Raw genomic sequence first — 56,589 nt, 5'->3', positions numbered from 1 at the left:
CACCAGCAGCGCGCGGGCGCCGTTGGTCGGGTCATTGGGAATGGCGACCTTGCCGCCTTGCGGCAGATCATCCAGCGACTTCAATCGCTTGGAATAGATGCCCATCTGCTGCACCACCGCAGTCGCCACCGGCACCAGCTTGTAGCCACGCGCCTTGTTCTGCGAATCCAGGAAAGGCTTGTGCTGGTAGATGTTCAGGTCCAGTTCCTTGGCGTCCAGCGCGGCGTTGGGCTGAATGAAATCGCTGAATTCGATCAGCTTCACTTTCAGGCCCTGCTTGGCGGCAACCTGTTGCACCACTTCACCAATTTGCGCGTGCGGGCCGACGGTCACGCCCACCTTCAATTCGGCGTCCTGCGCCATGGCTTGGGTGCTGGCGAATCCGAGCACGGCGGCGAAAACAACCAAGGAATGACGAAGGCGCATGAGACATCTCTAGAGTAGGAAGAATGACCCGCGATTCTATTGACCGCCCTACAAAACTGGAAGCGATGAATATTCATATTGATATGTGCAAAACGATATAAACGCTGCGCCATGACAAGCCCGCGTCATGCGGACACAATAGCGGCTGCTTTCAATCACACGCCTTCACGCCATGTCCACATCCCCCGAACTCCATCCACATGCGCGCGCCCTGCTCGCTGACCACTACGCCGCCGTCGACGCCGACCTGCCCGCGCTGCTGGACTTGCTGTTCGCCCGCAGCGCCGGAGAAGACTGGCACAAGGCCGGCACCTTCAAGCATCACCTGTTGGGCGTGTACCGCACGCTGACGCTGTGGAACCAGCCGCGCGAAGTGCGCCTGCTGGGCCTGTTCCACAGCGTTTACGGCAACGAATACGTGGACCTGACCTTGTTCGACCGCGAGCGCGAACGCTCGACCTTGCGCGAGGTGCTGGGCGAAGAAGCCGAAGAATGGGTCAGCCTGTTCTGCGCAATGCCGCGCACGAAGTTTGTGCAGGCCGTGCTGGCGGGGCAAGGCACGGGCGTCGAAGGCATGACGCTTGAGGGCACGGACGGACAGGTCTTCACGCTGACGCCGCGCCAGGTTGCCGCGTTCATCGTGGTGTCCGCCGCCGACATCGGCGAGCAATGGCACAGCTGGCAAGACGAGATCTTCGCGGGGTATCCGCAGCAACAGCGCCGCGACTTGAAGACGAATTGGGCGTCGTCGTTGTGGCCGGGGCCGCTGAAACCGCCGTCGAATATTCTGTCGATGTTGTCGCACCTGTTGGCGCCCTTGTCGCCTTCGTCACCTTCGTCGCCCATATCGGCCGATACCGGCATCCCCATCCCGCCCGCGTTCGACCAATGCCGCGCCACGCTCAGCCCGCGTGACGAAGCGGCGGCCAGCGCGCTGTACTGGCAAGTCATCACGCGCATGCATCCGTTGACGGAAATGGATAGCGCGCGCCATCTGCTGGAAGCCGCCGTAGCGCACAACCCCTGGGTCGGCGAACCGCGCTTGCTGCTGGCGCAACTGGCGCTGACCACGGGCGATTTCGACGCCGCAGAACAGCACGCCGCCTCCGGGCTTGCCGCGTTGCAAGCGTGGGGCACGGCGTGGGACAAGCGCATTGAATGGGCGGGCTGGATGGCCTGGGCGCGCATCGAATTGCAAAACGCCCGCGCGCGCCAATGGCCGGAAAACCTGGCGGCGTTGAACGGGTTGGGGCTGGTGGAATAGGCCAACGTCCTGCCCATGCAAACAGCCCCGCATGCGGGGCTGTTTTTATTTCGGGCTGGCTGGCTGACTGCCTAGCTGGCTGCCTAGCTGGCTGACTGCCTGGCTGGCTGCCTAGCTGGCTGACTGCCTGGCTGGCTGCCTAGCTGACTGGCAGGCTGATTGCCTGGCAGGCTGATTGCCTGGCTGGCGCGCTACTTCATGCCTTCCCAATGCGGGCCCGGCACGACGATGTCGAAGAGTTCCAACACGCGTGCGACCGTGTGGTCCACCATTTCTTCGATGGACGCCGGGCGGTGATAGAACGCTGGCAGCGGCGGAAACACGATGCCGCCCATTTCGGTTACGGCCGTCATGTTGCGCAAGTGCGCCAGGTTGAAGGGCGTTTCGCGCACCATCAGCACCAGGCGGCGGCGTTCCTTCAAGGTGACGTCGGCCGCGCGCGTGATGAGGTTATCCGACAAGCCATGGGCCACGGCCGCCAGCGTGCGCATCGAACACGGCACGATCACCATGCCTGCGGTCTGGAACGCGCCGCTGGCCAGCGTGGCGCCCACGTCGCGCACCGAATGCACGTGGTCGGCCAGCGCGTAGATGTCGTGGCGGCTAACGTCCAGCTCGTGCTTGATGTTCAGCACGCCCGAGGCCGACACCACCAGATGCGTCTCCACATCGTCCACGCCGCGCAATGCTTGCAGCATGCGCACCGCGTACAGCGCGCCAGTGGCGCCGGTGATGCCGATAACGAGCCGACGCATCGAAGCGTTAAGCCGTTGCGCCGGATTGCTCCAGCAGCGTCTTCAGTTCGCCGGATTCATTCATCTCGTTCATGATGTCCGAGCCGCCGAYGAATTCGCCCACCACGTACAGTTGGGGGATGGTYGGCCAGCTGGMGWATTCCTTGATGCCCTGGCGGACTGCKTCGTCTTCCAGCACATTGACGGTGACCAGCTTCTTCACGCCACAGCCCTTCAGGATCTGAATGGCCTTGCCGGAAAAGCCGCATTGCGGGAATTGGGCGGTGCCCTTCATGAACAGCACGACGGGGTGCTGGGTCACGGTTTCGCGGATGAATTCTTGAACGTCGCTCATGGTGGTCTCTTCGACAGGCATAACGGAATAGGGCAATTATAGGTACAGCCGGAAAAACCGCCCGAATTACCCGGGCGCGCCGCCGGACTTTGCCGGGATTTCAGCGGCGGGATTCTGTAACAACCGGCCTAGCGGCGCGGGTAGCGGCCGCCGGAAATGCGTTCGATACCCGCCAGGTCCTGGCGGCTGTGCACGTCATCGAACCCGGCTGCGGTCAGCAAATCCCGTACCGCCTGCGCCTGGTCCCAGCCATGCTCCATCCACAACGCGCCGCCCGGCTTCAGATGCCGGCTTGCGCCCGCCACGATGCGGCCCAGGTCTTCCAGGCCGCCCGCGCCATCGGTCAGCGCGCCGCGCGGCTCGAAACGCAGGTCGCCTTGGTCCAGATGGGGATCGTCGCTGGCCACATAGGGCGGGTTCGACACAATCAGGTCAAAGCCTTCGCCGGCCGGCACGGCGTCATACCAGCTGCCTTCCACAAACCGCACTGACGCGGTGAGCTCCCACGCGTTGGCGGCCGCCACTTTCAACGCAGCGGCGCTGACATCCGACGCCATCACCCGCGCATCGCGGCGCGCAAGCGCGATCGAGATCGCAATGGCGCCGCTGCCCGTGCCCAGGTCCAGCACGGCAGGGCCGGCAATACCCGCCACGCATTCCAGCGCGGTTTCCACCAGCACTTCCGTGTCGGGCCGCGGGATCAGCACGTCGGGCGTTACGCGAAATGCGTGGCCCATGAATTCGCGATGGCCCAACAGATACGCCATCGGCTCGCCCGCCAGGCGGCGCGCAAGCAGGGCCTCGTAGGCGGCGGCAACGTCAGGCGCCAACGGGTCCGTGTCGTGCGCCAGCAGCCACGCACGCGGCTTTTGCAGCACGTGCTCAAGCAGCATGCGCACTTCCAGACGCGGCAGGCGCGTGTCGAGCAGCAGGCTTTTCAGCTGGGGCGTGGTCATGGGCAGGGGCTCAGATGTCGTCGCCCAGCGCCGCCAGCTGCTCGGCCTGATGCTCGGCAATCAGCGCGCCGGTCAGTTCTTCGAGATCGCCTTCCATGATCTGCTGCAGCTTATACAGCGTCAGGTTGATGCGGTGATCCGTCACGCGGCCCTGCGGGAAGTTATACGTGCGGATGCGCTCGGAGCGGTCACCCGTGCCGATCAGGCTCTTGCGCTCGGCGGCTTCCTTGCTTTGCCGTTCGCGCGTTTCTTTGTCTTTCAGGCGCGCGGCCAGCACCTGCATGGCCTTGTCCTTGTTGCGATGCTGCGAGCGGTCGTCCTGGCATTCCACCACCAGGCCCGTCGGCAAGTGCGTGATACGCACGGCCGAATCGGTCTTGTTGATGTGCTGGCCGCCCGCGCCGCTGGCGCGGAACGTGTCGATGCGCAGGTCATTCGCATTGATGACGATCTCCGACATCTCGTCGGCTTCCGCCATGATCGCCACGGTGCAGGCCGACGTATGGATGCGGCCCTGCGCTTCGGTCGCCGGCACGCGCTGCACGCGGTGCGCGCCGGACTCGAACTTCAGGCGGCCATACGCGCCATCGCCATCGATACGCGCAATCACTTCCTTGTAGCCGCCCAGTTCCGATGCGCTTTCCGACATCAGCTCAACGCGCCAGCCACGCGTTTCCGCATAGCGTGAATACATGCGCAGCAGGTCGCCGGAGAACAGCGCGCTTTCGTCGCCGCCCGTGCCCGCGCGGATTTCCAGGAACACGCTGCGGCCGTCGTTGGGGTCACGCGGCAGCAGCAACAGCTGCAACGCGCTTTCCAGGCTTTCCAGCTTGCCGCGGCCCGACTTGATCTCGTCTTCGGCCATCGCCTTCATGTCGGGGTCCGACAGCATTTCCTGCGCCGTCGCCAGGTCTTCCTCGGTGCGGGCAAACGCGGTGAAGGCCTCGACCACGGGTTCCAGCTCGGCGCGTTCGCGCGAGAGCTTGCGGAAACGGTCCATATCGGACGCGGTTTCCGGTTGGGCGAGCAACGCGTCCACCTCGGTCAGGCGGTGACACAGATGCTCCAGCCGGCTACGCATGGAAGATTTCATGGGGGAATGACCAAAGAGAAAACAGGAATAGCGGGCGCCCACAAGACGAACGCCCGCCAGGAGGCGGGACGTGGGACAGATTCGCTAACGGCGGGAGTCGCGGCCGGGGAACAGGCGCGGCATCCACGCAAGCAGCTGCTTGCGCTCGTCGCCTTCGCTGCGGTTCAACGCTGCCAGCGGGCCGTGCAGATATTTTTGCGTCAGGCCGTGGGCCAGTTGTTCCAGCACGGCTTCGGGCGATTCGCCACGCGCCAGCATGCGGCGCGCACGTTCGAGTTCGGCGGCGCGGACGTCTTCGGCGGCCTGATGCAGGTCGCGGATGACGGGCACCACTTCGCGGGATTGCATCCAGTGCATGAAGCCCTGGACGCGGGTTTCGATGATGGCTTCGGCTTGCACCACGGCCGCGCGGCGCGCGTCGGTGCCGGTCTGCACCAGGCGGCCCAGATCATCCACCGAATACAGATAGACGTCGTCCAGGCGGCCGACTTCGGGTTCGATGTCGCGCGGCACGGCCAGATCAATCATGACCATCGGGCGGTGACGGCGCAGGCGCGTGGCCCTTTCCACCATCCCCAGACCGAGGATGGGCAAGGAGCTTGCCGTACAGGAAACGATGACGTCGAACTCGGACAGGCGGTCTGTCAGGTCAGACAGTTTCATCGTGCTGGCCGAAAACCGGTTGGCCAGAATTTCGGCGCGCTCGGCCGTGCGGTTGGCCACGACCATGCTGCGCGGACGTTGCGCGGCGAAGTGCGTGGCGCAAAGTTCGATCATTTCGCCCGCGCCGATGAAGAGCGTGCGGGCCTGGTCCAGATTGCCGAACACGCGTTCGGCCAAGCGGACGGCGGCGGCGGCCATGGACACCGACTGCGCGCCGATCGCGGTTTGCGACCGCACTTCCTTGGCGACCGAGAACGTGCGCTGGAACATCTGATGCAGCAAGGTGCCCAACGACCCGGCTTCGCCCGCGGCGCGCACGGCGTCTTTCATCTGGCCCACGATCTGGGTTTCGCCCAGCACCATGGAATCCAGGCCGCTGGCCACGCGGAACGCGTGACGAACGGCGTCGTCTTGATGATGGCGGTACAGGTGCGGGCGCAGCGTGCCGGCGTCCAGGCGGTTGTGTTCAGCCAGCCAGGCGGGCAGTTGATCAGCAACGTGGCCGTCAGCCGCGCAATAGATCTCGGTGCGATTACAGGTGGACAGGATGGCGGCTTCGCGGACGGAACCGCCGAATGCCGAACGCAGACCTTCCAGCGCGGGCTTGACCAGATCGACGGGCATAGACACGCGTTCGCGAACCGAAACCGGCGCGGACGTGTGATTCAGACCGAAGGCAAGGACAGCTACCGACATGAGTTAGCGTTAAGAACTGCCACTAAGAACAAGGCGTTACGTCAGGGCCACCTTAAGCAACCGGGGCGGAACCCGGGCCGGGAATTTTCCGGAAACGTAACAGCGAACTGTCGAAGATTATACCCCTGCGGGTTATCCCCAGGCCAATTCACGCCCCGTCCGCGACCCTGCGTCGCACCCTGGCGTGCCATTCACCCAACACTTTGGCTCTGGCCCCTTAACCAGAAATTGTCGCGATTTTTTCTACTTGGCTGGCACAGGAAGAAAAAATTGTGTATAGTTGCGGACTTCGTTGGCCTGGTAGCTCAGTCGGTAGAGCAGAGGATTGAAAATCCTTGTGTCGGTGGTTCGATTCCGCCCCAGGCCACCAACAGATTCAAGCATTGAGCCCCGCCTTGGCGGGGCTTTTTGCGTTTGGCGCTGCCCTGCTTTCTAGCGCCGTCTTTCTTATCACCACGCCCTAATCTTATCGAAATCTTATCGAAATCTTGTCAGGTGATAAGATTTGAGCCTTAATCTTGTCACCCTGACAAGATTAGCCCCCCCTCCATAGGCAAGTCTCGCCCAGATGACCCCACCTAGCCTCGCCAGCCTGTCACTCCGGCATGAAGCCATGCTGCGTCAGATTCTGGCCGCCAGACGACCCATAGAACCTGGCGCACTCGAGCAAATCCTTCAAGCCTCCCGGCCCAGCATCAACCGGACCTTGCGGGACCTCGTGGCCGCCGGCTTTCTGGAAAGACTGGGCGCAGGCCGAGCCACCCGCTACGTGGCCACCGATGCGGGCCAGTCTGCCCTGGCTGCGTTGCCGTCACTCGCAACCGTGCCACCGCTCACTGGCCACCTGCATTGGTCACCGGCAGCCTTGCCATTGGTTCAAGCGCTACGCGCACCTTTGGGAACCCGCACTCCAGTGGGCTACGAAAGGAGCTTCGTCGCTAACTACGTTCCAAATCAGTCCAGCCTGCTGCCACCGACACTCGCCACGGACTTGTACAACGCAGGCCGAAGCCAAGATCAGCAACCGGCGGGAACGTACGCCCGCGAGGTGCTGGAGCAATTGCTTATCGACTTGTCCTGGTCATCGTCGCGCCTGGAGGGCAACAACAAAAGCTTGCTGGACACCAAGGAACTCTTCGAGCTCGGCGAGCAAGCTGGCCCCCTCGACGAAGACGCCCTGATGTTGCTGAACCACAAGAACGCCATTGAGTTCCTTGTCGACGCGGTGCCTACCGAGGGCATCACTGTGCCGGTCATCGTCGACCTGCAGGCCAAGTTGATGAGGGATCTCTTGCGGGACTCACGCGACATCGGCAGCTTCCGTCGACGTCTGGTGAATATAGATGGCTCTGTCTACACACCGAGCAACATTCCCACGTTCCTGGAAGAATCGCTGAATGACATCGTCGACAAGGCCCGCCACATTCACAACCCCGTTGAAGCGGCATTCTTCCTTTGGGTCCACGTGGCTTATCTACAGCCCTTCGCGGACGGCAACAAGCGCACAAGCCGCCTGAGCGCCAACATGCCGCTCTTGCTGCACAACTGCGCGCCCCTGTCTTTCCTGGATGTAGAGCGCGCGGACTACGCCGTGGCCATGCTGGGCGTCTATGAACAGCGCAACGTCGCCGCCGCGGTAGAGTTGTTTGAATTCATCTATCGCCGATCCATTCGGAAATACAGCGTACTGCGCGCCTCTCTATCCGTCCCCGACCCGCTTCGAGCCCGGTATCGGCAGAGCCTCAATGAAATCATGCAGTTCGTCGTCTTCTATCGCCGAACGCTGGCGGACGCGCTGCCGGAGGTTTCAGTCCAGCCTGCCGACGTTGAGGCATTGCGCGCCATCGCGAACACGGAACTGGACCACCTCGAGCAATACAACTGCGCCCGCTATAACCTGGCTAGAGGCATGACGCAGAAGTGGATTGACGCTGGGCGGCCACGATAGCCGGCAAGCCCGAAACTTCCACCCCATTGCGGGTTAACATTGCCTCTGCTCCGGGGTGCACGCCAGTGCTGAGAATCAGACCCGCGAACTTGACCCGGTTCATGCCGGCGTAAGAAGAGCATTCGCCTTGACCTGCCGCGCCTTTGCGCCGCTTGCGCAGGCGGGCTTCGGAGCTTCCCTGTACAGGAATCATCGAACGCCCATGAACAACGTCGCACCGCCGGTCGCGGAACTACTCGAATTCATCGCCCAGGACGGCTGCACCGACGAGCAGTTTGATCAGCTCGCGCTGCGGCTTTTTGCCTATCAATATGGGGCCAGCGCGCCCTACCGCAGCTTCTGCCAGCGCCGTGGCGCAACCGTGCGCAATGTGAAGACGTGGAGCGATATTCCGGCCGTGCCGATCGACGCGTTCAAGGCGATGGAGTTGCGCTGTGAACCCGCGCGGCCCGACGAGCGCGTGTTCATGACCAGCGGCACGACGCGCGCCGACATGCGCGGGCGGCACTTCCATCCGCATCTGGCCGTCTACGACCTGTCCATGACGCGCAACTTCGCGGCCCGCGTCATGCAAGGCACGGCGCAACTGCCGATGGGCATCTTGTTTCCAGACGAAGTGGCGATGCCGAATTCGTCGCTGGCGCATTATCTGGCGCTGGCCAAATCCGCCTTTGGCAGCGAAGGCAGCCGCTATTTCATGTCACCGCAGGGTATTGATCTTGACGGTTTGTGGCGCCAGCTGGAAGACGCCGAGCGCAGCGGCGAGCCTTATGCGCTGCTGGGCGCAAGCTTCAGCTTCGTGCATGTGATTGACGCCTTGCGCCGCGAAGGCCGCAAGTTCCGCCTGCCGCCGGGCAGCCGCATTCTGGATACGGGCGGCTACAAGGGCCAATCGCGCGAGCTGCCGCTGGACACGTTCTATGCGGAGCTCTCTGCGCTGCTGGGCGTGCCGCGTTCGCTGTGCATCAACATGTACGGCATGACCGAACTCAGCACGCAGTTCTACGACAACGGCAACGCCGCCGTGCCGTCGGTGAAATCGGGGCCGCACTGGATTCGGTCGCGGCTGGTGGACCCCGCCACGGGCCGCACCGTGCCGGCGGGCGAACGCGGCATCCTCGCGCATTGCGACTTGGGCAACTTCAATTCGGTCAACACCATCCTGACGGAAGACGTGGGCGAACCCGCCGAGGGCGGCTTCCTGCTGCTGGGCCGGGCCGAAGGCGCGCAGGCCAAGGGCTGCTCGCTGGCGGTCGAAGAGTTCATTCAGTCGGCGCGATCATGAACGTGCAACGGGTCGAGGCGGGATACCTGCCGGGGCTCGCCTCGGCTGATGTCCAATGGCATACGCTGCCGTTCGAGCAGGACGGGCAACGCGTGGACGTCGCCGTGCCGGTGCTGACGGCCGCGCAGATGCAAGCGCTTGCCCAGCGCGTCAAACGCGCCAGCGCGCAGCATCTGAAGACGATGACGGTGTCGGAAATCATCACCATCATCGACCGCGCCATCGGCCGCCTGCTCGACCCGAACGACCCGCTGCGCCGCCAGGCCGATACGCTGCTGCCGGTCGTGACCGGCTACGACGCCGACATGGTTCGTCTGGGGCTCACCGGTTTTCTCAAGACATTCCGCGCCCCGCAGCTGCATCGTTTTGTGGCCGAAGACTTCGCCAACCCCAAGGTGCTGGACAGCTTCCAGCCTGCGATCAAAGGCGGCGCCGTGCGCGCATACGGCCCGCAACTACTGGTGCACAGCTGGGCCGGCAACGTGCCCGTACTCGCGTTGTGGAGCTTGATCTGCGGCCTGCTGGTGAAGGCCGGCAACATCGGAAAACTGCCTAGCGCCGAGCCGCTCTTCGCCGGCTGGTTCGCGCGTTTGCTGGCCGACGTGCACCCGCCGCTGGCTGACTGCATGGCGGTCGTCTGGTGGCGTGGCGCGGGCGATGACGACGCGTCGGCGCTGTATGCACAGGCCGATACCGTGGTCGCCTATGGCGGCAACGACGCGCTGCACGCCATCCAGCGCCGCCTGCCGGTCACGACACGCTTTCTGGCGCACGGCCACAAGCTGGGCTTTGGCGTTGTCAGCGCCATGGCGCTGGATGCACAGAAAGCCCCTGCGCTGGCGCGCCGCGCGGCGTGGGATGTCATGCGTTATGACCAGCAGGGTTGTTATTCCCCGCATGTGTTTTACGTGCAGCGCGGCGGCCGGGTGTCGCCGCGCCATTTCGCCAGCTATCTGGCGGGCGAACTGTCGAATCTGCAACGCCGCTTTCCCCGGCGCGCGATGGACCTGGAAGAATCCGCTGCCGTGGCGAAGTGGCGGCAATCGATCGAATGGCAACTGCCCGCGGACGGCGCCAACACGCTGATCGGCGACCCCGACACGGCGTGGAGCGTCGCGTATGCCGACGCGGCGCAGCCTCTGATGCCGACCGCCCTGCAACGCAGCATCGTGGTGGCGGGCATCGACACGCTGGACGATGTTGCGCCGCTCGTGGCCACCCATCACGACTATCTGCAAACGGCGGGCGTCGCGGCGACGCCCGAAGAACTGTACCGGCTGGCCGAGCAACTGGGCGCAGCGGGCGTCACCCGCATTAGCGCCATCGGCTCGATGAGCCTGCCCGAAGCGGGCTGGCATCACGACGGCCGCTTCAATCTGCTGGACCTCGTGCGCATGACGGAAATTGAACAATCCGCCGAAACCGCCGCCGACCCGTTCGCCCCCTACGAGCCATGAGCGCGGACCGGGCCATGCCTTTTCTGAACCTTGAACAGGTGGTGTACACCTACCCCGGCCGGCCGCCCATTGTGGATGGCGTCGACTGGCGGCTGGAGGCCGGTGGCGTGCATTGCCTGGTGGGGCGCAGCGGCTGCGGCAAGACGACACTGCTCAAGCTGGCTGCGGGCCTGCTGGCCCCGCAGTCGGGCCGCGTCCAGCTGTGGGACGGCACGCCCGCCACGCCCGGCCCGCAACTGGGCTATGTGTTTCAGGCGCCGACGTTGCTGGAATGGCGCCGCGTCATCGACAACGTGCTGCTGCCCGTGTCATTGCAACGCCGGCCCCTGCCTGAAGACATCGAACGCGCGCATGCCCTGCTTGCGATGCTGGGCTTGTCCGACTACGCACAGCGCTATCCCCGCCAACTGTCTGGCGGCCAGCAAAGCCGCGTGGCGCTGGCGCGCGCGCTGATTCTTGAACCCGCGCTGCTGCTGCTCGACGAGCCCTTCGCGGCGCTGGACGCCATTACGCGCGGCGAACTGCAAGACGACTTGATGCGGCTGTGCCGCCTGCGCAAGACGACCGTGCTGTTCGTCACGCACGACATCAGCGAAGCCGTGTACCTGGGCGACCGCGTCGCCGTCATGCACCAGGGCCGCATGGCTGCCGACCTGCCGATCGGCCTGGCCGCGCCGCGCACGCAATCGATGCGCCACGGCGCCGCGTTCAACGCCTATTGCGCGCAGGTATTTGAATTCATGAACGGAGCGCGCGCATGAAGCCCGCCATCTCCTCCCGCCTGCTGTCGTTGGCGCTGCTGGTGTTGCTGGTGGGCGCATGGGAAGTCACCGTGCGGCAGGCCGGTATCTCGGCACTGGTGCTGCCCGCCCCCTCGGCCGTTGCGAAGACGCTGTGGACGAGTCTTGCCACCGGCTACCTCTGGCCGCACATCGGCGCGACGCTGGCCGAGATGCTGCTGGGCCTGGCGCTGGGCAGCGCCGCCGGGCTGGCGATGGGGGTGGCGCTGGCTGAATCCGCCTTGCTGGACCGCGTGTTCAAGCCCTACGTCATCGTCAGCCAGGTGGTTCCCAAGCTGGCCCTCGCGCCGCTTTTTGTGTTGTGGTTCGGCTTTGGCATGGCGCCCACCATCGTCATGACCGCGCTGATCTGCTTCTTTCCGTTGATGGAAAACACGCTTACCAGTTTGCGCCAGGTGGACCCCAACCGGCTGCAACTGTTTCGCATGCTGGGCGCATCACGCGCACAGACCTTGCTGCGGCTGAAGCTGCCCGCAGGCCTGCCCGGCATCCTGGCCGGCCTGCGCGTGGCGTTGGTGCTGGCGCTGGTGGGCGCCGTCGTCGGCGAATTCATTGGCGCCAGCCGCGGCCTGGGCGCCGTCATCATCGCTGCGCAAGGCATGATGGACACGCCGCTGATGTTCGCCGCGCTCACCGCCATTGCCGCCATCGGCCTGCTGGGCTACCAAGCCACGCTGATGCTCGAACGCCGCCTGCTGCGCCCCTACGCAGATCAATCATGACCCCTATCAGGACCTTACCCATGCTCCCGTCCCCTACCCGCCGCGCGTTGTTGACGGCCGCCGCCGGCCTTGCCGCCACGTCGCTCGTGCCCGTGGCGGCGCGCGCCCAAAGCAAGCAAGCCGACCCTGCCACCGGCACGGTCACGCTGGCCGGCTGGAGCAAGCCCATCAGCGAAATCACGAACCTGCTGGTCGAGCCCGACAAGGGCTTCTTCAAGGCGCAGGGCGTGAATCTCGTCTACCTGCCTGGGGCGGGCGGCGGCGACGCCATCCGCAATATTCTTAGCGGCCAGGCTGACGTGGCCTTCACCGACCCCGGCTCGTTCTTCATGGCGCTGGACAAGGGCGAGAAGCTGCGCGCCATCTACGACATCTATCCGCAGAACGTTTTCAACGTGGTGTCGCTGAAGTCGGCGAACATCACGCGGCCAGCGGACCTGAAAGGCAAACGCATCGGCGTCTACAGCCTGGCAAGCGGCACGCGCCAGAATCTGCTGGTGATGCTGCATCAAGCCGGCCTGACCGAAGCCGACGTTGAAATCGTCGTGACCGGCGTGCTGAACTTTGCGCCGCTGTTGCAGGGCCAGGTCGACGCCACTGCCGCCACCGACACCGGCCTGCTGGTCGGCCGCCGCCGTGGCCTGGGGGAGGTCAACGTGATGGAAGTGCGCGACACCCTCAACGTATCTAGCGACCTGTTCGTGGTGCGCGAATCGGTCTATCAGCAAAAGCAGCCGCTGCTGCGCGCGTTCCTCAAGGCGTATCGCGACAGCGCCGCGTGGATGATCGCCCAGCCAGAAGAAGCCGCCACGCTGGCCGGCAAACGCGCCATCGACGGCACCGACCGCAGCATCAACCTGGACGTGATCCGGCTGCGCAATGCCGCGTCAATATCGCCTGCCGGCCGGCCGCTGGGCGCGTTTGATCTGGACCTGTTGCAGAAGGCCGCTGACGCCTACCGCGCGCTGGGTTTGATTCAGCACCCCATCGATGTCGCCGCCGTCGTCGACGCCAGCCTGTTGCCCGGAGCCTGACATGACCGCCGCCCTGAAGTTTGCAGGCAAGGTGGTGCTGGTGACCGGCGCGAGCCGGGGCATCGGCGCCGAGATCGCGCGCAGCTTTGCGCGGGAAGGCGCCACCGTCGTCGTCAACTACCTGAGCAACACCGAAGCCGCCAACGCCGTCGTTGCGCAGTGCGTGGCCGCGGGCGGCGACGCCTGGGCCGTGCAGGCCGACGTGGGGTCGGCGGACGCCGTGCAAGCCCTGGTTGACGGCATTGTGCATGACGCCGGCCGGCTGGATATCGTCGTCAACAATGCCCTGCGCCATTATGCGTTTGATCCGCGCACGCGCACGGCGTTCGATGATCTGTCATGGCAGCAGTACCAGTCGCAATTCGACGGCTCGGTCGGTGCGGCGTTCAACGTCTGCCGCGCGGCGCTCCCGCATTTCAAGCAACGCGCGCAAGGGTGCATCGTCAACATCGTCAGCAACCTGGTTGAACATCCGGTCGTGCCGTATCACGACTACACCACCGCGAAGGCCGCGCTGGTGGCGTTCAGCCGCAACCTGGCAGCGGAACTGGGCCCCTTCGGCATCCGGGTGAACTGCGTCGCGCCGGGTCTGGTGTACCCCACCGAAGCCAGCGGCGGCACGCAGGAAGCCTTCCGCGAACAATTGATTGCCGCCACGCCGTTGCGCCGCATCGCCCAGCCGGAAGACGTGGCCGGCCCCGTGCTGTTCCTGGCATCCGGCTGGAGCAGCTTCATGACCGGGCAAGTCCTGTTCGTGGACGGCGGACTGGTGATGCGCTAGAGTGGGTAGCCCCCCAGCTTCGCAGCATTCCCCCGGAGCCGCCCCATGCGCGTCCGAGCACGAATTTTCGCCTGCCTGTTCGGATTGATCCTTGGCTTGTTGAGCCTGGCCCAGGCACGGCTCGCGCTGGCCGACCCGCCCACCCCCACAACCGCCCCGCCGCTCGCCGCCATTCAGATGGGCGACATTCCGCTGCGCGCAGACAGCGACACGCGCTACGCCGAAGGCGTGTTGCAGCGCGTCGCCACCGCTGACCCCGAGGCCAAGCTTGGCCCGCTACTGGAAGCAATCGCCAAGTCCGCCGACGAAAAGCTCTACGAATTTCAACCGGCCCAACTTCGCACCCTGCCCATCATGCGGGTCGAGAGCCTGGAGCGGCATTGGATCTTTGACGCTCGCCGGCTGGCGCGCTGGCAGGCGGATCTGCGCCAGGCCACCGCCTGGTACGCCAGCGATGCGGCCGAACTGCTGCGCCGCCGCGATGCCTGGCAGGCCATCAAAAGTTCAGCCTTCGCCGCCAGTCTGCCGCCCGCGCTGGCCGACCGCGTGGATGCTGTTCTGGCGCAGTTGACGGGCGCCGCGCAGGCGCTGTCCGGCCCGCTGTCGCGACAGGCCGACCTTGAACAACGCGCCAACGCCGTCGAAGAACGCATCAAGGCGGGCCAGCGTTCCGTGGCCGAAGCCATCAACGACATCGACGCGCGCCTGATGCGCGTGGATTCACCGCCGCTCTGGGATCTGGGCAAGACGCAAGATACAAGCGAAGACACCATGGCCTTGCTGCACACGGGCGTCGACATCGAAGCCCGCTTCGCGCGCGAATACAGCGCGTCGGGCAGTGGCAACCAACGCGCGCTGCATGTGATTCAGATCGCGCTGCTGGTGCTGATGCTATGGCTGGCCCGGAAGAGCCGCGACGCGATCCGCGCGGGCGTCATGAGTGAAACCGCGGCGGGCGTCCTGGGCCGCCCGTTGTCCACCTGGCTGCTGCTGTCGATGCTGGCCGTGCTGGCGTTGGAACCCGATGCGCCGCTGATGGTGCAGCAAGTGGCGCTGGTGCTGGCGGCGGCGCCGGTGCTGCGATTGCTGCCGCCTTCTGCGCGCCGGCAACTGGACCTGTGGCCCTACGCCATCACCGCCCTGTTCCTGGCGGAGCGGCTGGGCTTTTTGTTCTTGGCCAACACCTTGTTCTACCGCCTGTCCACCGTGGCGCTGACCGCGGTGTCGCTGGCCGCCATCCTGTGGCTGCTGCGGCGCGGCCGGCGCCAACCCCAGTCGCCCGCTCCCACCCGCCTGGCAGGTATGCTGCGCGGCATTGCCTGGGTCGCGGTTGCGTTGCTATGCGTGTCGCTGGCGTCCAACCTGTTCGGCAATGTCTCGTTGGCGGAAATGCTGACCAGCGCCGTCATCGGTTGCGGCTACTTCGGGTTGGTGCTCTACGCCGGCGTCACCGTCATCATCACCCTGGTGCAAGTGTTGTTGGCGCGCCAAGGCATATCGCGTTTCCGGCTGGCGCGCGAACATGCGCCGCCGCTGGTGCAGTTACTGATCCGCCTGCTGACATTCGCCGCCGTCGTCGGCTGGGCGGTCTACGCGATGGACCGCTTCCGCATCCTGCGCGCCACCTATGCATACGCCACCCAGATACTGTCCTACACCCTGACCGTGGGCGAAGTGTCCATCAGCCTGGGCAACGTGCTGCTCTTTCTGATTTCCGTGGTGATTGCATTCTGGGCCGCGCGCACCATCCGCCTGATCCTGCGCGACGAGGTGCTCACGCGCATGGCGCTGCCGCGCGGCGTGGGCAACAGCATCGCGTCGCTTTCGTACTACCTGGTGCTGCTGCTGGGCCTGGGCATCGCGCTGTCGGCAGCGGGCTTTGAGACCAGCCAGTTAACCATCGTGTTCGGCGCGCTGGGCGTGGGCATCGGTTTCGGCCTGCAAGGCGTCGTGAACAACTTCGTGTCCGGCTTGATCCTGATGTTCGAACGTCCGATACAGCCTGGCGACGTGGTGGAAATCAGCGGTACGTCCGGACAGGTTCGCGACATCGGCATGCGCGCCACCCGGATCAAGACGTTCGAAGGCGCCGATGTCATCGTGCCCAACGGCACACTGCTGTCCGAAAAGCTGACCAACTGGACGCTGCTGGACCGCAGCCGCCGCATCGAAGTCAGTATCGGCCTGGCCTACGGCACCGAGCCCAACCGGGCGATCGACGTGCTGGATGCCGTGGCCCGGGAAACGGCCGGCGTCGTCACCGAACCGGCGCCCACGGTGCTGTTCATGGGCTTTGGCGCCAGTACGCTGGACTTCAGCATTCGCGCCTGGACCCACGACTTCGACAATTGGATCAACATCCGTAGCGACTTGATGGCGCGCATGTACGACGCGCTGCGCCAGGCCGGCATCGAGATCGCATTTCCGCAGCGCGATCTGCATCTGCGCACGGTGTCGGATGAAGCCAGCGCCGCGCTAGGCGTCGGACGCAGAACCGGCGCGCCCGGGTCCAACGCACCCGAGTCCGACACCCCGGCGCGTTAGACCGGCATCGCCGCCTTCACCAGCTCCACCCAGTAGTGCGCGCCCAACGGCAAGATATCGTCGTTGAAGTCGTAGTACGGGTTATGCACAGGCGGGTTGTCTTGCCCCGGACGCGCCGCGCCAATGAACACGTAAGCGCCCGGACGCTGCTCCAGCATGTACGCGAAATCTTCCGACCCCATGCGCGGCGTGCAAGCCGTATCCACCTTGTCTTCACCCACCACGCGCGCGGCGGCGCGAGCGGCCAGCGCTACCTCGGCTTCCGTGTTGACGCATGCCGGATAGCCGCGAAACACCTGCACGTCGATCGCGGCGCCCGACGTCAACGCCACCCCCGCGCACACCTCACGCAAGCGGCGCTCGGCCAGATCGCGCGTGGCGGCGGTCAACGTGCGGCAGCTGCCGCGCAACATCACGCTGTTAGGCACCACGTTCCAGGTGTCGCCGGCGTGAATCTGCGTCATGCTCAACGCCAACGAATCGGTCGGTTTTACGTTGCGGCTGACGATGGTCTGCATGGCCGAAACAAGCTGCGCCGCCGCCACGATGGGGTCCACGCCATGCTCGGGCTGGGCCGCGTGGCAACCCTTGCCGGTGACGTTGATTTCATAGGTGTCGCAGTTGGCCATCACCGTACCCACGCGCGTGGACACCGTGCCGAAGGGCAGATTGGGCGAGTTATGCAGCGCGAACACGGCGTCGCACGGGAACTGATCAAACAGCCCGTCCTGCACCATGGCGAGCCCTCCGCCCGCGTGTTCTTCGGCGGGCTGGAAGATCAGGTGCAAGGTGCCGCGCCACCCCGGGTCGGCCGCCAGATGGCGGGCCGCGCCCAGCAGCATGGCGGTATGGCCGTCGTGGCCGCAGCCGTGCATCTTGCCGGGGATGGTTGAGCGGTGCGACGCATCGCCCAATTCCTGCATGTCGAGTGCGTCCATGTCGGCGCGCAGTCCAATGACGGGCCCGTCGCCGCGCGTCAGCGTGCCGACCACGCCCGTGCGTCCCAAGCCGCGATGCACCGTGGCGCCAGCCCGTTCCAGCTCGCGCGCCACTACGTCGGCGGTGCGAAATTCACAGAAGGCGGTCTCGGGATGGGCGTGCAGGTCGCGGCGCCATTCGCGCATAAGGCGCAGCAATTCCGGGCTGACGGGCGATTCGACGATGGCCATGGCGGTGTCTCCGTAGGGCGGGCTTGGGGGAAATACGCCTATCGACTATAGACAGGCGCGGGTACAAAGCCGATAGCAATGATCACGCCTTATCGATGCGGTTTTTGCAACGATTCAATCCCACGCCACGACCACGGCAAGGAACCCCGTCATGGACGATGTCCTGGAATTCAAGCGCACCTTGTGCCTGCTGCAAGTGATCGAGACCGGCACCTTGCGCGCCGCCGCCGATCAGCTGAACACCGACCCCTCCGCCATTAGCCGCGCCATCGCCCGCCTGGAGGCGGACACGGGGCTGACGCTCTTGGAACGCCGTGGCCGCGGCGTGGTGCCCACGGATGCGGGGCGGCTGGTGGCGCTGTTTGCGCGCCGCCAGCAAGACCTGAACGAGTCCTTCCAGGCCGAGGTCAACAACCTGAAAAGCGCCACGCGCGGCCATGTGGAGCTGGCGCTGGGCGAAGGCTTTGTCGACATGCTGCTGGAACCCGTGCTGCTGACATTCGTGCGCAAGCACCCGGACATCACCTACAGCATCCACGTGGCCGGCACCAATGAAACCGTGCGGTGCATCGTCGAGGAACGCGCGCAGATCGCCCTGGCGTTCCAGCCCCCTAACGACGTGCGGCTGCGTTCGCATTATTCGCGCCCCGCGCCGATGCGCGTGCATGTACACAAAGACCATCCGCTGGCGCGATCGCGCCGGGCCTTGCGCCTGTCGGACCTGGCGCCTTACGGCTGGGCCGCGATGGACGAATCGTTCGGCGTGCGCCAGCACATCCAGGCCGCCGAGCTGGATGAAAACGTCAAGCTCAAGCCCGCGCTGCTGACGAACTCGTTCAAGATCCTGTGGGAATTCGCCAGCCAAGGATTGGGCTATGTGGTGAACCCGTTGTCGATGCCATTGAAGGGCGCGCAGTTTCGCCAGATGGTGTCGCTGCCGCTGGCCAACCCCATTCTTAACAACAGCCGCACGCATGTGATCAGCCTGGCGGGCCGCCATCTGCCGCCGGCCACGGCCAGCATGCTGCGCCATATCCTGAAGACATTTCCCGCGCTGGAATCCCGGCGGGCCTGATCAGGGTTGATGGGGGGGTGATGGCGGGTTTGAGGGCGGGTTTGAGGGCGGGTTTGATGGTGAGGTTGATGGTGGGTTTGAGGGCGGGTTTGAACGAGTTTTGCGCTTCCATCGTTGCGGTTTTCACAATGATCCAACCTGCGCCGCGTCATTGATGCGGGCAAACGCCGCTGCCTAGACTGCATGCAGCAGCCACGATATCCGGCTGCTTCACAACAGCAATGACAAGGGAGAAGCAGCATGCGTTGGACCCTACCGCCCCTCCTCGCCCGGGCCGCCGCGCTAGGCGTGTTATGCATTTCCGCGTTCAGCGCCGCGTCGCTGGCGCACGCCGCGGACTACCCCGCAAAGAAGCCGCTGAGCCTGATCGTGCCCTATCCCGCCGGTGGCGCCAGCGACGCGTCCGCGCGGCAGTTCGGCGTGCACATCGCTCATGCGCTCAAGCAACAAGTGGTGGTGGAAAACGTGGGCGGCGGCGCGGGCATGCTGGGCGCGCGCCGCGTCTTGACCAGCGCGCCTGACGGCTACACGTTCCTGCATGGCTCCGCCAATGAAATCATCCTGAGCCCCTTCCTGAATGCGGCGGCGCATTACAAGCCCGAAGACTTCCGGCTGACGCAACCCATCAGCGAAGCCACTATCGTGCTGCTCGCGCGCGCCGACCTGCCGGTGGACGACGTCGACGCGTTCATCGCCTACGCCAAGCGCCCGGGCGCCAAGCCGCTGACCTTCGGCAGCGTGGGCGTGGGCTCGCTGTACCACATCATGACCGAGTACCTGGGCCGCCGCGTCGGCGCGGAATTTTTGCACGTGCCGTATCGGGGCGCAGCGCCCGCGCTGCAAGACCTGATCGGCCGCCAGGTGGATTTCGCCGTCCTGCCGTACCAGCAAGCCATGGAAGGCATGGCGGCGCAAGGGCAGCTGAAAATCCTGACCAGCTTCTCCGACACCCTGCCCGCCCCGTTGGCAACGTTGCCGCTCATCTCGCGCAGCAAGACCATTCCCGATTTCGTCTACACGATTGCGGGCGGCTACTACGTGCGCCAGGACACGCCTGCGCCCGAAGTCGACACCCTGCGCCGCGCCGTCGGTTATGCGCTGGAGCAGCCCGAGCTACGCACGCGCATGGAGGCCGAAGGGCGCTTGCTGCTGCAACCGATGAGCCAGCAGGATGCCGACGCCTACGCCGTGGCGCAGGTGGCCAAGTATCAGGAAATGATCCAGGCGCTGGGGCTGAAACCGATGTAGCGGCTGCGCGGCCTGTCCCTGCCGAAACATCGGCGGGGGCCTCGTCAGGCCAACGCCGTCGATCCGCTCAAACGCGATGCGTCCCGCAGGGAATGCCAGACCGCGTAGCCCTGCAATGGTTAAACCGGCACCGGAACGGTCAGCCCGTTCTTCACGCGGTTCATCACCACCAGCGTCGAAAACCGTTTGACGTTGGGGTTGCCCCAGAAGTGGCGTTGCGCAAAGCCTTCGTATTCCGCCATGTCGGCCATGGTCAGGGTCAGCACAAAATCGACTTCGCCCGTGACCGACAGGCACTGCATGATTTCCGGCGCGCCCTGCATGGCGCGCTTGAAGAGGTCCAGCTTGTCGGCGCGCTCGCTCTCCAGCGACACCAGCACCACCATCATGATTCCGCGCCCCACCGCGGCGGGGTCCACGACCGACACGTCGGCCGTCACCACCTTGGCTTCACGCAGCCGCTTCATGCGGCGCAGGCACGACACCGGCGACAGGTTCACGCGCTGGGCGACGTCCTGGCTGGTGCGCTGGTTGTCTTCTTGCAGGCTTTGCAAGATCTGAAGGTCGAAGTCGTCTAGTTCCATGAGGGTCTCGGAACGCAGGGGAATCAGGCCAGAGGCGAAGCCAAATGGGGGGCAAAGTTCCGGCGAAACGCCGGCAAATGCGGTCACCGGCAGATTCTAATCCTGGCCGCGACGCAACCCGGCCCCATTTCGACGGGAAACTTCATTTCGCCCCCTCCGGACGCAGGAATTCATCAAGCCGCTTGCTTACACTGGGAACCCACCCCCCGCGCTGCGGGATTTCCAGCCGTATCCCGCAATGCCGTCACTCCAGTTGTTCCTGCTTTTCCTCGCCGCCGACGCGGCGCTTAAACTCACGCCCGGCCCCGACATGGCGCTGACGCTGTCGCGGGGCATGACCCAAGGGTTCCGCCCGGCTTTCCACAGCGTGCTCGGCAACGTGGCGGCCGGTTTCATCCAGGTGCCGGCCGTGGTGCTGGGGCTGGCGTCGGTGCTGCAAGCCTTTCCGACGCTGTTCGTGGGCATCAAGGCGGCGGGCGGCCTGTACCTGGGTTACCTGGGCGTGAAAGCCATCATTCGCTGCGCGCAGTCGGCCGACGTGTCGTTGTCGGCCCGCCCCGGCGATGCGCGCGACGCCTTCTGGCAAGGCTTCATGACGAACCTGCTGAACCCGAAGGTGCTGCTCTTCATGATCGCCTTCCTGCCGCAGTTCACCACGCCGGACAACGGGCCGGTGTGGATTCAGATGCTGGTGCTGGGCGTCACCATGAAGGTGCTGAGCCTGCCGTACGGCAGTTGCTTTGCCTACGGCGCGTCGCGCATCCGGGGTTGGGTCGGGCGCAATCCGTGGTTTTTGCGGATGCAGCAGGGCCTGCTCGGCGCCATCATGCTCGGCCTGGCGCTGTATGTGCTTTACTCCTCGGCCGCGAACCCCATCCCCTGATCACTGGGCAACGCCCATTTGATCGTTGCACCGCCCCAACGTTTTGAGCTTCACCCCGCTTCCATGACCGCCGCCACCTTGAACTCCGGGCAAAACGCCTCGGCCTCCACCCTGCTCCCCACGCTGTCGCTGATCGGCGCGATGGCGTCTTTGTGCATCGGCACGTCGTTTGCCAAGTCGCTGTTCCCCGAAGTGGGTGCGCAAGGCACGACGGCGTATCGCATCGTCATCGGCGCCATCATCCTGATTGCGTTCTGGCGCCCGTGGCGGTTCCCGCTGACCCGTCAGAACGCCGGCAAGATCGCGCTGTACGGGGTGACGCTGGCATGCATGAATCTGCTCTTCTATATGGCGTTGCAAACGCTGCCGCTGGGGGTGGCCATCGCCATCGAATTCACCGGGCCGCTGACGTTGGCGGTGGTGCTATCGCGGCGCGCGATCGACTTCTTGTGGATCGCCTGTGCGCTGGCCGGCTTGGTGCTGCTGATTCCCACCGGCCAATCCGTCCATGACCTGGACCCCACCGGCATTGCCTATGCCTTGGCTGCGGCGGTGTGTTGGGCGCTGTACATCATCTTTGGCAAGATGGCCGGCAATGTGCACGGCGGCCAGGCGACATCGCTGGGCCTGCTGGCGGCCGCCATGGTCGCGCTGCCCGTCGGCGCGGCGCATGCGGGCATGGCCTTGCTGGACCCGAAGCTGATTTTGGCCGGCATCGGCGTGGGCATCCTGTCCAGCGCGCTGCCGTACTCGCTGGAAATGGTGGCGTTGCGGCGCTTGCCGCAAAAAACGTTTGGCGTGCTGCTCAGCATGGAACCCGCGATGGGCGCGCTGGCCGGCGTCATCGTGTTGAACGAACATCTGAGCCAGACGCAATGGCTGGCCATCTGCGGCATCGTCATTGCATCGGCCGGTTGCGCGGCAACGGCGCAGCGTGGAAAAAAGCGCGCGGCGTCGGCGCAACGCGGGAAGAAACGCGCAGGCGCGACGGCGCGGGATTAAGCGCCGGGGTCTGACGGCTTGGCTTGATCGCTGGACCAGGCGCCGGGGTTTGACGGCTTGCCTTAACTGCCGGACTAGGCGCCGGGGTTTGACGGCTTGGCTTGACTGCCGGACTAGGCGCCGGGGTTGCGCGTCTGGATATCGCGCCAGCGCCACTTGCCAACCAGGCCTGGCGTTACTCCGCCGAAATGCCCTTATGGCGGATCACCGCGCCCCAGCGCTCGTATTCCTCGCGCGTGAACGCCGCGAATTCCCGTGGCGTGCTGCCCGTGGGTTCCATGCCTTGCAGGGTCAGCTGCTTGACCACATCGGGCGACTTCAACGCGGCAACAATCGCGCGGCTGAGCTTGTCGACGATGGGTGCGGGCGTACCGGCCGGCGCCACGACGGCTTGCCACGCCGCAGCTTCAAACGTGTGCCCGCCCGCTTCGGCGAACGTCGGCACGTCGGGTAACTGCGCGGAGCGCTTTGCGGCAGGCACCGCAATCGCACGCAGCTTGCCCGCCTGAATCAACGGACGCGCCGCGGCCAAGTCGGCCATCATCAGCGGCACCACCCCCGAAGCCACATCCTGCAACGCGGGCGGCGTGCCCTTGTACGGAATCGCGGTGGCGCGGCCGCCAATGGATTCCAGGAACAATTCCATCGCCAGATGATGCGGGCTGCCCACGCCCAGCGACGCATAACTGCCCGGCTGCGCGCTGCGCAGATAGTGCATGACGGCGGGCAGATCGGTCAGGTCGGAACCCGGGGACGTCACCAGCACGATCGGCAAGGACACCAGCGTCGAGACCGGCGTGAAATCGCGGCCCGCGGCGTACGGCAGCTGCTTGTACAGCCACGGGTTCAGCGCCAGCGTGCTCATGCCCGCCGTCATCAGCGTGTAGCCATCGGGCGCGGCGCGCGCGGTCTCTTGGGCCGCGACGATGGTGGCCGCACCGGGGCGGTTTTCAACGACGATCGGCTGCCCCAGCGATTCGCCCACATGCTTGGCGACGATGCGGGTGGCGATATCGCTGCCGCCGCCCGCACTGAACGGCACCAGCCAACGGATGGGATGATCGGGATATTCCGCCGCGCAGGCGGCCGCGGCGGCGCCCGTCAACGCAACGGCCATCAAGGCGCGAGACACGGTGCGAGACAAGGCACGGGACAACGCAAGCGCCGCAACGCGCGGCAACAAACTTCGGGTCATGTCAGATTTCCTGGACTTATTTTTTGATGAACCGCATCAGGCGCGCGCGGCGTTCAGCCATCGCAAACCGGCCGAGGTGGAACCGGCCGGCCGGTATTCGCAGCCGATCCAACCGGCGTATTCCAGCTCGCGCAGCACGCTGAACACCCAGCCGTAATCAAGTTCGCCGCGATCCGGTTCCTGACGCTGCGGCACACCCGCAATCTGCAAATGCCCGACGCGGCCGGTCGGCAAATATTCCCGCAGCTTGGTGGTGACATCGCCCTCGACGATCTGGCAATGATAAAGGTCCATCTGCACTTTCAGATTGGACGCGTTCACCGCCTGCACGATCGCATGCGCATCGTCTTGGCGGTTCAGGAAATATCCGGGGATGTCGCGGGTGTTGATGGGTTCGATCAGGACGGTGACGCCCACCGACCGCGCCTGGCGCGCGGCCCAGTCCAGATTCTCGTAGTAGCAATCCAGCAAGGTCTGGCGCGAGGCATCAGCGGGCGCAATGCCCGCCATCACGTGCACATTCGAGCAGGACAGCGTGGTGGCGTAAGCCAGCGCCTGCTCAACGCCCGCGCGAAATTCCGACTGCCGTCCCGGCAATGCGGCCAGCCCGCGATCACCTTGGCTTGCCACGCCCGGCGGCGCGTTGAACAGCACCTGCGACACGCCGGCCGCGTCCATGCGTTCACGCACGAAGGCGGCGGGTTCCTCATACGGAAACATGCATTCCACACCGGTATAGCCGTCAGAGGCGGCGGCGGCATAGCGGTCCAGGAACGCGTGTTCCTGATACATCATCGACAGATTGGCGGCGAATTTCAGCATGGCGGGGCTCCGTACCGGGCGGCATCCCGGCAACTTAGCACACCGCCGCGCGGTCCGCGCGCCCTGCGTTACCCCTCGCGCTACGCCGGGGCGCCAGGCGCCGGATGCAAGGTCAGCCGAGGGCCGGCTTTGAGGATCTGGCTGGGAATGTCGTGCCCGACCAATGCGGGCAAGGTCGCCGCGATACCCAGGATGCGCGTCAGGTCCACGCCCGTGTCGTAGCCCATCAGCTCCAGCATGTGCACAAGCTCTTCCGTGCACACATTGCCGCTTGCGCCCGGCGCGTAAGGGCAGCCGCCCAGGCCGCCCAAGGACGCATCGAAGCGGTCGATACCCGCCTCCAGCGCCGCCAGCGTATTGGCCAGCGCCATGCCGCGCGTGTTGTGAAAGTGCATGGTGGTTGTCAGGTCGGGGAACAGCTTGCGCACCTCGCGCCCGATCTTGCCGACTTGCGTGGGGTAGGCCATGCCCGTCGTGTCGCACAAGGTCACGCCGTCCACGCCCAGCGCGGCAAAGCGCCCCACCAGCTCCAGCACGTCGAACGCGTTGATGTCGCCTTCCATCGGGCAGCCAAACACCGTGGACAACGACACATTGATCGCCACCCGGCTGCCGCGCACCGCGTTCACTACGTCGCTCAATTGTTCGAACGACTGCTCGCGCGTCATGCGCAGGTTGGCGCGGTTGTGCGTTTCGCTGACCGACATCACCAGATTGACCTCGTCCACGTTGCACTCCAGCGCCCGCTGCGCACCGCGCACATTGGGCACCAGCACCGTGTAGATCACATCCGGATTGCGCTCGATCTCGTGCATCACGACTTCGGCATCGCGCAGCGCGGGAATCGCTTTTGGAGACGTGAACGACGTGGCCTCGATCTTCGCAAAGCCGCTTTGCGACAGCGCGTTGATGAAGTCGATTTTGTCTTGCGTCTCGATGAACTGCTTTTCGTTCTGAAAGCCGTCCCGCGGCGCGACGTCCTGGATGTACAGCTTCTTGCGGTTTGCGCTCGGTTCGTTCATGGCCTTCCTTATCAGATGATGCCGCGTGCGCGCCAATCGGCGCGCTTTGCCTCGTCTACGCCCAACCCGGCCAGCACGTCGTCGGTATCCTGGCCCAGCGCGGGTGCGGCGCTGCGCACTTCGCCCGGCGTCTCGGACAACTTCGGCACAATGCCCGGCAGCTTGATCGGCGTGCCGTCCGGCAGCGCGCCGTCCAGGATCATGCCGCGCGCCTGGTAGTGCGGGTCGGCCGCGATGTCGGCCACGTCGTAGATCTTGCCGGCGGGAATCTGCCCTTCATTCAAGCGCGCCAGCACCACGTCCAGCGGATGCTGGCCCGTCCATTGCGAGATGGCGTCATCCAGCATCACCACGTGCTTCACGCGGCCCGCGTTGTTGGAAAGCTCCGGCGATTCCGCCAGATCCGGCCGGCCGATCACGCCCATCAAGCGCTTGAAGATGCTGTCGCCATTACCGGCCACCAGCACGTACTTGTTGTCCTGGCAGCGGTAGGCATTGCTGGGTGCGATGCCCGGCAGGCTGCTGCCTGCGGGCTGGCGCACCTCGTTGAACACGGCATACTCAGGCAGCAGGCTTTCCATCATGTTGAAGACGGACTCGTACAGCGCCACGTCGATCATCTGGCCCTGGCCGTTCTGATCACGCGCCCGCAGCGCCAGCAGGATGCCAATCACGCCATGCAGCGCCGACAGCGAATCGCCAATCGAAATGCCGACTCGCACGGGCGTGCGGTCTGGCTCGCCGCTCAGGTGGCGCAGGCCGCCCATGGCTTCACCAATTGCGCCAAAGCCCGGCAGGTCGCGATAGGGCCCGGTCTGGCCGTAACCCGACACGCGCAGCATCACCAGACGCGGATTGATCGCGCGCAGGTCTTCCCAGCCCAGGCCCCAGCCTTCCATCGTGCCCGGCTTGAAGTTCTCGACAACAACGTCGATGTCCTTGACCAGTTCACGGATCAGGTCCTGCGCTTCGGGCTGGCGCAGGTCCAGGCTTACCGACTTCTTGTTGCGCGACTGCACTTGCCACCACACGGACGTGCCGTCGTGGATCAGGCGCCAGTTGCGCAGGGGGTCGCCCTTGCCGGGCGGCTCGATCTTGATCACCTCGGCGCCAAATTCGCCCAGCATCTTGGCGGCGAACGGCCCGGCGATCAGCTGGCCCAACTCCAGCACACGGATACCGCTCAAAGGTTTGGATGACATGATTGCCTCGTCAGCTCTTGTGTTTTCCCAGATAGGCCTCGCGCACGCGCTCGCTGGCCAGCAATTCCTGGCCGGTACCTTCCATCACGATGGAACCCACCTCCAGCACATAGGCGCGGTCTGAAATGGACAGCGCCTGATTGGCCATCTGCTCGACCAGCAAAATCGTCATGCCGCGTTCCTTCAGCGACTTGATGATCTTGAAGATCTCGGCCACGATCAACGGCGCGAGCCCCAGGGAAGGTTCGTCCAGCATCAGGATGCGCGGCTTGCTCATCAGCGCGCGGCAAATGGCCAGCATCTGCTGCTCGCCGCCCGACAACGTGCCAGCGTACTGATCCCGGCGCTCTTTCAGGCGCGGGAACATTGCAAAGCAGCTTTCAATCTCAACGGCCAACTCCGCCGGCGTTTCGCGGCGCAGAAAGGCGCCCAGCATCAGGTTGTCGAACACGGTCTGGTCGGGGAACACCTGGCGCCCTTCCGGCACGTGTGCAATGCCCAGCCCCACGCGCTTGTGCGCGCTCACGCCGCCCAGGTCCTGCCCCGCAAACGCGATGGACCCAGTCGACTTTTCGATGCCCGACAACGCGCGCATCATCGTGCTTTTGCCCGCGCCGTTGCCACCGATGATGGTCACGATTTCGTTCGTGTCCACATGCAGCGACACCTGCTTCAAAGCATTGACGGCGCCGTAGCTCACCGCCAGGTTCTTGATGTCCAGTAATCGGCTCATGGTGGTGTCTCCTATGCGGGCGCGCCCAGGTAGGCTTCGATCACTTTCGGATTCTCCTGGATATGGTTCGGCAGGCCGGAGGCGATCTTCACGCCATAGTCCAGCACAACGATATGGTCCGAAATCGCCATGACCAGGTCCATGTGATGCTCGATCAGCAGGATGGTCAGGCCCATGTTCTTCAACTTCACGATCAGGTCGGTCAGCTGGTCGGTCTCGGCCGGGTTCAGGCCGGCGGCGGGTTCATCCAGCAGCAGCAAGTCCGGCATGGCGGCCACCGCACGGGCAATCTCCAGCCGGCGCTGCAAGCCGTACGGCAAGCTGTTGGCCGCGTCGTCCGCATAGCGGTCCAGCTCGAAGAACTTCAGAATCGCAAACGCTTCGCGGCGCATGCGGCGCTCTTCAAGCAAGCTTGCGGGCAGGCCCAACAGGTTCGAGAAGAAGCCTGATTTCTGCACCCGGTAAAAGCCCACCATCACGTTCTCAAGCGCCGTCAGCCCATCGAACAGCTTCAGGTTCTGGAACGTGCGGCCAATGCCCGAGGCCGCGATTTCGTTGGGCGACAGGCCCACCATCTGCTTGCCCTTGAAGCGGATGCTGCCGGCGTCCGGCGCAACCAGACCCGACAACAGATTAAGCGTCGTCGTCTTGCCCGCACCGTTGGGGCCAATCAGCGACACAATAGACCCTTGCGCCAGCGAGAACGACACCTTGTTGGTCGGGATCACGCCGCCGAAGGCTTTGTACAAGTCCTTCACTTCCAGGAAGTCGGAAGCCCCCCGCTGCGCAGACGACGAAGCCGCACGCTCGGGCGTCCATTCGGCCGCCGCCGCGCTACGCGCCAGCGCATCACGCTGACCGCGTTGCGGCAACACCCGGCGCAACAGGCCGTCCAGGCCTTCCGGCATGGCGTACAACGCAAACAGCAGGATCAGGCCATAGGCGAAATGCTGCACTTCAGGCCAACGCGCAAGCATTGCGTCCAGCACCGTCAACACGACGGCGCCCAAGAACGAGCCTACCGGCGTGCGGCCGCCAAACAGCACCAGCACCAGGAAGAACACCGATAGATTGAAATTGACGAAGTCCGAGTTGATGTACTGGTTCTGCTGCGCCACCAAACCGCCGGCGATGCCGCAGGTGATGGCGCTGATGGCAAACGCCAGAATCTTGAAACGGTAGACGCTGATGCCCACGCTTTCAGCGGCGATCTCGGACGTGCGCACGGCCGCAAAGCCACGGCCAAAGCGCCCGTTCAACAACAGCGACGTCATCGCATGCAAGGCCAAGCCCAGCCCCACCACCACGACCACCCATTGGCGGCTATCCAGCGTGGCGCCGTTGAACGTCAGGCCGGTGATGCCGTAGAAGCCTTCCTGCCCCTTGAACACATCCGTCCATTCGGACACGATCTTTTCAATCAAGAGGCCGAACGCGATGGTGACCATGGCCAGGCTCGGCCCCTTCACCTTCAATGCCGGAATGGCGATGGCCACGCCGAACACCGCGGACACGCCCGCTGCACATAACAGCGCCAGCCACGGGTTGACCTGGTAGTTCACCGTCAGCAGCGCCACTGTGTAGGCGCCCACGCCGAACAGGCCGGCATGGCCCAGCGACTTCTGGCCGGTCTGTCCGACCAGAATATTGAAGCCAGTGGCGGCAATGTAATAGACCCCGATGTTGAACAGGATCAGCAGATAAAAATCGTTCAGCCCCGAATAGGCGAACCCCACGGCAAGCGCCGCGATGACAAGCGGAATAAGTAGTTTGGACATGTTCACACCTTCTCCGCATGCACGCGGCCGAGGATGCCCGCCGGGCGGAAATACAGCACGACGATGATCAGCGCAAACACCGCGATCTCGCGCAGGTTCGAATACCACAGGCCGATCAGCGACTCCAGCAGCCCGATCAGGAAGCCGCCAAAGATGCAGCCGCGCGGGTTCTCAAGCCCGCCCAGGATGGCGGCCGAAAACGCTTTCAGCGACAGCAGCGTGCCCACGAACACGGATGCCGTGGCAATCGGTGCGATCATCACGCCGGCAATCGCCGCCAGCGCCGAGCTGATGACAAACACCGCCACCGCCACCGCATTCGCGTTGATGCCCATCAGGCTGGCGGTGGACTTGCTGAACGCCACCGCACGCACCGCCTTGCCCATCTTGGTCTTGTGCAAGGCCCAATCGAACACGATCATCAGTACAAGCGTCGTGCAGAACACCAAAATCTCCTGCGGACGCACGCCCGTGCCGAAGATCGTGATGATGCCTTCGCCCAAGGGCGACGCCACCGCGATCGGCGCGGGGCCCCAGATCAGCAGCGCCAGGTTCTGGATGATGATGCCAAAGCCGATGGTGCTCATCACCCACGACAAGCCGGCCTCACCCACAAAGTGCTTGATGGCCGTGATGTACAGCACGAAACCCAGCAGGCCCAGGATGAGCATGGCGGCCAGCAGCGCGAACAGGAACGATCCCCAGGTCACGTCTTCCGGGTTGGGAAAGCCGATCAGCTTGCCCTGCGTCACCAGCAGAATCGCGCTGATGCCGATCAGGCTGGCAAGCGCCAGGAACGCGCCCTGGCCGAAGTTGAACGTCTTGGTCGTGGTGTACGTGATGCTGAACCCGAACGCGACCAGGGCATAGACGCTGCCCATGGCCAATCCACTCAATATGGCTTGTAGTATTTGCATGCTGAAGGCCCCCTTTTGACGACTCCCGCGCAGCGGTGGCGCCGCGCGGGAGAGATCCTTGATGTCCTGCTGACTGACGTGATTGCCGCTATGCGTTAGCGCTTCGCGTTACAGCTTCAAGTCTTCCGGCTTGATCGCGCGCGTCACCTCGTCGTCCACCGTCACCACCTTGCCGTCGATCCAGCGCACCAGGCGGAAGTCCTTCACCGACAAGGCTTCGTGGTTGTCCGCCGAGAACGGCTGCTGATAGCTCTTGATCACGCCTTGCGCCTGCTGCAATTGCTGCAAGGCGGCCTGCACCGCCGCGCCGTCGGTGGACTTGGCCTGCTCCATGGCGGCCGCAATCAGCTTGACCGAGTCATAGGCCTGCGCCGCCATCACGTAGGTGGGTACGCGGCCATCGCGCTTCATCAGCGTGTCGTACAAGGCCTTGGATTGCGGTGACGAATCTTCGGTAATCGACGCCGTGAAGATCATCTTGCCGGCCAGTTCCGGGCCGGCAATGCGCAGGAACGGCGAGCTCAGGTTGGCCCACGAGGCCAGCGTCGTCGGGAAGTAGTTGATCTTTTCCAGGCTGCGCATCACGTGCGCGTTGGAATCCGCCAGCGCGTAGACGATCAGCGTGTCTGCGCCCGATGCCTTGATCTTGTTCAGCTGCGAGCTCATGTCGGTATCTTTCGGACCGAACTTCTCGTTCGCCACCGGCGTGACCTTGTGCAGCGCCAGGATTTCCAGCGCGTCTTTCGCGCCTTGCTGGCCGTAGCCGGTGGTGTCGGCAATGATGGCGATCTTGCCCGACTTGCTGGCGCGCGCCGCGTAGGCGGCCAACAGCGCGATCTGGTCGCGGTCGCGCATGGACACGCGGAACACGTAGTTCGGCGGCGTCTTGGCGTAGCGGCCCGTGATGTCGGTGGCGGTGGCCACCGGCGAGATCGTCGGAATCTTCTTCTGCTGCACGATGTGCAGCCACGCCAGCATGTTGCCGGAGTTCACGCCGCCCAACATCGCGTTGACCTTGATGTTGTCGACCAGCTCATTGGTGTTCTGAATCGCCTTGGGCGGAGCGCCCACGTCATCGCGTTCGACGATGACGACCTTTTTGCCCAGCACGCCGCCGACTGCGTTAAGGTCGTCGGCTGCCTGGCGCGCGCCAGCCAGCGCCGAAATGCCGAAGTCGGCCGAACCGGTAGCCGACATATCGCTGTTGAAGCCGATCTTGATGTCGTCGGCCTGCGCGCTTGCGGCCGCGCCCATCAGCGCCGCCGACAGCAGCAGGGCCTTCATCGTCTTGGGGAAATGCTTGGTGTACACGTTGTCTCCTAGGGATCACTCAAGTGATCACGATGGCTTATTCAGGCTTTCCTGATCAGATCGGCCGCCTTGTTGCCGATCATCATGGTTGCGGCGCAGATGTTCGCCGACGGCATGGATGGCATGACCGACGAATCGATCACACGCAGGTTCTGCACGCCGTGCACGCGCAGCTGCGCGTCCACCACGGCATATTTGTCGTCGGCCGGACCCATGCGGGCCGTACCGTTGACGTGATAGGACGACACGCCAAAACGGCGCGCGAAATCTAGCAGTTCGGAATCCGATTCGCACAACGGGCCGGGCAGCGCTTCGCCGTCCGAAAACGGCGCCAGCGCCTGCGATTGCAGCAACCGGCGCGCAAGGCGGATGCCGCGCACCAGCGTGACTTGATCGCGTTCATCGGCCAGATAGTTGGCCAGGATGATGGGGTCTTGCAGCGGGTCGGCCGACTGAATGCGGACCTGACCGCGGCTGTCGGGGCGGTGTTGCCAGACGCCTGCGGTCATGCCAGGGAAGTCATCCAGCACGCCCACATAGCCTTCCTTGTAGCTGGCGGGCGTGAACACGCCTTGCAGGTCGGGCGCAGTGAGTTCGGGCGTGGACTTCCAGAAGTAATGCAGCAGCGACGGGCTCAGCGCCATGATGCTGGGCCGCTTCATCATCCAGCGGCTGATCTGGCCGGCCAGGCTGAAGCCCTTCACCAGCTCGTTCATCGTCTTGCTGTTCTTCACGCGCGCCACGATGCGCACGGAGTAGTGGTCGCTCAGGTTCTCGCCCACGCCGGGCAGGTCGCGCACGACGTCGATGCCATGCTGGCGCAGCAGATCAGCCGGGCCAATGCCCGACAGCTGCAGCAGCTTGGGCGTGTTGATCGCCCCGCACGCGACGATGACTTCGCGGCTGGCGCGCACGGCGCGCACACGGCTGGGATGCGCCGGATGGCAATAGGCCACGCCCACGGCGCGCGTGCCGTCGAACAGCACGCGGGTCGCTTGCGCGTAGGTGCGCACGTCCAGGTTCTTGCGCGCCATCGCGGGCTTCAGGAAGCACTTGGCCGTACTCATGCGCCAGCCGTTGCTGATGGTGCGCTGGAAGTAGCCGACGCCCGCCTGCTCGGCGCCGTTGTAATCGGGGTTGCGCGGAATGCCCTGCTCGACCGCGCCCGCGATGAACGCTTCGCACAGCGGATGAATCCAGTCGATGTCGGTGACGGGCAGTTCGCCCTGGCGTCCGCGGTAGCGGTCGTCGCCACCCACGCGGCGTTCCATTGACTTGAAGTACGGCAGCACGTCCGCATACGCCCAGCCCGGGTTGCCCAGGCTGGCCCAGTGGTCGAAGTCGGCCGCCTGGCCACGGTTATAGACCAGGCCGTTGATGGACGTGGAGCCGCCCAGCGTGCGGCCCTGCGGGATCGGCACGCGCCGCCCGTTGGTTTGCGCCGTGCCTTCGCTGGAAAACTGCCAGGCGTATTTCTTGTTGAACACGGCCTTGATGAAGCCGGCCGGGATGTGCAGAAAGGGGCTGTTGTCGGGCGGGCCCGCTTCCAGCACACACACGGTGGCGCCGTCGGCCGACAAGCGGTTGGCCAGGATGGACCCGGCCGCGCCGGAACCGACAATCACATAATCGAACGTATCGGCATCGCGCAGGGATGCTTGCTGTGCTGGGCTCATGTCAGGAATCCGGAAGGCTTAGCGCGGGGCGTTGAACGACTTGCCGCCCAGGCACACGTATTTGATTTCAAGGAATTCTTCGATGCCGTACTTCGAACCTTCGCGGCCCACGCCCGATTCCTTGATGCCGCCAAACGGGCCGACCTCGTTGGAGACCGCGCCCGTGTTCACGCCCACGATGCCGTATTCCAGCGCTTCCATCACGCGCCACACGCGTTCCAGATTGGCCGTATAGAAATAAGCGGCCAGGCCCGAGGCGCTGTCATTGGCGCGCGCCAGCACGTCGGCTTCGGACTCAAAGGTGCTGATGCCCACCACCGGCCCGAAGATTTCTTCGTGCGCCAGTTCCATGGCGTCGGTGATGCCGGCGAGCAGCGTCGGTTCATACAACAAGGTGCCCGCCTGGCGCAGCTTGCCGCCTGCCAGCAGCGACGCGCCGTGCGCGGTGGCGTCCGCCACTAGACGCGTCACCTTGTCGACGGCGCGCTGATCGATCAGCGGGCCTTGCGTGACACCCGCTTCCAAGCCGCCACCCACCTTCATACGGCGGATTTCGGCCAGCAGCTTGTCGTTGAAGGCACCGGCCACGCTGGCGTGCACGTAGACGCGGTTGGCGCAGACGCAGGTCTGGCCGGCGTTACGGAATTTGGAGAGCACCAGCCCCGCCACCGCCTCGTCCAGATCGGCGTCTTCGAACACGATGAAGGGCGCGTTGCCGCCCAGTTCCAGCGACAGCTTCTTGATGTTGGATGCGCTTTGCTGCATCAACAGGCGGCCCGTCTGCGTGGAGCCGGTGAACGTCAACTTGCGCACCGTGGGGTTCTGCGTCAGTTCGGTGCCGATGGGAGCCGGGTCGCCAATAACCACGTTCAGCACGCCCGGCGGGATGCCGGCCTGCTCGCCCAGCCAGGCCAGCGCCAGCGCGGTGAACGGCGTCAGTTCAGACGGCTTGAGCACCACCGTGCAGCCGGCGGCCAGCGCCGGGCTGACCTTGCGCGTTACGAGCGCCGACGGAAAATTCCACGCAATGATGGCCGCGCACACGCCCACGGGCTGGCGGATCGCCATCATGCGCTGGTCGCTGCGCGTGGACGGCAGCACGTCGCCGTAGACGCGCTTGGCTTCCTCGGCGAACCACTCGACGAACGACAGCGCGTAGTTCAGTTCGCCCCGCGCTTCGGCCAGCGGCTTGCCCTGCTCGAGCGTCAGCAGCAGCGCCAGGTCGTCGCTATTGGCTTCGATCAGCGTGTGCCAGCGGCGCAGAATGGCGCCCCGCTCCTTGCCGGTCTTGGCGCGCCACGCGGGCAGCGCGGCATCGGCCGCCGCGATGGCGCGGGCGGTTTCGGCCTGACCCAGGTTGGGCACGGTGCCGAGCACGCTGGCATCAAAGGGATTGCGCACCGTGATGGTGGCCTGATTGTCGGCGTCGCACCAGGCGCCGCCAATGTACGCCTGCTGCCGCAGCAGCTGGCTGTTTTGCAAATGCATCGTCGTCTCGCTCCATCCACCATTCTTGCGCCGTCCGCGCAGGGCGGCCGGTCACTATTTTTCGTGAGGATAGCGCCGGGCTTGCCGTCCCCAATAGCAGTCATTAACGATGCCGCCATCGCCAAACGCGATGGCAAGCCCGCGCGTGGCTACAATGGCCCGTCCCGTCCGTTGCCCGCCCGCCACCATGCGTTTAGACCCCACTTCCCTCAAGCTTTTCATCAGCGTGGTCGAGCAAGGCACCATCGCAGCGGCGGCCGAACACGAGCACATTGCCGCGGCCGCCATCAGCAAACGCATCAGCGAACTTGAAGACAACCTGAAGATCCGGCTGCTGATCCGCACCAACAAGGGCATACGCCCCACACCGGCAGGCGTCGCGCTATCCACCATGGCGCGGCGCGCGCTGCACGAGCTGGACGAAATCTCCGTGCAGATGCGCGACTACTCGCGCGGGCTGCGCGGCTTCATCCGCGTCTACGCCAACATTTCCGCCATCACGCAGTTCCTGCCGCAAGACATCAAGCTGTTCCTGAACGACTACCCTAACGTGCAGGTGGACCTGGAAGAGAAAATCACGTCCACCATCATCAAGTCGGTGGCCGAGAACGCGGCGGACGTGGGCATCTTCTCGGGCGACGCGCCCGATACCGACGTTGAGATCCGCCCCTACCGCGAAGACACGCTTGCGCTCGTCGTGCCCGCCGATCACCCCTTGCGCGACAAGCCCGGCTTTCGCTTCGCGGACGCGCTGGAACACGACTTCATCGGCCTGCATCGCGGCAGCGCCATCAACCGCATCCTGTCGGCCGCCGCCGACGACGAGAAGCGCAACATCCGCTTGAAGGTGCAGGTGACCGGCTTTGACGCGCTGTGCTTCATGGTCAATTCCGGGCTGGGCATAGGCGTGCTGCCGCTGGACATTGCGCGCCGCTACTCGGTCATGTTCGACCTGCGCATCATCCCGCTGGCCGAACCCTGGGCGCGCCGCAAGATCCAGATCTGCGTGCGGTCGTTTGATTCGCTGCCCACCGCCGCCAAGCTCTTCGTCAACCACCTGAGCCGCGGCCAGGCCTGAACAGGCCCGGCCGCGCGCCGCCTTATTGCTTCAGGTCTTCGGGCTTGATGGCCTGCGTGACGGCGTCGTCAACCGACACCACCTTGCCGTCCACCCAGCGCACCAGCCGGAAGTCCTTGTACGACAGGGCTTCGTGGTTGGCCTTGGTGAAGGCCGGCGCGTAGGCCTTGATCACGCCATCCACCTTGCCCAGGTTCTCCAGCGCCTGCTGCACCTTTTCGCCATCAGTGGACTTCGCCTGCGTCATCGCCGCCGCCAGGATCTTCACCGAGTCATAGGCGTGCGCCGCGAACACATAGGTGGGCAGCTTGCCCTCCTTTTTCATGATGGTGTCGTACAGCGCCTTGGATTGCGGCGTGGAGTCTTCGGTAATGGACGCCGAGAAGATCATCTTCTTGGCCAGCTCCGGCCCCGCAATGCGCAGGAACGGAGGGCTCAGGTTCGACCACGAACCGAGCGTGGTCGGGTAGTAGCCGATTTTTTCCTGGCTGCGCATCAGGTGGCCGTTGGAATCCGCCAGCGCGTAGACGATCAGCGTGTCCGCGCCCGACGCCTTGATCTTGTTCAGCTGCGAGCTCATGTCCGTGTCCTTCGGACCGAACTTCTCATTGGCCACCGGCGTGATGCCGTGCAACTGCAAGACGGCGGCTGCGTCTTTCGCGCCCTGCTGCCCGTAGCCCGTCGTATCGGCAATGATGGCGACCTTCTTGTTCTTCGTCGCGCGCGCCGCGTAGGCTGCCAGCAGCGTGATCTGGTCCAGGTCCCGCATGGAAACGCGGAAGATGTAGTTGGCCGGTTCCTTGCTGTAGCGGTTGGTGATTTCGGTGGCCGTGGCCGAGGGCGAAATGGTCGGAATCTTCTTCTGTTGCACGATGTGCAGCCAGGCCAGCATGTTGCCCGAGTTCACCCCGCCCAGCATCGCCACGACTTTTTCGTTGTCGACCAGCTCGTTGGCGTTCTGAATGGACTTGGGCGGCGAGCCCACGTCATCACGCGGCACGATGACGATCTTTCTGCCCAGCACGCCGCCTGCGGCGTTGATCTCTTCGGCGGCCTGCCGCGCGCCCGACAACGCCGACACGCCAAAGTCGGCCGAGCCGCTGGCGGACATGTCGCTGTTGTATCCGATCTTGATATCGCTCTGCGCCCAGGCGCCCTGCGCGGCAACCACCAGGGCGGCGGCGCAGGCAAGGCGCGTCAGCGGATTCTGCTTGTTCATTGCTTTGTCTCCAGACTTTATGTAATGGTGCTTCGACTTACCTGCCGCCATCGGTCTGTGCGCCGTTCGCGGTCCACCCTGCGCGCTGCTGATGTGGACACTGACTAGAACAACCTTCCACTCAACACGCTAGAGAATCAATTCGATGGGATGTTCCAGCAAATGCCGGACATCCTTCAGAAATCTTGCGCCCACTGCGCCATCCACCACACGATGGTCTGCCGACAGCGTCAGGCTCATCACGTGGCCGATGGCCAGCGCATCGCCGTCCACCACCGGCTGACGCGTCACCGCGCCCGCCGCCAGAATGACGGACTGCGGCGGGTTGATGATGGCGGCGAACGACTTCACGCCATGCATGCCCAGATTCGACACCGTCAGGCTGCCGCCTTCGTATTGCTCTGGGCGCAGCCGTCCCGCGCGCGCCTGCTCGGTCAGCTGGCGGACTTCTGCGGAGAGTTCACGCAGGCCTTTGCGATCAGCGTCTCGCAAGATGGGTGTGATCAGACCCGAGTCCAGCGCAACGGCGAAGCTCAGGTCAACCTGATCGTGGCGCAGCACGCCGTCGTCCGTCCATTGCGCGTTGATGTCCGCCACGCGTGCGGCGGCACGCGCCACGGCCAGCAGCAGCAAGTCGTTCAATGAATAGCGGACGGGGGCCGGGCTGGCTTGCGCGCTGGCGTTCAACGATTCGCGCGCCGCCATCATCGCGTCCATACGGCAGTCCACCGTCAGGTAGAAGTGCGGAATCTGCTGCTTGGACTGCACCAGCCGGCGCGCGATGGTGGCGCGCATGGGCGTGTGGGGTGTGAGCGTTCCCAGGCTTGCGGATGCGGTGGGGTTCGCGGGCCGCGCGGAGTCCGTTGCCGGCGCGGACTTGGTGTCCACGGCGGGACGCTGTTCTGCGGCGTGTTCGATATCCACCCGCACGATCCGGCCGTTCGGACCGCTGCCGGCCAACGTGCGCAGGTCCACGCCCATCAGGCGCGCCAGCCGACGCGCAGACGGACTGGCGAAGAGGCGATGCGCGGGGGGCTCGGCAGCGAAAGGCGCGGACACCGGGGCAGGCGCAGAGGCTGGAGCAGAGGCAGGTGCAGAGGCAGAGGCAGACGCAGACGCAGGTGCAGACTCAAGCGCTTCTTCGGCGCGCGCCGAAACGGGCGTTTGCACCTTGTTCGCGCCCTCTGCCAACATCGTCGCGATGACGTCACCCACCGGCACGGCGGTGTCGCCTGCCGCAACATGGATGCGGTCGAGCACGCCGCTATCCACGGCTTCCAGTTCAATGACCGCCTTGTCCGTTTCGATTTCGGCCAGGATATCGCCCACCTTGACCGTGTCGCCGGACTGCTTCAACCATTGGAGAATTCTGCCCTGCGTCGTGCCCGCGCCAATCGCGGGCATTACGACCTCGATATCCATGTCTCACTCGCTTCAGGTTTGAGTCAAATTGCCCGTCTTCTCGATGAACGCCGCCGCATCGGAAATGTCTGCCACCACGGCATCGCGCGCGCCATCCGGATCACGGCGGCGCAGCGCCTGCAGCAGCGTGTCGTGATGGCTGAACGATTCCCAGCTTTCCGACTTGCGGTCTTTGCTGCTCATGCTCAGCGAAAACAGCGGCGCGATTTGCAGCCAGATGTTCTCGATCATCGTGACCAGCAACGGCATGCCCGCCGCTTCATACAAGGTGAAATGCAGATTGCGGTTGGCTTCAATCGTCTTCAGGGTGTCGATCTTGCGCTGGTGGCCCAGCTTGTCGAACTCGTGCGCATAGCGTTCGATGCGCGCCACGGTGTCGTCAGTGATGACCTTCACGGCTTCCGCCGCCGCAAAGCCTTCCAGGCAGCAGCGGATGCGCACCACTTCGCGAAACTTCGGCAGGCTGGGTTTGGGCACGCGCACGCCCCGGCTGGGCAGCATTTCCAGCGCGCCCTCGGCCACCAGCTTGTTCACCGCTTCGCGCACCGGCATCGGACTGGTGTTCAAGGCGGCGGCCAGGCCGCGCAGCGTGACCTTTTCGCCGGGCGGCACCGCGCCGCTCATCAGGAGCTGACGCGTGCGCTGATAGATCTGATCCGCGACGGTGACGCGTTCCTGCTTTTCCAGCAGCCCTTCCAGGATGGTGTTGTCCATGTATGTGTACGCCTATGTCATGTAGACGCCACCGTTCACGTCCAGCGTGGCGCCGCATATGTAGCTTGCGCCATCCGAACACAAAAACGCGATGGGCAAGGCGATTTCGCGGGGCTGGGCCATGCGTCGCAGGGGAATTCTATTCGCATCCAGCGGCGCGCCTTGGGTCATGCCCGTGTCGGTGGCGCCAGGCGCCACGCTGTTGACCGTCACGCCCGAATCGGCCGCCTTGCGCGCCAGCCATTTCACGAACGCGTGCGTGCCGCCTTTGGCCGCCACGTAATGCGGGCTGGCCGCCAGACCGCCCATACGCGCCGCCACGGACGACACCAGCACCATGCGCCCCGCGCCCTGTGCCGCCATCTTGGCCAGCGCCGCGCGCGTCAAGTGCATGACGCCCAGCAGATTGATGTCGATGACCTGGTGAAACACCTGGTCCCAGCCGTCCGCGTTCCAATCGTCCCACGGGCAATAGCCCGCGTTGGCGACCAGCGCGTCCAGGCGTTCGATGCTGGCAACCGCAGCTTCGGCCGCGGCGCGGTCGGTCACGTCGAACGCGAGCGCACGCGCCGTCACGTTTTTCGCGCGTAATTCGGCCGCCAACGCTTCCGGCGCTTCGCGGTCCGCCAACACCAGCGATGCGCCCTGCTCTGCGCACACGCGCGCGGTTTCGCTGCCGATGCCGCCAGCCGCGCCCGTGATCAAGATGGTTTTGCCTTCAAGCGCGCAGGGCATGAACGTTTCCTGGTTGGGCGGTCAATCCGCTTTCCTGAAGCATGGCGGCCAGACGTGTGCGGATATCGTCTTCGCTCGCCAGCGCCGCGCGTTCCAGCGCTTGCGACACCGTAGGCGGCGCCCAGCGGCCCGTCACACGCTGCACCGGCTGATCCAGATAATCAAAATAGCGGCGTTGAATCTCGTCAGCGATCAATGCGCCCAGGCTTGCGCCGCGCGTGGTTTGCTCAACGATCGCGACGCGGCCCGTCTTCATGACGGAGGCGCCGATGGTGTCGTAATCAATATCGCGTTGCGACAGCGTGCGCAGGTCGATGATGTCGGCGCGCACGCCCATCTCGGCGGCCACCTGCACGCAGCGCTCCACCATGCTGAGCGTGGCCAGCAGCGTGATCTGATCCCCTTGCTGCACGCGCTTCGCGCGGCCAATGGGAATGTAGTAGTCCAGCTTCTTTGGCACCAGCGTCTTGCGCTTGTGCAGTTCTTGCGGCTCGATCACCAGCACCGGGTCTTCGCAGCGCAGCGCCGAATTCATCAGGCCCACGTAGTCGAAGGCATTTGACGGGGCAACGATGCGCCATCCGGGAAACAGCGCAAACACGCCAGCCGGGTCCATCGAGTGCTGCGATCCATACCCTTCCGCGCCTGGAATCCGGGTGCGCAACACCAGCGGCACGCTCGCCGTGCCGTTGAACAGATGGCGGATCTTGCCCGCCTGGTTCAGCAGCTGGTCGCCCGCCACCAGGAAGAAGTCGCTGTACATCAGTTCAACGACAGGCTTAAGGCCCGACAGCGCTGCGCCGGTTGCCAGGCCGCAAAAGCCGTTCTCGGTGATTGGCGTATTGATGAGCCGGCCCGCGTAGGTTTCCGTCAGGCCGCGCGTGGCGCCTACCGTGCCGCCACCCATGTTGGCGACGTCTTCACCGAAGACGTAGATGCGCTCGTCCTCAGCCATGCGCGCGCCCATCGTGCGCGCCATGGCTTCGATGTAGGACAGCGCTTCCATGTCTTCTGCGGCGTAGTCCTCGGCCTCGGCAAACTGCACGCCGTCGAATTCGCGCATGTCGCTGTTCAGGTTGGCGTCCACGCTGGACGCCTCCGGCCAGAGTTCGGGGCGGATACGCGCGGATGACCCCGCGCCTTCCACGCAAGAAGCCGCCGCGGCGTCCATGGCATCGGTCACCGCGGCGTCGATGGCCGCCAGTTCATCAGCATTCAGAATGCCGCGTCCGGTCAGCTCACGTTGCAGGAACAGCCAGGGGTCGCGCGCCTTCCAGGCGTTTTCTTCGTCGCGCGTGCGATAGCCAAACGCGCTGCCGGGAATGGACGAGCTCTGGTGGTAGTAGCGGTAGACCTCGGCCAGAATGAATGCCGGCCGGCCTTCGCGTTCAATATATTCTTGCGCCCAGCGCGTGGCCAGCCACACGGCGAAGGGGTTCATGCCGTCGACCTTGACGGCCGCGATGCCGTGGCCCTGCGGACGCGTCAGCAGTTCGGTCTGAAAGGTGGATTGCTCCACGCTCATCGACACGGCGTACCTGTTGTTTTCCAGGAAGAAGATCATGGGCAGGCCGTACAGCGCCGCCAGATTCATCGCTTCATGGGTGGCGCCCTGATGCACGGCGCCGTCGCCAAAGAAGGTCACCATCAGCTTGCCCGACTGCCGCTGCTTTTCCGCAAAGGCATGGCCGCAAGCGATGGGAATACCGCCCGCCACGATGGCGTTCGTGCCCATGATGCCCAGGTCCGCACGGCGCAAATGCATGGAGCCGCCGCGCCCGCCGGTCCAGCCATCCTTCAAGCCCAGGATCTCGTGCATCAAGCCCTGGATCTCTTGCCGCATGCGCAGGCTGAGTCCGCTTGCCACCGGGTCCATGCCGTCTTCATAGAGGGCGTTGACCGCCTTGGCGACACATTGGTGGTGCGCGCGATGTGTGCCATTCATCAAGGTGTCGATGGGCAGCGCCGCAATGCAGCCGGCCGCGCCGCCTTCCTGGCCGATGCTGGAGTGCGCCGGCCCGTGCACCAGGTTCAGCTTGTCCAGCATCAGGATCTTTTCTTCGAAGCGGCGCGCCGCCAGAAACAGCGTCGTCAGGCGCATGGCGTCGGTGCGGCTCAGCTGCTCCCAGTCGCTGTCTTCCACGACCAGGGTGCGGGCTGGCGTCGTCTGCCCGATGTCCTCGAATTGCATGTCTCCTCCTTGTGGCGGGCTGGCGCTGTGGGGCCGGCTCTTTGCGTTCAACCCTGCGCGGTCAGATAGGTGCGCCAGATTGGTTCGTCAAATATGGGCGGTCACGCCGCCATCGACCACCAGGCTTGCACCCGTCACGAAATCGGACGCGGCGCTGGCCAGGAACAACGTCGAACCGATCAGGTCTTCGGGTTCGCCCCAGCGGCCCAACGGAGTCGTGGCCACCACGCGTTCGGCATGGCCGGGGATGTCCACTCGCGCCTGCCTCGATAGCGCGGTGTCGATCCAGCCGGGCTGGATCACGTTGACGGTGATGCCGTCCGCCGCCCAGGCGCAAGCGAGCGATCGCGTCAGTTGCAGCACCCCGCCCTTGCTGGCCGAGTACGCGGCCGTGACGGCGTTGGACGCCAGCGCCAGGATCGACCCGATGTTGATGATCTTGCCCTTGCCGCGCAGGCTCATCGGAGCGTGCACCGCCTGGCACATGTTGAAGGTGCCCTTCAGGTTGATGTCCACGATGCGGTCCCACACGTCTTCGGCGTATAGCTCTGGCCGCATGCGGGTGTTGACCCCGGCGCAATTGATCAGCACGTCGACGCCGCCGTACTTGGCGACCGCGTCGGCGACCGCGTTGGCGCAAGCCTCGCGGTCTTCGACTTGCAGCGCGATGGCTCCGGTCTTCACGCCGGATTCGCGCAGCTCGGACGCCAACGCGTCCAGCTTTTCCCCCGCCAGGTCGGCCAGCACCAGCGTCGCGCCGCCTTGGGCGAAAGCCCGGCTAAGCGCAGCGCCAATGCCGCCTGCGGCACCGGTAATCAAAACGACTTTGTCTCGAACACTGAATAGTTGTTGGGTCATGCTCTGCTTCGCCGCTGCCCGCGCGCCGGCGGATGCCGGGCGCTATTTCTGATATGTGATCACAAATTGGATTCTAGAAACCCAAGGTGGCGAGCGTCAACAAGATCGGCATCGGGGTCTACCCGGGGGTGGTCGACGCGTGGAGAGCATGGCGCGGCGCAACAAAAAAGCCGGGGCGCTAGGCCCCGGCGTGGTGCTTGCTGGCGGGCGGGCGTCTTGCCGCCACGCCCTACCCTTGTCAGTACGTCAGTCGCACGCCCAGCATCACGCTGCGGCCGGGCAGCGGCGCCACCGATGAGATAAACGACGCGTGGTTGTAGGCCAGTTTGTTCAGCAGGTTGGTGCCGCGCAGATAGACTTCGTAGCCCGTCTCGCCGTAGCGGCCGCGGTAAGCGACCACGGCGTTGACCAGGTTGTAGCCCGGCGTGCTGTCTTCATACGATGCGATGTCTTTTTGCGAGAACACGCGTGCGTATTCCACGCCGCCCGACCATTGATCCCACTTCACATTGCCGCGCACACCCGCGCGCGCTGCCGGAATGCGCGGCAAGTTGCCGTCGCCGCCCGTCAGCTTGCCGCGCACGTAGTCGCCGAACACGGCGGCCGAGAACACCGGGGTGAACTGGTGGCGAAGCTCGCCTTCCACGCCCGTGAATTCTGCGTCGCGTTGCGTGTATTCGATCAGGCGGAAGTCTTCGTAGCGGTCCAGCGTATTGGCGTAGATGTAGTTCTTCACGCGGTTGTGGAACACGCTGGCCGAGAACGTGGTGTCGCCCGAATGCTTGCGCAAGGTCAGGTCAATGTTGTGCGACGTTTCGCGGCCCAGGTCGGCGTTGCCGAGTTCGTAGGTGTTGGTGGCCAGGTGTACGCCGTCTGCGTAAAGCTCTTGCGCGTTGGGCAGGCGTTGCGAACGCGACAGCGACAGCGCCACCGAGTACTGCGGCGCGAAGTCCCAGATGGCTGCGGCCGACAAGGACGTGCCAGACAAGCTGCTGCGCGGCGCGCCGCCTTCCGGTGAAATGCGCTGCCAGTCCTGACGCGCGCCCACTTCAAAACGCCAGTCGTTCAGCTGATATTCCTCGAGCACGAACAAGCCGTTCGAACGCGTGCGGCTGCGCGGCAAAAAGGCCTCTTCGCCGTCGGCGCGAAAATCGCTGTAGGCGTTCTGCAAACCCACCACGCCGCGCCAGCCGGCAATCGGCTTGTGCTGCAATTCCACGCGCAGGTCGTAGCCCTTGTTCTTGAAGCGCGTGCCAACTTCGCCGCCTTCGATCTCGTCGTGCTGATAGTCAGTCAGGCCACCGCGCACGCGGATCTTTTCAAAGCCGGCGAACGGGTCTTGATATTCGGCGCGCAGATCCAGGCGGTTGCTGCGCAGCTTCACGTACGGCACACCGCCGTGTTCGTGATCATGATCGTGGTCGTGGCCTTCTTCTTCGTGATCATGGTCGTGGCCGCCGCAATGCAGGTGCGTGCCGTGCGGGTGGCAGCCTTCGTATTCGTGGTTGTGTCCCGGCAAGCCGTACTTGCTTTCCAGATGCGTGAACGCCAGGCCGACGTAACCGCGCGGGGTGATCCACGACATGCCGACGGAGCCCTGCGTGGATTCGCTGTACGAGCCTTCAAGCTTGCCGCCCGGCCAATCGGGCACGTCGTAATCGCTGGTGCGCCGCTTCATGCCTTCAACGCGCACCGCGAACTGGCCTTCGCCCGCCGTGATGCCCACCGCGCCTGAACGTTCCTTGGTGCCCGTCGCGCCGCGCAATTCGGCTTCGGCCTCGATGCCCTTTTCCGGCACGGCGGTCGGAATCTTCTTGTCCACCACGTTCACCACGCCACCAATCGCGCCGCCGCCGTAGAGCAAGGTCGCGGGGCCGCGCAGCACTTCAATGCGCTCGGCCAGCAGCGGTTCCACCGTCACCGCGTGATCAGGGGAAATGCTGGAAGCGTCCATCACTTCGGACCCATCAGACAGCACCTTCACGCGCGGTGCGCTTTGACCCCGGATCACCGGTCGGCTTGCGCCGCCGCCAAACGTGTCGCTATTCACGCCCGGCAGATTCTTCAGGGTTTCACCCAACGTGCCAGTGCGCTGCTCAATCAGCGCGTCGCCCTCCAACACAGAAGCGGGCAGCGTGGTGCTGTTCAAGTCCAACCCCAAGGGATTGGCGGACACGGTAATGGGCGCCAGCGTTTTCGCGCGTTGCGGATCGGTTTCCGTCTCGGCCTGCGCCACCGGCGCAATCAGCATCAACGAGCAGACCAGCGGTTTCAGACTGCCCCCACGCGGCTTGCGGCCCCCCGTCACGTTGCGGCTTCCCTTGTTGAACCCCAGCTTCTTGCCTTTCATCTACGTTATCTCGGATGTTATATCATTACAAATCGCTGGCGAATGATATAACATTTCATCATTATCGCAAGGGGCTTTCGGCAAAAGCGTGACATTTGAAACCGAGCTTTGACGACGCAGATATCGCGAATTGAAGCGGGTATCCTCGTCAATACGAAAACCCGTTTACGCGATTTGCGCCGGTTGTTCGGGCGTCGGCAACGGCGGGTAACTCACGAGGAGACCCCCGATGATTCCCAAGAACACGATTTGCCTCTGGTTCGATGGCACCGCGCTGGAGGCCGCGCAGTTTTACGCGAAGACGTTCCCCAATAGCTCCGTGGACGCGGTTCACAAAGCGCCGTCCGACTATCCCTCAGGCAAGGAAGGCGAAGTGCTGACGGTGCAATTCACCGTGATGGGCATACCGTGCCTGGGCTTGAATGGCGGTCCGGCGTTTCAGCACAACGAGTCGTTTTCATTTCAGGTCGCCACCGACGATCAGGCAGAGACTGACCGCTTGTGGAACGCCATTGTCGAGAATGGCGGCCAGGAAAGTGATTGTGGCTGGTGCAAGGACAAGTGGGGCTTGTCGTGGCAGATCACGCCGCGTGTGCTGACCGAGGCATACACGGGCGCTGACCGCGCGGCCGCCAAGCGCGTCTTCGAAGCCATGATGACGATGGGCAAGATCGACGTCGCGAAGATCGAGGCGGCGCGCCGGGGCTGATCGGCGCGCGGCAGGAGCTACACGTTTATCTGGAGTCAGACTGCAATTTTTTATTGGAGTCTGACTCCAATTTTTCGACTGCTATTTTTCATTGGAATCAGACTGCAATTTCGCAGCATACGTGCATAAGAATTGCAGTCTGACACCTTAAAAAATGGAAAAAATGCAGTCTGAGTCAACTCTCGAACAATTGCAGTCTGACACCCAAAAAAATGCAGTCTGAATCAATCCGCCCAGCCTGAATCAATCCGCCTGAATCAATCCGACTAGCTCATCAACCCGCCTTGAATTCCTTGTTCCAGAATTCCAGCATGTCGGCTTTGCCTTCGGTCAGGCCCTTCAGGTCGTAGGCATGCAAGAGCTTCACTTCGGCTTCGGTGAAGCCCACGCGCTTCAGGTTTTCCGGCAGTGTTGCGTTGGTCACGGTCGGCGCGTAGCCCATTTTTTCGGCAAAGCCGATCTGGCCTTGCGGGTCGAGCATGGCGTTCAGGTATTCCCAGGCCGCGTCCTTGTTGCGGCTATTTTTTGCCACACCCGCTTCGAACGACACCGGCACCGAGCCTTCCTTCGGGATCACGAAGCCCAGTGGCAGGCCGCTATCTTTCCATTGCAGCGCGCGGGCTTTCCACATGCAGGCGATGGCGATTTCGCCGGATTTGAATGCCGACGCCACGGCCTCGTTGGACGGATAGATGCGCGGCGCGTTGGGCTTTAGCTTCGCCAGGAAGCGCTTGCCGCCATCAAACGTCTTGGTGTCGCCACCCGCGCCCAGGCCGACGAAGACGGCGTTGTACAGGTACAGAATGTCGGAGAAGCCCACCTGGCCCTTCCACTTCGGGTCCAGCAGCACTTCCAGCGAATCAGGCGGCGTGGGGAATTTTTCGGTGTTGTAGACCAGCGTCATCGCGCTGAAGATGTGCGGAATCGAGTACGGCGTTTTCAGCGCGGCAATGGCGTGCGCCAGATTCGGCAACTTCTTTACATCGATGGGTTCAAGCGTGCCGGAGCGCTCGGCGTCGTACATGTCGACTTCGCCCAGCAGCGCCACGTCCATGCTGCCGCGACGCGAGTTCTTCTCGGCGCGCAGCTTGGTGACGCGGCCCACCGCGTTGCCGGTGTCGTACACGACCTTCACGCCCTTTTTCTCGACGATGGGGTTGATGATCTGTTGCAGCAGGTTTTGGTAATCGCCGCCCCACGTGCCCACGACGAGTTCTTTTTCAGCGGCGTGCGCCATGCCCGGCACCCAGCCCAGCGCAGGTGCCAGCGCCAGGCCAGAGGCGGTCTTGATGAAGCCACGGCGAGTCAGGTTTTTCTCTTGCATAACAACCTCGTATCGAAGGGGGACTGACGACTTGCTACGGTGCGGGTGCGCAGGCGGCTGTGCCCGCCGCGCGCCCGGGTTTCTAAAAAAATTCAGGCCAGCATCTCGACCGGCGCATCGGGCGCGGACGCGCGGATGTCGTCCACCTCGATATCGCGCGCGATGACGATGATGGCATCGCGCGCATCGGGTTGACGCGTCAGCCGCTGCGGCGCGCTGAAGGTGGTGCCCACCGACTGGATCAGGATGGGCTCGGCGCATTCGGTCACGCGCACCACGGCTTTCACCCGCAGGAGGCGTTCGCCGCACAAGCCGGCCAGGTTATCCAGCCATTCTGAAAAGTCCGTCCAGCTGATGCCCTCGCGGGCGCGCGCCGCCATGACGCGGATGCGGGGGTGCGCGGCGTTGTCGGCAGCGCTTTTGCCGGAGCCACCCGCGATCAGCATGCGCGCGGCCAGCCCGGCCAGGTCCGCCACGCCTTGCGACGGCGCGAAAGCGGCTTGCACGGCACGGCTGCGGTCAGGGTCGGCGATGACAAGCGCCAGCGGGTTCAACGCGGCAGCGCGCGCGGCGCGGCCTTCAAGCGCGAAGGCCGGTAAAAGATCGGTCTTCGTCAGCACGATGCGATGCGCCGCGCCGAACTGCGCCATGGCCTCGTCCATCTCGGCCAGCGCATCGGGATCGCGCGCGCAATCATCGGTGCAGACGACCGTCAGCCGCAGCCCCCGGCTGGCCAGTTCAGGATCGGCCAGCGACGCAATGATGGGGCCGGGCCGCGATAGGCCGCTGCATTCCAGGATCACGCGCTGCAATGGCCCCGCGCCTTCGGGGCGCGGCGCGTCCAGCAAGGCGCTCAAGGTATAGACCAGGTCGCTGCGCAACGAGCAGCACACGCAGCCGTTGGCCATCAGCGTCATCGGCACGTTGTCGCTGTCATTGGCGACGATGGCGCCGTCCACACCAATCTCACCCGCCTCGTTGACGATCACGCCCGTATCGCGCGACGACGGATCGCGCAGGTAATCCACCAGCAGCGTGGTCTTGCCGCTGCCCAGAAAACCGCACAAGAGGAACAGGTCGACGGCCATATCAAGCGGCCTCGTCGGCGCTGTCGCAGGGTGAACCGGCAGGCGAACCACCGGGTGACCCACCAACGGGAGGACGCTCACCATCGGGGTCTTCCGCCCAGCTGTCCTTGACCATCTTGCGCACGTCCGCCAGCAGCTCGGCGGTGTCGTACACCACGCCCGACTTGATGGTGGTGCGCAGGCAGCGCTGCCATTCAACCTTGGCCGTGTCGTCGTTCAGGCGCATGGCGCCCGTGCCGAACAGCAGCTTGAAATCGGTCAGCGGGTTTTGATCGTGAATCAGCAGGTCGGCGCGCTTTTGCACGTCGATGGAGCCGGTGTCGTCATCAATGCCCAGCAACGCGGCGCTTTGCGACGTGGCCGCGCGCAGCACTTCAATGGGGTGGAAGCCGGCCTCTTGCAACAGTTCCAGTTCACGCACAAAGCCAAATCCGTAAATCTGGAAGATGAAACCGGAATCGCTGCCGGCGCATACGCGGCCGCCCAGGTTTTTGTATTCGTTGATGAATTGCATCCACAAGCGGTAGTTCTGCTTCCACTCGATCTCGTTGGTGGTGCTCCAGCGATACCAGTACGCGCCGTGCCCGCCGCGCTGCGGCTGGAAGTACTTCCACACCGCCTTCCACGTGTAGTCGTCGTGCCAGTCGGCGCGGCGCGCGCGCATCAGGTCGCGGTTGGCGTCGTAGATGTTGAAGGTGGGGACGAAGGTGTGGCCGAGTTCCAGGAATTGGTCCATGACCTGGCGCCACTTGGCCGAGCCCGGTTGGGCGGCCTGCATGAAGGTCTGGCCGGCGACGGCGAAGCGGTAGTACTCGTCGCTGTAGTTGTAGTCGGTGGGAAAGGACTGCACCACGCGGTCTTCGAACAACGCTTCGGGCAGGCCGTAATAGTGTTCGGAACTGGTCAGCCCCCAGCGCGCGGACTTCAACGCGTTCACGCGTGTGACGGCCATCTGCGCATGGTGGCAGCCCGAGCGCAGGCCCTGTTGCGCGGCTTCGTCCAGCGCGGCTTCCATGATGGCGGGCGGCGCCCCAAAGAACTTGATACCGTCGGCGCCGCGCGCGGCCAGCTTGCGCACCCATTCGCGGCCCTGCTCCGGCGTGTGGATGGTTTTCACGCGGTCGTTCACGGCGGGGAAGACGCTATGCACGATCATGCGCGGCGCGGCGATCTTGTTGGCGGCGGAAAGCTCGCGCTGCTCCAGCGTCCAGCCCAACCCGCCCATCGCGCCCATCTCGCGCACCGTGGTCACGCCGTGCGCCAGCCACAGTTTGTAGATGTAGTCAGCGGGCGGCACGATGCCGCTCATGGCGTGATACGGCGTGCCGATGTGCGCGTGCGCATCCACAAAACCGGGGGTGACGAACTTGCCGTGGCAATCGATTTCGTGGTCGCCCGGACCCGGGCGGCGTTTGGGGTCGATGGCCTTGTGCGGCGTACCCACGTTGACCAGTGCGGTGATGCGTTCGTTTTCGATCACGATGTCGACCGGCCCCCAAGGCGGAGCGCCCGTGCCATCGATGATCGTCGCGCCGCGCAGGATCAGCCGGGGAAACGGCCCCAGCCCACGGTCGCGCGACACCGGCGCCGTCGGCGGATGCCAGCCCTTGGCGGCGTTGACGTCGCGGGATTCCTCACCGACTTCCGACTGTGAAAACGTGGGATCGCTCATGGCGCTTACACCCCCAGCCCGTTATGTTCGATGACGCCGCCCTTCATGATCAGCGCCAGATGTTCGCCCTGCCCCAACAGGCAGGACAAGTCGCGGTACGGGTTGCCGTCCACCAGCAGCACGTCCGCCAAGGCGCCCGGCTGAATGCGGCCCAACTGGCCGACCTGGTTCAGCACTTCGGCCGCAGTTGTTGTGGCGCACTGAATGACTTCCTGCGCCGACAAGACTTCGTTGCGGATGCGGAATTCATCGCTTTGCAGGCGTTGCGACGGGCCGAGCAAGTCCGAGCCATAGCCGATCTTCACGCCCGCCTTCTTGTAGATTTCCAGCGAATGCAGGCCCGCGGTGCGCACCGTGGCGATCTTTGCGACCGAGTCGGGCGGCAGGCCGTAGTCGGCGCCTTCGTTGGCCAGGGCTTCGTAGGTCACCAGCGTGGGCACGACAAACGCGCCCTTCTCGGCCATGAAGCGCGCCACGCGCTCATCCACCAGGTTGCCGTGTTCAATCGTGCGCACGCCGTTGCGGATGGCGCGTTCGATGGCGTCGGCGGTGTAAGAGTGCGCCATCACGTAAGTCTGACGGCTGGCGGCTTCTTCGACGATGACGCGAATTTCTTCTTCCGAATAGCCATAGGACGCGATGGGGTCGGTGGGCGATGCGACGCCACCCGAGGCCATCATCTTGATCTGGTCCGCGCCCATTTGCAGTTCCTGGCGCACGGCTTTGCGCACGTCGTCGATGCCGTCGGCCACGCGGCCGATGTCGCCCGCGCGGAAGCAGCAGCCGCAGAAGCTCATCGGGCGCAGATGGTCGGAACGGGGACGCGGGTCGCCATGGCCGCCCGTCTGGCTGATGGCGCGGCCCGAGATGAACAGGCGCGGCCCCTTCACCGTGCCTTCGTTGACGGCGCACTTCAGGCCCCAGCCCGCGCCGCCCGCGTCACGCACGGTGGTGAAACCCCGGCGCAGCATCGCCGCCATGATGGGCACGGCGCGCATCATCACCAGCGCGTCGGGCAACACGCCTTGCGTGCTCAGGTTCAGCTGCGTGGCCAGCACGTGTACGTGCAGATCGATCAGGCCGGGCATGAGCGTGCGGCCTGCCGCGTCGATGACCTGCGCGGACGCGCTGGTAATGGGCTTGTCTGACACTTCCTTGATGACGCCGTCCTCGACCAGCACGTGGTGGCCTTCCAGCAGGTCGGCCTGCAAGGGATCAAGCAGGTTCGCGTTCTTGAACAATACGGATGCCATGAATATTCCTTGAGGGGGAGTCGGGTCAAGACGCCATGGTCTTGATGTAGCGCCGATGAATCAGCCAATTCGAAATCAGTGCAATGACCAGCGTGCCGCAGACCAGAATGACGGCCAGCGCCGCGCCAAACGGCCAGTTCGATGCGCGCGTGATCTGGTCATAGAGCGCGGGCGCCATCATCGTCAGGCCGGAGCCGCCCAGCAGCACTGGCGTGGCGTAAGCGTTCATGCACAAGATGAACACCAGCATCGTGCCCGCCGCCACGCCGGGCGCGGCAATGGGCAGCACAATGCGGCGAAACGTCGTGAAGAAATTCGCGCCGACGTTGCGGGCGGCTTCTTCTACCGACAGGTCCATGCCTTCCAACACGCTTTGCAAGGTGAGGATCAGGTAGGGCATGACGACGGCGGTGGTGCCGATGACAACCGCCGTGGGCGTGTACATCAGCGTGATGGGTTTATCGACCAGCCCCAGCCCCAACAACACCGCGTTCACCACGCCCGCGTTGCCCAGCGCCACCATCCAGCCCGCCGCGCGCACCACGTTGCCCACCATCAGCGGGAACACCAGCAGAATCACGAACAGGCTCTTGTATTTGCTTTGCGTGCGCGCCAGGAAGTACGCCACCGGAAAGCCCAGCACCAGCGCCAGCACGGTGCACAGCGCGGCCACCCAGAGCGTCGTGAAGAAGATATCGCGGTAGTAAGGGTCGCCGAAAAACTTGGCGTAGTTTTCGAAGGTGAAGGCGGTTTGCATCAGCTCCGCCGGATCGAAATGATTGAAGCTGTAGCGCGCCAGTTGCAGAATGGGGACCAGGATGATCACCAGCACCACCAGCGACGCTGGAAACGCCAGCCCCGGCCCCAGCCACCGGCTGGGCCGCCCGTCTTGTGTTGCAGTCGTCATGGCGGCTCCTATTGCGTGAAGGCCACGCAGTCTTCGGGCTCGAAGCACGCGTACACGCGCGCGCCCGGCGCCGGTTGCGCGCGGCTTGCGCCACCATTGACGACCTGGCTGATCATGCGGTTGCCGCCTTCCAGCTGCACGCGCACTTCCAGCACCGATCCCAGATACAACGACGATTCCACCACGCCCGCCAAGGCGTTGCCGCCCGAAGGCTGCTCGGACAGCCGCACGCGTTCCGGCCGCACGCCCACGTGCGTTGCCCCCGCGCCGCCCGGCGTGGCGATACGCTGGCCCGCGTCGGTGTGAAACTGGTTGTCGGCCTGGCCCCGGCCCGTGAAGACGTTCATCTTGCCCAGGAAGTCGGCCACGAAAAGATTGGCGGGGCGCTCGTACAGCGTGTCGGGTGCGCCCACCTGCTGCACGATGCCGTCATGCATGATGGCCATGCGGTCGGCAATGGCCAGCGCTTCTTCCTGGTCGTGTGTGACGAACACGGTTGTCAGGCCAAGACGCTGCTGCAAGGATCGGATCTCTTCGCGCACTTCCAGCCGCAGCTTGGCGTCCAGGTTGGACAAGGGCTCGTCAAGCAAAAAGACTTTGGGTTCGATTGCCAGCGCGCGCGCAATCGCCACGCGCTGTTGCTGGCCGCCGGACAGCTGGCGCGGATAGCGGTCACGCAGCTCGGTCATGCGCACCATGTCCAGCACGCGGCGGATCTTGGCGTCCCGATCGGCTTTGGGCACCTTGTGCATTTCCAGCCCGAAGGCCACGTTCTCGGCCACCGTCATGTGGGGAAACAGCGCATAGCGCTGGAACACCATGCCGGTATCGCGCTTGTGCACGGGCAGCCGGGTGACGTCGGTGTCGCCAATGCGGATGCGGCCTGCGGTGGGGGTGATGAAGCCGGCGATCATGCGCAGCGTGGTGGTCTTGCCGCAGCCGCTGGGGCCCAGGAACGTCACCAGCTCGCCTTCCGCGATCTCCAGGGAAAAGTCGGATACCGCCACCGCCGAGCCGAATTGCTTGCGGATATTCTCGATTGAGACCTTCGCCATTTCTTACACCACCTGACTGAGTTTCACGTAGCGGTCGGTCACAAGCATGATGATCCCCAACAGCAAGATTTGCACCGATGCCACCGAAGCGATGGTCGGGTCCAGATTGAATTCCAGGTACTGCATGATGGCGATCGGCAGCGTGGTGCGGCCCGGCCCCACCAGCGACAGCGACAGCTCCAGGTTTTCGAACGACACCACGAAACTGAACAGCGCCGCGGCCACAATCGACGGGCGCAGCATGGGCAAGGTCACACGCAGAAAGGCCACCGGAGCGCTTGCCCCCAGGTTGCGCGCGGCTTCCTCGATGGAGCCGTCCAGCCCGGCCATGCCGGCCGTGACCAGGCGCACGGTCCAGGGAATCGTCAGGCAGACGTGCGCAATGACGAGCCCGCCAAAGGTGCCGATGATGTCTTGGTCCAGCACCTCTTCAGCGCGCAGGTAGAACAGGTAGATGCCCACGCCCGCCACGATGCCGGGAATCAGCAGCGGCGACAGCAGCAGCGTATTGACGCCCTTGCTGCCCTGGAAGCGGTAGCGCGCGATGCCGACCGCGGCCAGCACGCCCATCACGACGCCAATGGCGGCGGCCACCAGCGACACTTGCAGGCTGAACAGAAAACCATTGGCGAACGCGGGGTTCTGCCACGCTTTCACGTACCAGGACAGCGTGTAGCCGGACGGGGGGAAGTAGAGGATGGCGTCCTTGAAGAAGCTCAGCCAAACCACCAGCACGATGGGGCAGAGCATGAACGCATACATCAGGACGACGAAGACCCGGTGCAGCCACGTTGCCCACGGGATCACGCGGATGGGCGTAACCCGGGTGGCCGCAACGGCCGGGTCCAAAGGAGGCGCGCTATGCAAATCCAGATTCCTTGTCAGCGAGGTGCCGGCTCGGTTTGAAACTCCTCCTGGAACTCTTCGGTTCACTTGGTTAACCGAAGCATATCTATGGGTTGCTGCTCGGCTCAACTAGGGATAACCCACGCGCTTTGCAACTCGCGGGTAATCCCTGAAATCAAGCGAAAACAGGTGCAACCTGCCGCAGTGCAGCACCTCAAATAGGTGCAACCCGGTGTGTTGGACCGGGTTGCTGCGCGATCAAAACACGGGCGTTACTTCGCCGCTTCCAAGCCGCACAACGCTTGCAGCACCGCGACCCGGCTTTGCCCCAGCACCATGCCGTGCCAGTCATACGCGTGGCAATAGAACGCGTCTTGCGTGGCTTGCAGGATGTCGCGTCGCAATGCCGGCGGCGCATCGGGATTCGCCCGCAGCCAGTTGCGGCCGCGCAGCGCCAGCACGATGTCATCGAACGGCACCGTGCCGTATTCCAGCGCCATCAGCGTGGGCGAGGAATCGGGGCACGCTTGATAGATCAAGCCGGCCAGATGCCCGGTAATGTCTACCGACGCCGAGCTGCCCTGATAGGGCACCGCAATATCCGCGCCCCACCACTGCCGCGCGCGCGCGACTTCCGCATCGTTGCGCCGCCCTGCGTAGATTTTTTCGCCGTGGCCGCGCGGACCCAAGCCGGTGTGCACGTCAATCCAGCCGATGTGCGCGTAGCGGCTTGCGTGCGTTTCCAGGATGCGGCGCAGGTTCAACAGCGACGCCGCCGGGCGCGCGCCGCCGTAGAACAGCCCGTCGGCGTGCGTGTACTGGCCGCGCGACACGGCCTGCGCGAAGGCGGGCTGCCCGTGCTCGGCGACGTAGCGCGCGATGTCGCGCTGGTTGCTTTCCGATGGCGGCCATTCCGCGGGCAACAGCAGCGGATGCAGCGCGGCATAGCCCGGGTTTGCGGGCAGCGGCGTGCCGTCAAAGGGCTGGGCGTTGCGGTTCAGGTCGACGTTGCCTTCATCGGTGCGCGCCATCCACGAGAAGCCATACGGGTTCACTGCGTGCACCAGCAGCAAAGCCACGCCGGCTTGCGCCGCGCGCTTGATCATCGCGGCGTCATCCATCAGCGAAAACTGGCAGCCCGCGCCGCAGAACCCTTCCACGCCGTGCGTCGCCGACGTCATGATCAGCAGCCGTTGCGCGTCTGGCGCGCCCAGCAGCGCCACGTCGGTGGCCAGGGCTTCGCCCTCGCTGCCCACGTCCGAAATGGGGTAGGACTCGACGGCGGCGCCCAAACGCGCAGCGTCGGCCAGGAAGCGGTCGCGGGACTCGGCGTAGCTGCGGGGGAAGTAACTCGTGCTGCTGGGCATCATGGCTCCTGCGTATCGATGACGTGGCCGGTGCGGTCCTGAATCCAGAACAGCACCACGGTGGAAAGCGTCACCGTCACCATCAAGTACCAGGCAGGCGCCATGGGATTGCCGGTGACGTGCAGCAGCCAGGTCACGAAGAACTGGGCGAAGCCGCCAAAGACCGAGATGCCCAGACCATACACGACCGACATCCCCGTCGTGCGCACGGCCTTGGGAAAGAGTTCGGGCAACATCGTGATGACGGGTGCGGTCTGTAGCGCCAGCAGAACGGCCAGCAGCGCAATCACCGTCATCAGCCGTTCGGTGCTGGGTGCGGATACCAGCCATTGAAAGCACGGCAGCAAGGCGCACACCGTGGCGGCGCGCGACCAGAAGATGACCTTCTTGCGCCCCACGCGATCGGCCAGCATGCCGACAAATGGCGCGATGACAAAGCCGATGGCGCCCAGCACCACGCTGGCAAACAGCGTGGAGGTGGCGGGCAGGCCCAATTCCTTATTGGCATAGGCCGGCATGTAGAAGCCGATGATTTGCGCGCACACCATGCCGCCGATCACCAGCAAAATGCCTTTGACGATTTGCGCCTTGTGTTCGGCAAAGACCAAACGCAGCGGCTGGTGTTGTGCCGTGGCTGGCGAGGGCGCCGAGGGGTGCGGGGTGTGCGGGGTGTGCGGGGTGTGCGGGGTGTGCGGGGTGTGCGGGGTGTGCGGGGTGTGCGGGGTGCGCGGAGTGTGCGGAGTGTGCGAGGTGTGCGGGGTGCGCGGGTTCTGCGAGGATGTGGAGGTTTTCGCAGGCTCCAGCGTCTCTTCCAGATTGCGGCGGATGTACGCGCCCACCGGCACGGTCAGAATGCCGATCACGAACGGCACGCGCCAGCCCCAGGCCTGCATCTGTTCCTTGCTGAGCGCCGCCGTCAGCAGCGCCACCGTCAGCGC

The 56,589-nt window shown here is 64.5% G+C and carries 49 protein-coding genes, 1 tRNA gene and 1 riboswitch (2 of these 51 running past the window's edge); of the genes, 16 read left to right on the top strand and 34 right to left on the bottom strand.

Going from position 1 to position 56,589, the window contains the following annotated elements; genetic code table 11:
• Positions 1 to 426: the 5' portion of a MetQ/NlpA family ABC transporter substrate-binding protein gene (locus AC1DSJ_RS23475; RefSeq protein WP_175171564.1), read on the bottom strand. Its footprint begins 369 nt before the window's first position; only the first 426 of its 795 coding nucleotides appear in the window; its start codon is at positions 424 to 426; its stop codon lies off the left edge, out of view.
• A 172-nt stretch (positions 427 to 598) separates the two neighbouring features.
• Between AC1DSJ_RS23475 and AC1DSJ_RS23470 the strand changes: the two genes are divergently transcribed.
• Complete coding sequence (locus tag AC1DSJ_RS23470) at positions 599 to 1,690, top strand: DUF6817 domain-containing protein (protein WP_441372279.1); 1,092 nt, start codon at positions 599 to 601, stop codon at positions 1,688 to 1,690.
• A 191-nt stretch (positions 1,691 to 1,881) separates the two neighbouring features.
• Here AC1DSJ_RS23470 and AC1DSJ_RS23465 read toward each other — a convergent pair whose 3' ends face one another.
• The 5 genes from AC1DSJ_RS23465 to hemA form a co-directional block, all read right to left on the bottom strand.
• On the bottom strand, positions 1,882 to 2,445 hold the full coding sequence (locus AC1DSJ_RS23465; protein ID WP_006227138.1) for a UbiX family flavin prenyltransferase: 564 nt from the start codon (positions 2,443 to 2,445) through the stop codon (positions 1,882 to 1,884).
• Between the two features lie 7 nt (positions 2,446 to 2,452).
• Positions 2,453 to 2,779, bottom strand: a complete 327-nt coding sequence (gene grxD / locus AC1DSJ_RS23460) for a Grx4 family monothiol glutaredoxin (protein WP_476760398.1) — start codon at positions 2,777 to 2,779, stop codon at positions 2,453 to 2,455.
• 128 nt (positions 2,780 to 2,907) lie between these two features.
• Entirely contained in the window at positions 2,908 to 3,735 is an 828-nt protein-coding gene (gene prmC / locus AC1DSJ_RS23455) for a peptide chain release factor N(5)-glutamine methyltransferase (RefSeq protein WP_441372278.1), read from the bottom strand.
• A gap of 10 nt (positions 3,736 to 3,745) precedes the next feature.
• Positions 3,746 to 4,828, bottom strand: coding sequence for a peptide chain release factor 1 (prfA, locus tag AC1DSJ_RS23450; RefSeq protein ID WP_054427011.1), 1,083 nt, complete (start codon positions 4,826 to 4,828; stop codon positions 3,746 to 3,748).
• Positions 4,829 to 4,912: 84 nt separating this feature from the next.
• Positions 4,913 to 6,187, bottom strand: a complete 1,275-nt coding sequence (gene hemA, locus AC1DSJ_RS23445) for a glutamyl-tRNA reductase (RefSeq protein ID WP_342067054.1) — start codon at positions 6,185 to 6,187, stop codon at positions 4,913 to 4,915.
• A gap of 294 nt (positions 6,188 to 6,481) precedes the next feature.
• Here hemA and AC1DSJ_RS23440 point away from each other — a divergent pair.
• The 9 genes from AC1DSJ_RS23440 (at position 6,482) to AC1DSJ_RS23400 (ending at position 16,758) form a co-directional block, all read left to right on the top strand.
• A tRNA-Phe gene (locus AC1DSJ_RS23440) sits at positions 6,482 to 6,557 on the top strand.
• 243 nt (positions 6,558 to 6,800) lie between these two features.
• The gene (locus AC1DSJ_RS23435; RefSeq protein ID WP_441372277.1) at positions 6,801 to 8,135 is read left to right on the top strand and encodes a Fic family protein; all 1,335 of its coding nucleotides are present in this window, start codon (positions 6,801 to 6,803) and stop codon (positions 8,133 to 8,135) included.
• 41 nt (positions 8,136 to 8,176) lie between these two features.
• Positions 8,177 to 8,268: riboswitch (TPP riboswitch) on the top strand.
• 69 nt (positions 8,269 to 8,337) lie between these two features.
• A complete protein-coding gene (locus tag AC1DSJ_RS23430; protein ID WP_175171569.1) occupies positions 8,338 to 9,420 on the top strand; it encodes a LuxE/PaaK family acyltransferase in 1,083 nt (360 codons plus the stop codon).
• Positions 9,417 to 10,877: an acyl-CoA reductase gene (locus AC1DSJ_RS23425; protein WP_441372276.1), complete on the top strand. Its 1,461-nt coding sequence runs from the start codon at positions 9,417 to 9,419 to the stop codon at positions 10,875 to 10,877. Before AC1DSJ_RS23430 ends, AC1DSJ_RS23425 begins: the two co-directional genes overlap by 4 nt.
• A gap of 14 nt (positions 10,878 to 10,891) precedes the next feature.
• Positions 10,892 to 11,638 carry an ABC transporter ATP-binding protein gene (locus tag AC1DSJ_RS23420; protein WP_175171571.1) on the top strand — a complete coding sequence of 249 codons (747 nt, stop codon included), beginning with the start codon at positions 10,892 to 10,894 and terminating at the stop codon, positions 11,636 to 11,638.
• Positions 11,635 to 12,399 (top strand): ABC transporter permease, encoded by a 765-nt coding sequence (locus AC1DSJ_RS23415; protein WP_441372275.1) that lies wholly within the window; start codon positions 11,635 to 11,637, stop codon positions 12,397 to 12,399. The genes AC1DSJ_RS23420 and AC1DSJ_RS23415 overlap by 4 nt, the downstream gene beginning before the upstream one ends.
• 20 nt (positions 12,400 to 12,419) lie before the next feature.
• Positions 12,420 to 13,433, top strand: coding sequence for an ABC transporter substrate-binding protein (locus AC1DSJ_RS23410; protein WP_342067057.1), 1,014 nt, complete (start codon positions 12,420 to 12,422; stop codon positions 13,431 to 13,433).
• A gap of 1 nt (position 13,434) precedes the next feature.
• Positions 13,435 to 14,214 (top strand): SDR family oxidoreductase, encoded by a 780-nt coding sequence (locus tag AC1DSJ_RS23405; protein WP_441372274.1) that lies wholly within the window; start codon positions 13,435 to 13,437, stop codon positions 14,212 to 14,214.
• A gap of 45 nt (positions 14,215 to 14,259) precedes the next feature.
• On the top strand, positions 14,260 to 16,758 hold the full coding sequence (locus tag AC1DSJ_RS23400; RefSeq protein WP_441372273.1) for a mechanosensitive ion channel family protein: 2,499 nt from the start codon (positions 14,260 to 14,262) through the stop codon (positions 16,756 to 16,758).
• On the opposite strand, the gene AC1DSJ_RS23395 is transcribed toward AC1DSJ_RS23400, so the two are convergent.
• A complete protein-coding gene (locus AC1DSJ_RS23395) occupies positions 16,755 to 17,927 on the bottom strand; it encodes a M20 aminoacylase family protein (protein ID WP_441372272.1) in 1,173 nt (390 codons plus the stop codon). The genes AC1DSJ_RS23400 and AC1DSJ_RS23395 overlap by 4 nt on opposite strands.
• A 151-nt stretch (positions 17,928 to 18,078) precedes the next feature.
• On the opposite strand from AC1DSJ_RS23395, the gene AC1DSJ_RS23390 reads away from it, so the two are divergent.
• Positions 18,079 to 19,002: a LysR family transcriptional regulator gene (locus AC1DSJ_RS23390; RefSeq protein WP_054426999.1), complete on the top strand. Its 924-nt coding sequence runs from the start codon at positions 18,079 to 18,081 to the stop codon at positions 19,000 to 19,002.
• A 240-nt stretch (positions 19,003 to 19,242) separates the two neighbouring features.
• Entirely contained in the window at positions 19,243 to 20,250 is a 1,008-nt protein-coding gene (locus tag AC1DSJ_RS23385) for a Bug family tripartite tricarboxylate transporter substrate binding protein (protein WP_441372271.1), read from the top strand.
• Positions 20,251 to 20,369: 119 nt separating this feature from the next.
• On the opposite strand, the gene AC1DSJ_RS23380 is transcribed toward AC1DSJ_RS23385, so the two are convergent.
• On the bottom strand, positions 20,370 to 20,834 hold the full coding sequence (locus AC1DSJ_RS23380) for an Lrp/AsnC family transcriptional regulator (protein WP_441372270.1): 465 nt from the start codon (positions 20,832 to 20,834) through the stop codon (positions 20,370 to 20,372).
• 238 nt (positions 20,835 to 21,072) lie between these two features.
• Between AC1DSJ_RS23380 and AC1DSJ_RS23375 the strand changes: the two genes are divergently transcribed.
• Together AC1DSJ_RS23375 and AC1DSJ_RS23370 are read left to right on the top strand one after the other, a co-directional pair.
• Positions 21,073 to 21,717 carry a LysE family translocator gene (locus AC1DSJ_RS23375; RefSeq protein ID WP_441372269.1) on the top strand — a complete coding sequence of 215 codons (645 nt, stop codon included), beginning with the start codon at positions 21,073 to 21,075 and terminating at the stop codon, positions 21,715 to 21,717.
• Positions 21,718 to 21,780: 63 nt separating this feature from the next.
• Positions 21,781 to 22,719: an EamA family transporter gene (locus AC1DSJ_RS23370; RefSeq protein WP_054426996.1), complete on the top strand. Its 939-nt coding sequence runs from the start codon at positions 21,781 to 21,783 to the stop codon at positions 22,717 to 22,719.
• Between the two features lie 175 nt (positions 22,720 to 22,894).
• Here the strand turns inward: AC1DSJ_RS23370 and AC1DSJ_RS23365 are convergent, their stop codons facing one another.
• From AC1DSJ_RS23365 to AC1DSJ_RS23320, 10 genes are all read right to left on the bottom strand, one after another.
• Positions 22,895 to 23,914, bottom strand: coding sequence for a Bug family tripartite tricarboxylate transporter substrate binding protein (locus AC1DSJ_RS23365; RefSeq protein ID WP_054426995.1), 1,020 nt, complete (start codon positions 23,912 to 23,914; stop codon positions 22,895 to 22,897).
• Positions 23,915 to 23,950: 36 nt separating this feature from the next.
• Entirely contained in the window at positions 23,951 to 24,736 is a 786-nt protein-coding gene (gene otnI / locus AC1DSJ_RS23360; protein ID WP_054426994.1) for a 2-oxo-tetronate isomerase, read from the bottom strand.
• A gap of 80 nt (positions 24,737 to 24,816) precedes the next feature.
• Positions 24,817 to 25,758 carry a hydroxymethylglutaryl-CoA lyase gene (locus AC1DSJ_RS23355; protein ID WP_346552826.1) on the bottom strand — a complete coding sequence of 314 codons (942 nt, stop codon included), beginning with the start codon at positions 25,756 to 25,758 and terminating at the stop codon, positions 24,817 to 24,819.
• A gap of 11 nt (positions 25,759 to 25,769) precedes the next feature.
• A complete protein-coding gene (locus AC1DSJ_RS23350) occupies positions 25,770 to 26,960 on the bottom strand; it encodes a CaiB/BaiF CoA transferase family protein (RefSeq protein WP_054426992.1) in 1,191 nt (396 codons plus the stop codon).
• Between the two features lie 10 nt (positions 26,961 to 26,970).
• The gene (locus AC1DSJ_RS23345; protein WP_175171579.1) at positions 26,971 to 27,693 is read right to left on the bottom strand and encodes an ABC transporter ATP-binding protein; all 723 of its coding nucleotides are present in this window, start codon (positions 27,691 to 27,693) and stop codon (positions 26,971 to 26,973) included.
• An 11-nt stretch (positions 27,694 to 27,704) separates the two neighbouring features.
• Entirely contained in the window at positions 27,705 to 29,477 is a 1,773-nt protein-coding gene (locus AC1DSJ_RS23340; protein ID WP_441372268.1) for a branched-chain amino acid ABC transporter ATP-binding protein/permease, read from the bottom strand.
• Positions 29,474 to 30,388 carry a branched-chain amino acid ABC transporter permease gene (locus AC1DSJ_RS23335; protein WP_082387238.1) on the bottom strand — a complete coding sequence of 305 codons (915 nt, stop codon included), beginning with the start codon at positions 30,386 to 30,388 and terminating at the stop codon, positions 29,474 to 29,476. The genes AC1DSJ_RS23340 and AC1DSJ_RS23335 overlap by 4 nt, the downstream gene beginning before the upstream one ends.
• Before the next feature lie 108 nt (positions 30,389 to 30,496).
• Positions 30,497 to 31,699, bottom strand: a complete 1,203-nt coding sequence (locus tag AC1DSJ_RS23330) for an ABC transporter substrate-binding protein (protein ID WP_441372267.1) — start codon at positions 31,697 to 31,699, stop codon at positions 30,497 to 30,499.
• 41 nt (positions 31,700 to 31,740) lie between these two features.
• Positions 31,741 to 33,375, bottom strand: a complete 1,635-nt coding sequence (locus AC1DSJ_RS23325) for a GMC family oxidoreductase (protein WP_441372266.1) — start codon at positions 33,373 to 33,375, stop codon at positions 31,741 to 31,743.
• An 18-nt stretch (positions 33,376 to 33,393) separates the two neighbouring features.
• Complete coding sequence (locus tag AC1DSJ_RS23320; RefSeq protein ID WP_441372265.1) at positions 33,394 to 34,863, bottom strand: NAD-dependent succinate-semialdehyde dehydrogenase; 1,470 nt, start codon at positions 34,861 to 34,863, stop codon at positions 33,394 to 33,396.
• Positions 34,864 to 35,050: 187 nt separating this feature from the next.
• On the opposite strand from AC1DSJ_RS23320, the gene AC1DSJ_RS23315 reads away from it, so the two are divergent.
• Entirely contained in the window at positions 35,051 to 35,941 is an 891-nt protein-coding gene (locus AC1DSJ_RS23315; protein ID WP_054427090.1) for a LysR substrate-binding domain-containing protein, read from the top strand.
• Between the two features lie 22 nt (positions 35,942 to 35,963).
• Here the strand turns inward: AC1DSJ_RS23315 and AC1DSJ_RS23310 are convergent, their stop codons facing one another.
• From AC1DSJ_RS23310 to AC1DSJ_RS23280, 7 genes are all read right to left on the bottom strand, one after another.
• Entirely contained in the window at positions 35,964 to 37,160 is a 1,197-nt protein-coding gene (locus AC1DSJ_RS23310) for an ABC transporter substrate-binding protein (RefSeq protein ID WP_054426986.1), read from the bottom strand.
• Positions 37,161 to 37,289: 129 nt separating this feature from the next.
• Positions 37,290 to 38,582, bottom strand: coding sequence for a dihydrolipoamide acetyltransferase family protein (locus tag AC1DSJ_RS23305; RefSeq protein WP_441372264.1), 1,293 nt, complete (start codon positions 38,580 to 38,582; stop codon positions 37,290 to 37,292).
• Positions 38,583 to 38,594: 12 nt separating this feature from the next.
• Complete coding sequence (locus AC1DSJ_RS23300) at positions 38,595 to 39,296, bottom strand: GntR family transcriptional regulator (protein WP_054426984.1); 702 nt, start codon at positions 39,294 to 39,296, stop codon at positions 38,595 to 38,597.
• A gap of 12 nt (positions 39,297 to 39,308) precedes the next feature.
• The gene (locus tag AC1DSJ_RS23295; protein WP_054426983.1) at positions 39,309 to 40,031 is read right to left on the bottom strand and encodes an SDR family NAD(P)-dependent oxidoreductase; all 723 of its coding nucleotides are present in this window, start codon (positions 40,029 to 40,031) and stop codon (positions 39,309 to 39,311) included.
• Entirely contained in the window at positions 40,015 to 42,222 is a 2,208-nt protein-coding gene (locus tag AC1DSJ_RS23290) for an alpha-ketoacid dehydrogenase subunit alpha/beta (RefSeq protein WP_441372263.1), read from the bottom strand. Before AC1DSJ_RS23290 ends, AC1DSJ_RS23295 begins: the two co-directional genes overlap by 17 nt.
• Positions 42,223 to 42,309: 87 nt before the next feature.
• Positions 42,310 to 43,080, bottom strand: a complete 771-nt coding sequence (locus AC1DSJ_RS23285; RefSeq protein ID WP_156336969.1) for an SDR family NAD(P)-dependent oxidoreductase — start codon at positions 43,078 to 43,080, stop codon at positions 42,310 to 42,312.
• A 238-nt stretch (positions 43,081 to 43,318) separates the two neighbouring features.
• Positions 43,319 to 45,331 (bottom strand): TonB-dependent receptor domain-containing protein, encoded by a 2,013-nt coding sequence (locus tag AC1DSJ_RS23280; protein ID WP_156336975.1) that lies wholly within the window; start codon positions 45,329 to 45,331, stop codon positions 43,319 to 43,321.
• A gap of 328 nt (positions 45,332 to 45,659) precedes the next feature.
• On the opposite strand from AC1DSJ_RS23280, the gene AC1DSJ_RS23275 reads away from it, so the two are divergent.
• Positions 45,660 to 46,139, top strand: a complete 480-nt coding sequence (locus tag AC1DSJ_RS23275) for a VOC family protein (protein ID WP_054426978.1) — start codon at positions 45,660 to 45,662, stop codon at positions 46,137 to 46,139.
• Positions 46,140 to 46,413: 274 nt separating this feature from the next.
• Here AC1DSJ_RS23275 and AC1DSJ_RS23270 read toward each other — a convergent pair whose 3' ends face one another.
• The 9 genes from AC1DSJ_RS23270 to AC1DSJ_RS23230 all read right to left on the bottom strand — a co-directional run.
• Entirely contained in the window at positions 46,414 to 47,463 is a 1,050-nt protein-coding gene (locus tag AC1DSJ_RS23270) for an ABC transporter substrate-binding protein (protein WP_441372262.1), read from the bottom strand.
• A 92-nt stretch (positions 47,464 to 47,555) separates the two neighbouring features.
• A complete protein-coding gene (locus tag AC1DSJ_RS23265; protein ID WP_441372261.1) occupies positions 47,556 to 48,551 on the bottom strand; it encodes a CobW family GTP-binding protein in 996 nt (331 codons plus the stop codon).
• Between the two features lies 1 nt (position 48,552).
• Complete coding sequence (locus AC1DSJ_RS23260; protein WP_441372260.1) at positions 48,553 to 50,223, bottom strand: amidohydrolase family protein; 1,671 nt, start codon at positions 50,221 to 50,223, stop codon at positions 48,553 to 48,555.
• 5 nt (positions 50,224 to 50,228) lie between these two features.
• The gene (locus AC1DSJ_RS23255; RefSeq protein WP_054426974.1) at positions 50,229 to 51,476 is read right to left on the bottom strand and encodes a metal-dependent hydrolase family protein; all 1,248 of its coding nucleotides are present in this window, start codon (positions 51,474 to 51,476) and stop codon (positions 50,229 to 50,231) included.
• A gap of 25 nt (positions 51,477 to 51,501) precedes the next feature.
• Positions 51,502 to 52,383 carry an ABC transporter permease gene (locus tag AC1DSJ_RS23250; RefSeq protein ID WP_054426973.1) on the bottom strand — a complete coding sequence of 294 codons (882 nt, stop codon included), beginning with the start codon at positions 52,381 to 52,383 and terminating at the stop codon, positions 51,502 to 51,504.
• Between the two features lie 8 nt (positions 52,384 to 52,391).
• Complete coding sequence (locus AC1DSJ_RS23245; protein WP_441372259.1) at positions 52,392 to 53,438, bottom strand: ABC transporter ATP-binding protein; 1,047 nt, start codon at positions 53,436 to 53,438, stop codon at positions 52,392 to 52,394.
• Between the two features lie 3 nt (positions 53,439 to 53,441).
• Positions 53,442 to 54,305, bottom strand: a complete 864-nt coding sequence (locus tag AC1DSJ_RS23240) for an ABC transporter permease (RefSeq protein WP_054426971.1) — start codon at positions 54,303 to 54,305, stop codon at positions 53,442 to 53,444.
• Between the two features lie 251 nt (positions 54,306 to 54,556).
• Positions 54,557 to 55,654: a M14 family metallopeptidase gene (locus tag AC1DSJ_RS23235; RefSeq protein ID WP_441372258.1), complete on the bottom strand. Its 1,098-nt coding sequence runs from the start codon at positions 55,652 to 55,654 to the stop codon at positions 54,557 to 54,559.
• Positions 55,651 to 56,589, bottom strand: the 3' portion of a protein-coding gene (locus AC1DSJ_RS23230; RefSeq protein WP_441372257.1) for an MFS transporter. It continues 528 nt past the right edge of the window; 939 of the gene's 1,467 nt are visible here — the last part of the coding sequence; its start codon lies off the right edge, out of view; its stop codon occupies positions 55,651 to 55,653. Before AC1DSJ_RS23230 ends, AC1DSJ_RS23235 begins: the two co-directional genes overlap by 4 nt.

Source organism: Achromobacter sp. 01N37, from assembly GCF_056399725.1.
The sequence above is the reverse complement of the archived record's forward strand: the minus strand, read 5'-3'. Positions and strand labels throughout refer to the sequence as shown.

Excerpts from the sequence above, each read along its gene's own strand:
- AC1DSJ_RS23265 (WP_441372261.1), bottom strand. The coding sequence starts at position 48,551 with ATGGCCGTCGACCTGTTCCTCTTGTGCGGTTTTCTGGGCAGCGGCAAG.
- AC1DSJ_RS23315 (WP_054427090.1), top strand. The coding sequence starts at position 35,051 with ATGCGTTTAGACCCCACTTCCCTCAAGCTTTTCATCAGCGTGGTCGAG.
- AC1DSJ_RS23255 (WP_054426974.1), bottom strand. The coding sequence starts at position 51,476 with ATGGCATCCGTATTGTTCAAGAACGCGAACCTGCTTGATCCCTTGCAG.
- AC1DSJ_RS23270 (WP_441372262.1), bottom strand. The coding sequence starts at position 47,463 with ATGCAAGAGAAAAACCTGACTCGCCGTGGCTTCATCAAGACCGCCTCT.
- AC1DSJ_RS23260 (WP_441372260.1), bottom strand. The coding sequence starts at position 50,223 with ATGAGCGATCCCACGTTTTCACAGTCGGAAGTCGGTGAGGAATCCCGC.
- AC1DSJ_RS23280 (WP_156336975.1), bottom strand. The coding sequence starts at position 45,331 with ATGCTGATTGCGCCGGTGGCGCAGGCCGAGACGGAAACCGATCCGCAA.
- AC1DSJ_RS23325 (WP_441372266.1), bottom strand. The coding sequence starts at position 33,375 with ATGAGCCCAGCACAGCAAGCATCCCTGCGCGATGCCGATACGTTCGAT.
- AC1DSJ_RS23420 (WP_175171571.1), top strand. The coding sequence starts at position 10,892 with ATGCCTTTTCTGAACCTTGAACAGGTGGTGTACACCTACCCCGGCCGG.
- AC1DSJ_RS23470 (WP_441372279.1), top strand. The coding sequence starts at position 599 with ATGTCCACATCCCCCGAACTCCATCCACATGCGCGCGCCCTGCTCGCT.
- AC1DSJ_RS23380 (WP_441372270.1), bottom strand. The coding sequence starts at position 20,834 with ATGGAACTAGACGACTTCGACCTTCAGATCTTGCAAAGCCTGCAAGAA.
- AC1DSJ_RS23300 (WP_054426984.1), bottom strand. The coding sequence starts at position 39,296 with ATGGACAACACCATCCTGGAAGGGCTGCTGGAAAAGCAGGAACGCGTC.
- AC1DSJ_RS23335 (WP_082387238.1), bottom strand. The coding sequence starts at position 30,388 with ATGCAAATACTACAAGCCATATTGAGTGGATTGGCCATGGGCAGCGTC.
- AC1DSJ_RS23345 (WP_175171579.1), bottom strand. The coding sequence starts at position 27,693 with ATGAGCCGATTACTGGACATCAAGAACCTGGCGGTGAGCTACGGCGCC.
- AC1DSJ_RS23285 (WP_156336969.1), bottom strand. The coding sequence starts at position 43,080 with ATGACCCAACAACTATTCAGTGTTCGAGACAAAGTCGTTTTGATTACC.
- AC1DSJ_RS23435 (WP_441372277.1), top strand. The coding sequence starts at position 6,801 with ATGCTGCGTCAGATTCTGGCCGCCAGACGACCCATAGAACCTGGCGCA.
- AC1DSJ_RS23390 (WP_054426999.1), top strand. The coding sequence starts at position 18,079 with ATGGACGATGTCCTGGAATTCAAGCGCACCTTGTGCCTGCTGCAAGTG.
- AC1DSJ_RS23290 (WP_441372263.1), bottom strand. The coding sequence starts at position 42,222 with ATGCAATTCGAGGACATCGGGCAGACGACGCCAGCCCGCACCCTGGTC.
- AC1DSJ_RS23295 (WP_054426983.1), bottom strand. The coding sequence starts at position 40,031 with ATGCCCTGCGCGCTTGAAGGCAAAACCATCTTGATCACGGGCGCGGCT.
- AC1DSJ_RS23275 (WP_054426978.1), top strand. The coding sequence starts at position 45,660 with ATGATTCCCAAGAACACGATTTGCCTCTGGTTCGATGGCACCGCGCTG.
- AC1DSJ_RS23410 (WP_342067057.1), top strand. The coding sequence starts at position 12,420 with ATGCTCCCGTCCCCTACCCGCCGCGCGTTGTTGACGGCCGCCGCCGGC.
- AC1DSJ_RS23400 (WP_441372273.1), top strand. The coding sequence starts at position 14,260 with ATGCGCGTCCGAGCACGAATTTTCGCCTGCCTGTTCGGATTGATCCTT.
- AC1DSJ_RS23250 (WP_054426973.1), bottom strand. The coding sequence starts at position 52,383 with ATGACGACTGCAACACAAGACGGGCGGCCCAGCCGGTGGCTGGGGCCG.
- AC1DSJ_RS23350 (WP_054426992.1), bottom strand. The coding sequence starts at position 26,960 with ATGTCATCCAAACCTTTGAGCGGTATCCGTGTGCTGGAGTTGGGCCAG.
- AC1DSJ_RS23395 (WP_441372272.1), bottom strand. The coding sequence starts at position 17,927 with ATGGCCATCGTCGAATCGCCCGTCAGCCCGGAATTGCTGCGCCTTATG.
- otnI (WP_054426994.1), bottom strand. The coding sequence starts at position 24,736 with ATGCTGAAATTCGCCGCCAATCTGTCGATGATGTATCAGGAACACGCG.
- AC1DSJ_RS23365 (WP_054426995.1), bottom strand. The coding sequence starts at position 23,914 with ATGACCCGAAGTTTGTTGCCGCGCGTTGCGGCGCTTGCGTTGTCCCGT.
- AC1DSJ_RS23430 (WP_175171569.1), top strand. The coding sequence starts at position 8,338 with ATGAACAACGTCGCACCGCCGGTCGCGGAACTACTCGAATTCATCGCC.
- AC1DSJ_RS23370 (WP_054426996.1), top strand. The coding sequence starts at position 21,781 with ATGACCGCCGCCACCTTGAACTCCGGGCAAAACGCCTCGGCCTCCACC.
- prmC (WP_441372278.1), bottom strand. The coding sequence starts at position 3,735 with ATGACCACGCCCCAGCTGAAAAGCCTGCTGCTCGACACGCGCCTGCCG.
- AC1DSJ_RS23375 (WP_441372269.1), top strand. The coding sequence starts at position 21,073 with ATGCCGTCACTCCAGTTGTTCCTGCTTTTCCTCGCCGCCGACGCGGCG.
- AC1DSJ_RS23425 (WP_441372276.1), top strand. The coding sequence starts at position 9,417 with ATGAACGTGCAACGGGTCGAGGCGGGATACCTGCCGGGGCTCGCCTCG.
- AC1DSJ_RS23310 (WP_054426986.1), bottom strand. The coding sequence starts at position 37,160 with ATGAACAAGCAGAATCCGCTGACGCGCCTTGCCTGCGCCGCCGCCCTG.
- AC1DSJ_RS23405 (WP_441372274.1), top strand. The coding sequence starts at position 13,435 with ATGACCGCCGCCCTGAAGTTTGCAGGCAAGGTGGTGCTGGTGACCGGC.
- hemA (WP_342067054.1), bottom strand. The coding sequence starts at position 6,187 with ATGTCGGTAGCTGTCCTTGCCTTCGGTCTGAATCACACGTCCGCGCCG.
- prfA (WP_054427011.1), bottom strand. The coding sequence starts at position 4,828 with ATGAAATCTTCCATGCGTAGCCGGCTGGAGCATCTGTGTCACCGCCTG.
- AC1DSJ_RS23320 (WP_441372265.1), bottom strand. The coding sequence starts at position 34,863 with ATGCATTTGCAAAACAGCCAGCTGCTGCGGCAGCAGGCGTACATTGGC.
- AC1DSJ_RS23245 (WP_441372259.1), bottom strand. The coding sequence starts at position 53,438 with ATGGCGAAGGTCTCAATCGAGAATATCCGCAAGCAATTCGGCTCGGCG.
- AC1DSJ_RS23235 (WP_441372258.1), bottom strand. The coding sequence starts at position 55,654 with ATGATGCCCAGCAGCACGAGTTACTTCCCCCGCAGCTACGCCGAGTCC.
- AC1DSJ_RS23465 (WP_006227138.1), bottom strand. The coding sequence starts at position 2,445 with ATGCGTCGGCTCGTTATCGGCATCACCGGCGCCACTGGCGCGCTGTAC.
- AC1DSJ_RS23385 (WP_441372271.1), top strand. The coding sequence starts at position 19,243 with ATGCGTTGGACCCTACCGCCCCTCCTCGCCCGGGCCGCCGCGCTAGGC.
- AC1DSJ_RS23415 (WP_441372275.1), top strand. The coding sequence starts at position 11,635 with ATGAAGCCCGCCATCTCCTCCCGCCTGCTGTCGTTGGCGCTGCTGGTG.
- AC1DSJ_RS23355 (WP_346552826.1), bottom strand. The coding sequence starts at position 25,758 with ATGAACGAACCGAGCGCAAACCGCAAGAAGCTGTACATCCAGGACGTC.
- AC1DSJ_RS23305 (WP_441372264.1), bottom strand. The coding sequence starts at position 38,582 with ATGGATATCGAGGTCGTAATGCCCGCGATTGGCGCGGGCACGACGCAG.